Origin of the sequence: Microcoleus sp. LAD1_D3 (genome assembly GCF_036702135.1) — a bacterium.
Classification (GTDB): Bacteria; Cyanobacteriota; Cyanobacteriia; order Cyanobacteriales; family Microcoleaceae; genus Microcoleus.
On the sequence record NZ_JAUBSB010000010.1, the window covers coordinates 29,091 to 86,761 of the forward strand.

The window sequence follows — 57,671 nt, forward strand, 5'->3', positions numbered from 1 at the left end:
GTACCAGTTGTCGGTGTCGGCGTCGGAGTACCAGTTGTCGGTGTCGGCGTCGGAGTACCAGTTGTCGGTGTCGGCGTCGGAGTACCAGTTGTCGGTGTCGGCGTACCAGTTGTCGGTGTCGGCGTCGGAGTCGGCGGCGGTGGCGCTACATCGTTATCCGTAATCGCCACTGTCACCCCTGGAACCACAACCACATTATACTTAGCATCACCACCGCTCACACTGTGAGTGATAGTACCGCTGTGCGCGCCTTCGACAACCGTATCATCAACAGCTTTCACGGTAACGGTTTGAACACTATCCCAATTAAGGGGAGTGAAATTCACAGGGGCGATCGCCTGAATCTGCTCACCTGTTGTGAGAGTGATAGTTACTGAGGCATTCGGCTGGCTGTTGAGTTTGACTGTATAACTGCCATCCGCCCCGCCTTCTGTAGCAGTTGTGTTCGTCGCAGAAATGCTGACACCTACTGTGTCGTTGTCGGTAATAGCTACATTTACATCCTGAATTGCCGTGCCGCTATACTTAGTGTCGGTACTGGTAACAGTGTGAGCGATCGTCCCGCTGTGCGTACCTTCGGCTTTGCTATCGTCGGTAGCGGTGACTGTGACTGTTTGGGCAACATTCCAATTCGTGCTGTCAAAGATCACAGGGGCGATCGCATTTATTTCACTTCCGGCATTAAAGTTAATGGTAACAGGAGCGATCGGCTGTGACGTTAACTTGATCTCATAGCTGCCCGCCGCGCCGCCTTCTGTAGCAGTTGTTGTGGGAGTAATAGAAATACCAGCGGTATCATTATCCTGATTGCTAAGGCTAACATCCGCTACGTCTCGGTTGCTGTAATTCGCATCTGTACTAACAGCAGCAGCCGTGACAATTTTGTAGTCAATATTGCCGTCAGCAATGCTATCATTAACCCCTGTTACTGTCACGGGCTGCGGTGTATTCCAGTTAGCCGGAGTGAAAGTTAAGCTATTAGCCGAAACTGTTCCCTCTGCAACATTGTCATTGCTCAAACCGATAGTCACATCAGCAGTCGGCTGAGTATTCAGAACCACAGTAAAGTTAGCAGTGCTGCCATCTTCACCAGTAGTTAATCCTGCCGTCGGATTTACCGTAATTCCCGGAGTTTCATTGTCACTGTTGGTGACGGTGACATCATCAGGATCGAGGTTATTGTAATTAACATCGGTAGTCAGAGCAGCAGCCGTGACAATTTTGTAAACTTGAGCGCCATCAGCTACCACATCGTCAACGCCAGTTACCGTTATTGTTTGTTCACTGTAGTTAGTGGGAGTGAAAGTTAAGCTATTAGTCGAAACTGTTCCCTCTGCTAGATTGAAACCACTCAAATCGATGGTAACGTTAGCTGTTGGTGCAGCGTTTAATTTGACTGTAAATTCTGCCTTACCGCCAACTTCTGTTGTTGATATTGCCTTTGGAGTGACAGTGATGCCGGCAGTGTCATCATTTTTGATAGTAGCCGTAGCGGTAGCCGTCGCAATAGTCGGTGCGCCACCCGGTGAAACTGAATTTGATAAAGTAATGGCAACAGTTTCATCCGGTTCTATATTGCCATCTCCCACCACATCCAAAGTAACAGTCTTGGATGTTTCCCCCGCAGCAAAACTAATTTTTCCAGTGGCAGCCGTTGCCCCAGAACTCCCGCCGATATTGTTGTAATCAGTGCCGTTGGTCGCAGTGCCGGTAATGGCATAATCTACGGTACTCCAAAGTTCCGTGCTACCGCTGCGAGTAATAGTAAATGTCGCAGGAGTTTGGCCGGAATTGCCTTCGGTAATAGTGGGATTGTCGGCAACAATTGAGTAAGAACTATTCCTATCCAATATAGCCACTTTCGCTTGACTCGTACCGCCAACAACACCGCCTGTAATCGCACCCAAATTGAGAACTATTTGTTCGTTACTGTCAACGATATTGTCAGCTTTAATAGTTACTGCAATATTCTGGGTGAGAGTAGTAGTGCCGGCAGAGAAAGTAAGGGATGTAGTTGAAAGAGTGTAGTCTGCATCTTGAGTAGCTGTGCTACTGGAGTCGATGACAATTGGTACAGTTACATCACTTAAGGGAGTGCCACCGCTGATAGTAACCGGGACATCAATTAGTGTGTCAGTCGTGCCTTCAGTGACGTTGTAAGTGTTACCTATTTGGGGAGGAACGAAGGATACCGTAGTGGGTGTATTCAGCAGCACCGAAATGTTACCTGAACCGTTGTTCGTTACTGCCAAATCCGGGAGAGTATCAGCATTAAAGTTGCCGGCAATAATGGACGTTGGACTTGTCCCCGCAGCAAAGTTAATGGGTGCACTAAAACCGCCATTGCCGTTGCCTACTAAAATTGCAGCGCCGCTGGTTCCTGTTACTGCTAAGTCAAGTCTGCCATCTCCGCTAAAGTCTTTCACAACAATGCCTTGCAGCTCTGCCCCCGCGTTAACAGTAGTGGCCGGGCCAAAGCCACCAGTGCCATTTCCCAATAGAATTGAGACACTGTTAGAGCTGCCATTAGCTGTGGCCAAGTCGAGGTAAGTGTCTCCGTTAAAGTCCCCAGTGGCGATCGAATTTGGACCTTGCTCAACCCCAAAGTTAGTAGCTGCACCAAATCCCCCCGTGCCATTTCCTAACAGAATTGAGACATTATTAGAGAGGCCGTTGGCAACGGCTAAGTCTGGGAAACTGTCAGCGTTAAAGTTGCCTACAACAACGGAACCAGGAATCGCACCAACATTGAAATTAGTGGCAGCCCCAAAGCTGCCAGCACCATTTCCCAACAAAATTGAGACGCTACCAGAAGCACCTTGAGGATTAGCGTTTACCACTGCTAAATCGAGGAAAGTGTCGGTGTTAAAGTTCCCGACAGCTATTGAAAGGGGAGTATTACCCACATTGAAATCATTACCTAAATAGAAGCCACCAGTACCATTTGCTAACAGAATTGAGATATTACTACTATTTACTACTGCTAAGTCGGGGAAGTTGTCATCGTTAAATAGTCCCGATGTGACGTAAAGCGGACTTGAACCTACGACAAAGTTGGTAGCCGTGCCAAAACCCCCTGTGCCATTCCCTAACAAAATGGAAATGTTGTCGTCATTCTGGTTTGTCACTACCAAGTCGGGGAAGGTATCAGCGTTGAAATCCCCTACATTAATACCTTTGGGACTTGACCCCGCGCCAAAATTAGTCGCAGCACCAAAACTATTCAAAACATACTCGTAACCCGCTAACACTTCGAGTTCAAATACCAGCGGCGTTTCAAATTTCCCGGTTCTGACTTCCAGTTCCCAGTCGCCGCCCTTTGCTACACTTCCCGTGAGGTTTTGGGAAGCGGCAACACTAGCCCCAGTTAACTCACTCAAGCGTTTGACAAATGCTTTTCCTGTCTCGCCTGCTGCTACTGAGCACCCGTACAGCAGGATATTAGGTCGATTTTTGCTCCTTGAGTCGGTTTGTGGCGAAAACCATTGCTGTAGAGAATCCCGATCGCACTCTATATCATCTAAACTCAAGCTACTGTCGCCCAGTTGCAAGCTGCCGGGAGCACCGTGAGAAACAATGTGAATGCTGTCAATATTGGTACGAAGAGCTAAAATATCAGTAATTTGGTCGATCGCATCCCGGTTCCCATCCAAAACGACTACTTCCGTACCCGGTTTTACCCCGGCAATCAAACTTTGATAATTTTCAACTTGAGTGTCGATAAAGGCGATCACACTTGGTGAAACTTGATTATTTAAATTTGGCATACTGCACCTACTAATAGCTAAAAAAAGACAATGATTCCCCTGTTTCGCGACTTGCGTCCGAAACACTTTCTGAAGGTTGTAGTAACCATAACTGTTTTTTCTAAAAATCTATATAAAGTTTTCTTTATAAACACTTTTGTAATTAAAGTTTTGATAAAGTTGGGGAATTTTATTAAGTAATATTACGAATGAGCCAGCGCGAGGTGGATGACATAACACAAAAATACTTCAATAGCAAGTGTGATTATACGGAAATATTAAAAGCGGGATTTTTGATACATATCTGCGATCGGGGCGGGTTTACTATATTATGGGTTTTAGGCAATTATTGTTGGTAAAACCCGCCCCTACGAGTTATCCGTGACAATCTTTAGGGGCGATCATACTTACTTCAAACCCCCATCTATCCCTGCTAAAATCCCCTCAGCCTCCCCGCACAAAGCAGCATGACAGCAACCGTTACTCGCCAACAATCCCCCCCACTGACTCACATCTCCCCGGTTATATTGCAAAGTAGAACCGTCAAAACGAGTAAATTGACCGCCCGCTTCAGTCAAAATTAATTCCGGTGCCGCTAAATCCCAATCTTTAGGCGCAGACTTTCCCGAAAGTGCAATATAAACATCAGCTTTTTGCTCCACAATTGTCGCAATTTTACAGCCGATACTGCCGACAGCTAGTTGATTTTGACAAGGCAGTTTTTGTAACAATTGATTAAAGCGATCGCCCCGGTGACTGCGGCTAGTTACTATAGATAAATCTGCCACTCTATTTCGCGCAGAAACCTGCAACTTTACCGCAGAACCGTCCCGACTTTCCCCAAAAGCGCCCCCATCGCGGATTGCGTAATAAATTTTTTGCTGTTGGGGCCAAGCCACAACTGCCAATACTGGTCTCCCCTCGAATGCTAAAGCAATGTGAACGGCAAATTCACCTGTCCTGTCAATAAAATCTCGCGTTCCATCCAAAGGGTCAATAATCCAAACCCAACTTTGAGGTAAGGGAATTTGACCGTTTTTTTCTAAATAAGATTTGTAAGTTTCTTCGGTGAGATAGCCAAATTCTGCATTCCCTAAAGCCGACTGCAATTCGTCGAGAATGTAAGAATTGACAGCGACATCGGCGGCGGTGACGGGGCCATCTTTTTTTTCTTGGATGTCGAGGTTAGGACTGTGGGAATCCTGCCGATAATAGGATTGTAGGATATCTGATGCACTCCAGGCGATCGATCGCGAAATTTCGCTGATTTCTTCGAGATTTTTCATTAATTTCTTTTTTTTTAACCGCAGATGAACCCAGATGAACGGGGATTTCAGTAGGGGCGGTGCCCCCGTGCCCGCCCCTGGGAACCATACATTAGCAATTACCAATTAATATGAGGATATTTCCATTCATAATAATTAGGAAACACAAAATTAGTAAACGAAACCGAAATACTAACTTCCAATGATTTTACATGATGCCACCAACCGACAGGAATAAAGATAGCCTCTCCCGGTTCCAAAATCACTTCAATAATTTTCGCATCTCTGTAAAGCGGGTATTTGTCATAATCGGGATTTTCGCCGTCAACCTTGCTGAAAACTCCGACGTGATTGTAAAGCAGAGGTGTTTGCTGCGGAGAAATCAATTTAATTAGTTTGCGACCAGACACTTGAGCTAAAATTAAATTAACTGGGTCGTGGTGTAGTGGCGTAATCGTGCCTTTCGGCCCGAACCAAAAGAAAACTCTGCCTTTTGTATCCGTTGGATTGAGGTATTCTGGGAAAATTTCAATATCGTTGAATAGGGGTTTAAATTCCTCTCTTTCCAGAGTTTGGTTGTTAGCAACCATGTAGTAGTCGTTGCTAGGCCCGCCCTTGACAACCATCTCTACATATTTGCGGAACAAAACAATTTTTTTGTGATTTTCTATCTTGATTTCGTAATTAGGGTCGGAATTGCGGTTGGCTTGAATTTGTACCTCTGCATTGCCATATTTTTCTTGCAAATACTCCGGCGTCCACAACTGCAACGCTTTCCAGTTGTGCATAATATTGGTAATAATTACAGGAGTATTTTTTGCGTAGTAATTTTCGATAAAATACTCTCTGGAAAGGCTGCTTTTGCGTTCGATTGTGCCAAACTTGGAAGACAATGCAGCTAATTGAGTGTTAATCCTGAGATGCGATTCTAATTTTTGCAATAACTGCACGTACTGACTGCCTGCTTGGAAGTAGGGATGAGAGGAGATTTCCCTAACTTCTGCGGTGGCTGTTTCCGCATCTATGCCCGTACTTATTAGGGCTTGAATGATTTCTGCGTCTGGTTGATTTAATAATTTGTTAGCCGCCACCCACTGTTTCATATTGTCGGGAATTTCTTGTTTGCTTGGGGTGAGTAGATTGGGCAAGTTTTGTGTCAGCCATTCTAGGTTAACTTGCTGTTGTTCTGTTAGGGTAATCCGCAAAGGGGGAAGGGTGATAGTTAGGGGTTGGGTGTCAGGCATGATTCGGGTATGTTGTTTTGGGAGTGTTTTGTGTGACTTTAACTTGTCTTACTAATATAGCAATTTTGTTAACGAACCGCGAAGGCGCTAAGGGCGCGAAGGAAGGAAGAGAAGAGAGAAGTTCACAAATTTTGTCGAGGTTGCTGTCAGGATTTTAACTTAACAGGTGTTGCTAGTTCAACTTTTCTATCTTTGAGTGGTTTTAACCGGATAGTTTGGTTAATTTTAATTAAAAATTAACTCTTATTCATCCAGGCGCGGGTTCCGAAGTTTTTGCAGGAATGGGAAGCGATTTTAGCCGCTGCGGTGAGAGTATCGGTAAAGTTATTTTGCAAAATGTAGTGACAGAAAGCGCCGTGAAAGATGTCGCCAGCGCCTAAAGTGTCTGTGGCTTGAATTTGAGGTACTTCTATACTGCTGTAAGTGCCATTGCTGAGGTATAAAATTGATTGTTCGCCACGAGTGATGGCAATATTGGGAATTCCGGCTGCTGACAGGTAAGCAAAGACTTGTTCTGAATTGTCGCAGTCGGGTGGATGAAAATTATCGGAACATACCGCCCATTCAACCAAAGGCAATATTTCCTCTAATCCGGGTTTCCAACTGCCACCGTCGAGGACAATAGGAATATTTTTTGACTTGGCAAGTTGAGCAATTTCTTTGCTGGCTGCGATTTGATGTCCGTCAAGCAGTACAATACTAACTGATGTTAAAATATCCTGGTTAATTGTTTGACTGTCAACTTGCGATTTCGTAGCATTAATGGAAATTACCGATCGATCGCCCGTTGCTTCAGTTACAATAATCGAGGAAACTGGCGGCGAGTGCGATCGCCCGGGTTCCAAATCAATTATCCTGACATTATACTCCGCTAAGTCTGCACGAATTAATTGGGCGATCGCGTGAGTGCCCAAAACACCAGCCCATACCGCCACATTCCCCAAATAGCTAAAAGTGACCGCAGCATTTGCCGCCGGCCCGCCCGCAGCAATGGTACAATCAGAAGCAACAACTTTCTGATTTTCACCCGGAGGCTTCCCGGCCAAATAAACTAAATCTAAAGTCGCCAATCCCAAAAACAATCCAGTTTTCATATCTTCTTAAATATGTGGCATGGGCGTCCCACCTGTGTCCCATCTGCGGTTAAAAAATCCCAATCTTAAAATGCAAGCAAATCCCAATACAGGAACACTTTACATCGTAGGAACCCCGATCGGCAACCTCGAAGACATGACCTTTCGCGCCATCCGAATCTTGCAAACAGTAGACTTCATCGCCGCCGAAGATACCCGCCATACAGGCAAACTCTTGCACCATTTTCAAATCAAAACTCCTCAAATCAGCTATCACGAACACAACCAACACCAGCGACTTCCCGAACTCATCGACAAACTGCTTTTAGGCAAAGATATTGCCCTTGTCACCGATGCCGGAATGCCTGGAATTTCTGACCCCGGATACGAGTTAGTCAAAGCCTGCGCCGATGCTAATATTAACATTATTCCGATTCCCGGCCCTACCGCCTGCATTGTTAGCCTAACTGCATCAGGATTACCCACAGAGAGATTTGTATTTGAAGGTTTCTTACCCGTGAAAGGTCAAGAACGCCAACAGAGTTTAGAAGCTTTGCAAATACAATCCCGCACTATAATATTATACGAATCTCCGCACCGATTGCGACAAACTTTACAAGATTTAGCAAATAGTTTGGGAAGTGACAGACAGATTGTGCTGGCGAGGGAGTTAACTAAAATGCACGAAGAGTTTTGGCGTGGTAGTATGGAAAGTGCGATCGAGCTTTACACCAATCGCGAACCCCAGGGAGAATTTACCCTCGTAATTGCTGGCATCCAAACAGCCGCACCAATATTTTCCGAAGACGCCATTAAAGCAGAATTGCAAACATTAATTGCAGAAGGCATAAGTCGTTCCCAAGCCAGCCGCCAGCTAGCGCAACAAACATCCCTCCCCCGCCGCCAAATCTACCAACTCGCCCTCACAATAGGCGACAATGAATCACTAGACCAACCCGTAGATGACTTGTGAATATCTCTCTTCTCCTCTGTGCCCTCTGCGGTTAAATAAAAAAAGCTAGATACTCACACTCAGAATTATATGGTACGCGGAAACTACGATCGACAAAAACCATATTTACGCAACCCCCACATCAACAAACCAATCGCCGAAATTTATGCAGACTTAGACGCCTTTACCTGGGAGATATTTGAAGACCAACCCCACCGCTTCGATACCGTCAGTTTCTACGTCTTGCTTCCCCCACTGTTTTACGAAGGGCGTTTCATCAAAGGAATTTACTTCAGCGAAGCAGTCGAACTCATCAACAAACTATTTCCCCAACTTTCCTCAGTATTTTTCTCCTTCACCTATTCCCCCGGAATCTCCTACTCCTGGGCCCCCATAGCTGACGCCTACTCCAGTTTATACAAAAACCCGCAGCGAGAAAAATGGTTTCGCGAAACTTATCCCGATCGCGCCCACAAACCAATCATACCACTGCAAGACACCGACTTCATCAACGAATACTTAATTTCCCCGCGCAACGTCCCCGCCAAAGACATCGACTTGCTAGCCGTCGCCCGAATTTCCGAAGAAAAAAATTTGCCAATTATTGCCAAAGCCTTAAAAGTTTACCGCCAAAAATATCCGCAGAAACCAATAAAATTAACAGTAGTCACCGGCCACGAATTTGATGCTAACAACCTGAAAACTCTCGACGAGTACGCATTAAAAGAATGGCAACAAGTGGAGGCAATTTTAACCAATCCCTCCGACTACATTAACTTAGTGCCAAGAGTTGACTACTACAGCGAAATCCCCACATATTATTCGCGAGCCCAAGCATTCGTCCTCGGTTCCCTCCTAGAAGGAAAAAACCGGGGAATTACCGAAGCCATGAGTTGCAACGTACCAGTAATTTGTTTTGAAGAATTCAACCAATACGCCAGAGGAAACTCGCCAGTTTTCCCCGAAGGTGCGGGTCTTTACGCCAAATTTGACCCAGAATCTCTCGCAGATACTATATATACAGTATTGGAAAATCAAACAGAATTCAAACCGCGATATCAGTATTTAAAGCATTGCGGGCGCAAGAACTTTTTCAATATTTGTATAGACAGTTTTCCTTACTATCAGCACAACATTCCCGACTACAAACCGGGAGATGCTATTAACAATTTATGGCTAGATTTAGCAGTTCAACAAAATTATCAAGTTAGCTTAAACAGCTTTTTGTACGGAGGTTCTCCCTTGTCTCATATTCGCGGGACAAATGCGATTCAGCAAAATCTTGGCGAGTTAACTAAGTTTCAATGACAGATAATTCGGAATGATGAAACCACAGAGGACACAGAGGAAGAGAAGAGAGAGAGATGAATAATTCTGATGTCAACGGGATTTGAGATTAGCCTTCATAGCGAGGACTTTCGCTAAAAGCCCCGTGGAATTCATTCCCTAGCGACTGGTAGATGGTCGGCTTCAGTTGACACCCATGCCCTCTGCCCTATGCCCTATGACAATATCCTCAAAAATCTTACTGGCTAAAACTCTAGCAAAATTCACAGGAACAGCATTGCCGACCATTTTGTATCCATCAGCAATATACTTGTACTTAAAAATAAACTCATCCGGGAAAGTCTGAACTCTCGCGCACTCTCGCACAGAAAGCCGACGGTAAGGCTGAGGCGAATTGGGGTCAAAAATGCGTTTGTCTTTGCCCACCAAAAGCATTTTACTAGCTTGAGGATGGAGAGGTGCGTGTCTGCCACTTGCCTGAATTGTAAACGAAGGTTCTGACCAACTTCTAACTCGATTCCGCGACATATAAATGCTCGAAAACCCCAAATCCGCACATTCGTGATTTGGGACAGAATCGTGATAATTATCTAATTTAGCCTTAACTGACAGTGGCGCAGCCTGCAAATCAAAAATCGCATCTTTCAGCGTCAAAACCTCAGTTCCCGGTTCGGGAAACTCAAAACCAAAACCCAGAGTTTCCCGATAGCCCACAACAATCACCCTTTGCCTATCTTGCGGAACACCAAAATTTCTAGCATTCAACAACTTGTACGAAACCCGATATCCGATGTCCTCAAACTGCGATAATATATAAGTGAAAGCATCCTTGTTTCTGGGAGCCAAGATACCACTAACATTCTCAGCTAAAAAAAACAAAGGCTGCTTGTCCCGCACAATTCTGATATACTCCCAGAAAAGTTGACCCCGACAGTCATCAATCCCCCGTTTCGCCCCGGCCGCACTCCAACTTTGACAAGGAGGGCCGCCGATTATCCCAATACAGTTGGGAATTTCATCAGATTTGATTTTTCTGATATCTCTGCGATCTAAAATAGTTTCAGGATTATTGAAATTATACGTATCCCAAATAGACTTATCATATTCATTCGCCCAAACCGGATTAAACCCAGCCAAGCGAAAACCCAAATCCAACCCCCCACAACCAGAAAACAGAGAAATAATATCCAAAGCCACCTTCTTTCACCCGCAATAACTACAATAAATCAATTATAAACCTCTCTTTTCTTAGATATCTATCTCTTTCTTCTCTCTCTGCGCCCTCTGCGCCCTCTGTGGTTAATAAAAGAAATATAATTCACACACAAATAGAATTTATCATCCTCAATGAATGCAGAATCCATCCTCCAATCTTACCAACACTTCGGCGTCCATCTCGGCTTAGAAAGAATTCACCAACTTCTCCAAAAACTAGACAACCCCCACCAACAAGTACCCATTATCCACGTTGCAGGCACAAACGGCAAAGGTTCCGTTTGCGCTTATCTCTCTTCCGTACTAACAGAAGCAGGCTATCGAGTTGGACGCTACACATCCCCGCACTTAATCGATTGGACAGAAAGAATTTGCATCAACCAAAAACCGATTTCCCCAACAGAATTGCAACAGTGTCTAGAACGAGTTGTCGCCGCCACCCAAAACAACACCGAAACTCCCACTCAATTTGAAATAATCACCGCAGCAGCTTGGCTGTATTTCGCCGAACAAAAAACAGACATCGCAGTCATAGAAACTGGATTGGGCGGTAGATTAGACGCGACTAACGTTTGCGAAACACCTCTGGCTAGCGTCATCACTTCTATCAGTTTGGAACACTGGCAAATACTCGGCCCCACCGTGGCAGATATTGCTGGGGAAAAAGCGGGAATTCTTAAAGCAAAATGTCCGGCAGTTATCGGACAATTGCCAGAATCAGCTAGAATAGTAGTAGAAAAACGCATTCAAGAATTAGACTGTCCGGCAACTTGGGTAAAACCAGCAATAGATTTAGGACAAGGATTCGCAGAATATCAGTTAAATCAAAAGGCGGTTAAAATAAAATATCAATTGTCGCTGCTGGGAAAAATTCAACTAATGAATTCAGCAATTGCGATCGCAACTTTGCAAACTCTCCAAAACCAAGGATGGCAAATTTCCCCCACCGCCATCGAAAACGGTATCGCCAAAACCCAATGGCCCGGAAGACTCCAGCAGACAACTTGGAAAAACCGCAACATATTAATTGATGGCGCCCACAACCCCGCCGCAGCTATCGCCCTGCGTGAATATGTCGATAATCTTAACAGTTCCCAACCACCGATTAACTGGGTAATCGGCATTCTGGCGACTAAAGACTGCGATGATATTTTGAAAGCATTACTCAAAAAGGGCGATCGACTTTACCTAGTACGGGTACCCGATCACAACTCATCATCCCCCGCAGAATTAGCAGCCCTCGCTCAAATTATCTGCCCCGAATTAACTCTCTGTCAAGCCTTCCCCGACTTAACAACAGCTTTAGATGCTGCTGTTACAGGCGACAACCTAACAATCCTTTGCGGTTCGCTTTATCTCGTCGGCTATTTTCTGCAACAACAATCCCAAGCTTAAACGCATCAGAATTGTGTTTCTTCCTCAGTAAAGATAGGAGGCCACAATTCCGAAACGGGCAATTCCCAACCGGGAAAAAGTTCTGCTACTGTTAAGATATCGCCATTTCCTAAAACAGTCGGTTCACCTGTAGAGCGATAAATAGTCACTGTTTCTTCATCAGGATCGATCAGGATTCCGATGATCGCACCCAGTTCTATAAACTTCAAAACTTTGGTTTCTATAGGCTTAATGCGATCGCTCTGAGATTTAACCTCAACCACCAAATCGGGGACAAGTTCTCCAAAATAACGCGGGCTTTGGCGCAAGCGGGCGGCGCGCACAAAAGAAACATCCGGTGCTTTGACATTCGTATCCGGCATAATGAAACCGCCTGCGGAGTCAAAGACTCTCCCCAAGCGACGGGGATTTATCCAAGCGAAAAGAAAGGCGATGAGACGGCTACTGATTTCACTGGATACGATGTCTGATGGCCCCATAACTGAAATTATCCCGTCTTCTAGTTCAATTTGGTAATCTAAACCCGCTTCGGAAAAAAGGGTTTGAACTTGGTTTAAATCTTTGAGTGTCATCGCTGGCATAAGAATTTTATCCTATTCCGATCTGAGCTTTGATTTTAACACAAGTCAAATTTCTGAATATTTGAGGAATTCAGGCTCTAGCAATCCTTGCATAAGTCGTAAATTTTTTACCCCACCCCAGCCCTCCCCTTAGTAAGGGGAGGGAGTAAGAAATTCACAAATGATTTGGGATCACTATATATTCCTACAAATCATCAATCAAGCTGAATTGAGAAAGGCGATCGCACGGGATACAGAACCCCGGTTTCTGGGATGAGCGATCGTTCTTATCAAAAAACATTTATTTCTAAAAGAGTCGAGATTGAGCTATCCAGAGTTCTCCTCCGACTCCGCCTTGTGAAGCGACGGTAATTTAATTATTTAATAACTTAAAAGCTTATATATGCTCTTATATATGGCGACACAGATTCCCATTATTTAATAATACGTCAAGTAGAAGAAAAAAGCAAGAGGCGAGATCAAAAAAAATCCCGCCCCCAGCTTCAATTAAAAACTACCTTTGATCCCAAGCCTTAGCCGCATCAGCCACAGCTTGATCTACCGACTTCTCATCCAACATTGCCGCCTGCAAATTGTCATAAATCGCCTTTTGCAGCTTCTTAACATCCTTGAGAGGCGGAATCAATAGCTCGGCGGAACTCAACCCAGAAGCACTAACAACCCGAGCTCGATCGGCAGCGGGAGCATCAGTCGGAACGTTCTTAAAATAATCGTCCTGCAAAGCCTCAACCGTAGAAGGCAAAACATTAGCAGCCTTAGCAAAAGCCAACTGATTTTGAGAATTAGTCACGTACAAAGCAAACTTGACAGCATCATCAGGGCGCTTGCTATCGCGCGGCACAACCAAATTCATTACCGCCACAGTCTTCTTGCCGGTTTCCCCCGTAATTTGAGGCGCAGTAGCCGAAACAGCACCAATACTCGGAGCATTCTCAGCAATCGCTTTCAAAAACTGAGGCCCCGAAGCTAACAAAGTAGTTTCCCCAGCTTGATAAAGCTCGATCGCCCTGCGATGTCCCTGCACCAAAACATCCTGCGGCAAAAGTCCGCCCTTGTACAAATCCACCCAATACTGAAAAACAGCTTTCCCCTTAGCAGTATTAAAAGCAGCCTTGCCTTTAGCATCAACCAAAGGCACACCCATCTGCACGAAAGATTGCAAAACCTCCGCCGAATCTTCCGGCACAAAAGTCACAAAAAAAGCAAACTTACCAGTCTTTTCCTTCACCTGCTTGGCAACAGTTGCCAACTCGGCATAAGTAGCAGGAGGCTTAGCAATTCCAGCCTTCTTCAACAACTCCGTATTGTAAATTGTCACCCCAGTCGTGAGATACCAAGGAATGCCAAAACTCTTGCCGTCGAGTACGCCAGCTTTCCAGATATTAGGCAGATAGGTCGATCGAACTTGCTGCGGAATCCGAGAATCCAAATCCAGCCAAGCATTGCGTCCCGCCAACAGCGAAGCAAAATCGGGATTTAGGTTCACCACATCCGGCGCAGTTTTCGCCGAAACAGCCCCCAAAATCTTGCTTTCCATCGCCGACCAAGGAACGTCCACCCAGCGTACCTTCACCCCCGGATTTTGGGCTTCAAAACCGGCGATCGTCTTATTGAAATACTCAGTAAACTGAGGTTGAAGCTGCATAGTCCAGAACTCGATTTCCTGCGTATTATTTGCCTGGGAATTCACAGCCGGCTTGCCACAACTCACCACAGCAGCCAGCAGCAGCCCCACCAGCCCAAAAACAGCAAACAGTTGCCAAGATTTACGTTTCATAGAATAAAATTTGAGAGTTATGGGAACCGTTAGACAAAAAAGCGTGAAGCGAAGCTATCCCGTTCCCCGCAGGGGTTCCCGAAGGGTAGGGAATCGCCCGAATCAAGCGCGATGAGTGTGAGAGAGAGTTTTGTAGCTGGGCACCGCGAGCTAGATAGTCGGTTTTTGTGCAGAATCGGCAGGTTTTAGGTCGCTCGACCTGGAATTTATTGACATTCGCAGCAGAATAGCTATTGTCAAGTAAATTGGATAGCATAAAATCGGAACTAGCGATCGCGCAACACAGACGGAGCTGCGTAGCTACGGCGGGATACCGAGATTACAGCACTCTTTCGGCAGTTGGAAACCAACCCTCCAACACGCCTGCGCGCTGAATCAGGCTGGCCAACTACAAAAGAAAAAAATAGCAATTACCGGCGACCCAATCACATGGTTAACTTTTTCAAAGGTCTACTTTCCCAACGCCAGCCAGGAATCGGGATCGAAATAGCCCCAGACCGCATCAACATCATTCAGCTCGAAAAGAAAGCTCAGACATTAAAATTAGCCACCCTAGCCTCAATAGAAGTTCCCGAAGACATAGTACAAGAAGGACAAATAGTCGATCCACCGGGAATGGCAGAACTCATACGCGCCGTCCTCGCCGAAAACAAAATCAAAGCCAAGCGAGTAGCCACAGCCATTCCCGGCCGCGAAGCCGTCATCCGCCTCATCCCAGTTCCCGCAGAGCTCAACGAAGAAGAACTGCGGGATTACATGAATGCAGAAGCAGGACTGTACTTGCCGTTTCCCAGAGAAGACGCCGACGTAGACTATCAAAAAATAGGCCTATTTGTAGATGACGACGGAGTAGAAAAAGTGCAAGTCGTGTTAGTAGCCACCCGCAGAGAAGTTACCGACACATACATCGAAACCTTCAAAGAAGCCGGACTGATTATAGACGTACTAGAAGTAACCAGCTTTGCCCTAATCCGCACCCTCAAAGAACAACTGCAACAATTTTCCTCCCAAGAAGCAGCAGTTCTCACTGCCATTGAATTTGACAGCACCGAGTTAGCTATAGTAGTGGACGGCATACCTCAGTTCAACCGTACCATCCCGATCGGCACCTACCAAATCCAGACCGCCCTCAACCAAGCCATGAACCTGCCGCCAACCAGAGACACCAGCGAACTGCAAGGCATGACCCTGCCCGTCACAGATACAATGGGCGCATCGGGAGACGCCAATCCGGGAACAAATGCGATGATTAAAGTATTGGGAGAACTAGCAGACGAACTGCGCCGCTCAGTAGACTTTTACCTCAACCAGAGCGAAGAACTCGAAGTAGCGCAACTGCTGCTAGCAGGCCCGGGAGCTGCGATCGGCAAACTAGACGAATTTTTTATGCAAAGATTAAGCTTGCCGGCATCTCAAGTCGATCCCATCGAAACCCTAGGGCTAGAAATCAGCCAAGAAATTACCCCAGAACAGCGAGCAGGTTTAGGAGTCGCCCTAGGTTTAGGACTAAGGGAGGTTATGTGACCTAACAGTTTTAGATGAGAGAAAAACCGATTTGAGAATTTTAGGTAAAAGCCCCTTCCAAAAGAAGAAGGCAGAAAGCAGAAGGTAGAATATTGGAGGGAGAAGGTAGAAGGTAAAAGGTAGAATATATCTGAGGTAGAAGCAGCCCCTTCCTTCAGTAGAAGCCAGAAAGTTGTTTCTTTCTTCCCTAAATAAATCCTTCACTTGTACCAGCAATCTTGGGTTCTGTCTAAAATCTAACATTTCCAATTTAAATCTATAGCAACAGCCAAGACTGTGAGGACATTCTTAATTGCTGAAACATAAGCGGTAGATCACTTTTTCCTTCTACCTTCTACCTTCTACCTCGTGCCTTCTACCTTTTACCTTGTGCCTTCTACCTTCTTCCTTCTGCTATAAAATCGAGTGAAGCCATGTACAGCCTAGATATTAATTTTCTCAACGACCGTCCAGACTACAAACCCGTTGCAGTAGCCAAAAGCTCCGCTAAAAAAAGTTCCGGTGGAGCCAAAGACCAACTGCCCCTAATTGGGGCGCTGCTGTTTGCCTTCGGCCTCAACGCCGCAGTCATGGGCGCCTGGTGGTGGGCGACTAACGAAAATACCAAGTTGGCTACAGAACAAGCAGCCATCGACCAAGAACTGGCCCTGTTAAACACTCAAGCCAACACCATCAAAGCCATCAACGCCGAAACCGACCAAGTTACCGCCGAATACAAAGCATTAGCTGGAGTATTCGACCAAATTAAACCTTGGTCGGCGATGCTGCAAGACCTCAGTGCCCGCACTCCGGCGGGAGTGCAAATTGGCAAAATCGAGCAAATCGACCCCAGTCCCTCCCCCGTTGCAGCAGCACCCCCTCCCCCCGCAGCAACTCCCGCAGCCAGCCCGTCCCCAGGGGCGAGCCCGTCTCCAGCCAGCCCCCCCCCGGCAGCAGCTCCCGTCCCCGTCGTCCCGCAGCAGGCAGCAAAAGTACAAATTTCAGGGATAGCCAGTACCTTTGCTCAAGTTAACGACTTTATGCTGCTAGTCCAACGCTCTCCTTTCTTCCTTAACACCGATACCAAACTGATAGCGGCCACATTAAAAAACAACCCCGCACAATTACAAGTGCGTAACCAAAACGCAGCACCACCAGAACTTCCCAAACTGCGACCGGTGGTGGAATATAAAATAGAAACGACGCTCAGCCCGACGGGAGCCTCCGAGTTGCTCCCCGAACTCCGCAGCAAGCAGGCAGACGGGCTAGCAATACGGATAGAAACACTTCAAGAAAAAGGAGTGCTAGAACCACAAAAACCAGAGGTGAAAAAACAATGACAGCAGCAAATGAGTTTATTCCCAGTGGCGGAAAAGCAGAAGAAACAGGGGGTCAGGAAATATTCGGCATTAAGCTGACACCCCAAGTGCAAGCAATCAGCATCGCCCTTCTCGGTCTCGGAATTGCGGGCTACCTCGGCTACCAGTTCGTACTGCCAGAATTCCAAAAAGGCGACGCATTCAAGCAAAAAATTAGCGAAAGCAAGCAAACGCAACTGCAATTGCAAACTCAAATTCAAAAAAAGGCAGAAGCAGAAGCCAAGCAAGAAGAAGCCAAACAGCGCCGGGCCAACGTGACGGCAATGTTTGCCAGCGACGCCAGCGCCAACACGCTTTTGCTTGATATGACCCAACTGGTTAATAGAATCAACGCCGGCGTGCAAGGAGATGACCTCAAGGCTAAAATTACCAAATTTGAGCCCGATATGCCCCCAGCCGCAGCAACCGCCGCGCCGGGAGCTCCAGACCCTGATATTCTGGCTGATACCTCCTTTGGGCCGTCCCTGGCTGGCAAGCTCAGACGCAAAAAATTTAAGGTAGAGTTTGAAGGCACTTTCGCTCAAACCCGCAATTTTATGCGTAACTTGGAGTTGATGCAGTCGCTGTTGGTAGTGAGGAATTTGAAATCTGAATTGCTAGCATCAAATCAGCCAATTGAAGTTGATTTTTTGAAAGGGAAAATAGTTCCTGTGGAGCAGCCCCCAACTAAAATTAAAACTGCTTTTGATTTGCACGCACTGCTGCCGTTAAAGCAAGAAGAAAAACCGCCAACTCCAGTTCCGAGTCCTGGTGCTAAGTAGTGCTTGTTTGGCGGATATTACCTATTGTTCTCAACTCGCTCTTTCACAAGAAGGTAGAAGGCAGAAGGTTGAAATTGGAAGATGGAAAGTAGAAGTCAAAAAAGTATGAATGCCAGAAAAATATTTTTCTGGCATTCATAAATTGGCTCTGAAATCTAAGTTCTTCTAATACCTGTTTCAAAAAGTAATTGAACTGTATAGCAATCCTTGCAGGAGTCGTAATTTTTTTACCTACCCCAACCCTCCCCTTACAAAGGGGAGGGAGTAAGAAATCCACAAATGATGCAAGGATTGCTGTAGGATAGCTTCTAACCCTGATGTCATCTGTTATTCCCAATCGAAAATTAAAAATCGAAAAGGGCATAACTTCTTCCTTTAAAAAGGCTCGAAGCGAGAATATTTTAGTCAGTTTAGCAGCTAGCGACAAAAGACTGCGAACAACAAATAACAAAGTTTAGTGGAGGAGAGAACGTGAAACAGCATCTACGGTTAAGTGGAGGACTCTTATGCAGCGTTGCAGGAGTTCTGGTAGCCCAAGCCCCCGTCTTGGCAGCGCCGACTCAGGTCACAGGAGTGCAAGTAAGTCAAGGTAATAATGGCGTAAATATTGTTCTGGCGACAGAAAAGGGCGATCGCCCGCAAGTTTTCGCCATCAATAACGGCAATACTTACCAAGCCACAATTATCAACACCCAGCTCCGCTTGCCACAAGGCAACAGCTTCCGTCAAGATAACCCCGCTCCGGGAATTTCTTCAGTAGAAATCAGCCAGGTAGAGGCTAACAGCATCCGCGTTGTGGTAGCCGGCACCAACGGAGTTCCTAACGGACAAATTGTTCCGGGACAAGGCCAAAGCATCGTCCTCAGCGTTGCCGGACAGGGTGGTACAGTACAGTCTGCCCAAACAGCACCTCCGCTGCCTCCCGGCCTGCCACTGAGCCAAACAGCTCCCCCGCCGGCTCCCCAAGTCCGCACCTCGCAAAACCCAGGCGTGCTGCTGCCAAATCCCGAAGTTACTGTTACCAGGAACGATCGCCCGCCCCTCCCCAGCGAAATTCAATCCCAGAGCAATCAGGCTGCGCCTTTCCAACCGCGGGCCGTGGCGCCGCCCTTGGGAGATATCGCGGTGTCTAACATCGCCCCCGGCGCGGGAAATATTGAACTGAGTTCGGGAGAACGCATCCCCCGCTTGGTGCTGCGGGATGCCCCAGTCCGGGACGTTTTGGCTCTGCTGGCCCGCGCTGCGGGCTTGAACATTGCTTTTACAGGTGGCGGGGCCCCTGCTCAACCGGGCCAGCCCGCAGTGCCTGGTCAGCCAGGAGCCACCGGCTCAGATGAAGGGCCGAAGATTTCTTTGGATATCGAAAATGAGTCGGTGCAAGATGTCTTTAATTACGTGCTGCGGCTCAGCGGGCTGCAAGCTAACCGCCAGGGGCGGACGATTTTTGTAGGGACTAGCTTGCCGATCGACTCACGCAATATTATCATTCGGACTTTGCGGCTCAATCAAGTTCGGTCTACGGATGCAGCTAACTTTTTGAGCGCTCAAGGCGCGGAAAGTCAACTGCCGATTACTCGGGTGACTATTCAAAGCGTGGGCCAGGGAAATGCGGCGCGGGATGTGGAAATTAGGGAACCGGATATTAAGGCGATCGGCGCTACCCAAGGCACCGGGCCGCTCTTGCTGAGGGGACTGTCGGTGCTGGCGGATGCGAGGCTCAATTCCATCACTTTGGTGGGAGATCCGCGCAAAGTTGACATGGCTGTGGCTTTCTTGACGCAGCTAGATTTGCGCCGCCGTCAAGTCGCTGTCAACGTCAAGGTGATCGATATCAACTTGTTGGGAGACAACAGAACCAACAGCAGTTTCTCTTTCGGAATTAATAACAATTTCTTCGTCAATGACGGCGGGGTGGCAAGTCTCAATTTTGGTGGCATCAATCCGCCCGCTGGCCTGGGAGATCCCATCGCTAGACCGATCATCGGCAACCCCCTAGGAACCCCGGATGTTTTCTACGATGCGAACGGCCGGCGTATCGTGCCCTTTACAGGTCAAGGTCTCGAAGGCCCCGGCAAAGGTGTGTTCCTCCAGCCGACAGCCCCAGTTACTAATGACCCCACGCGAGTTGGAATTACGGATTACACTCCAGGCTCGACGACCGGCTCAGGAAGTGCAGATTTCGGTCTGTTCCCGCTGTTCCAGTATCCGAGGAGGTTCCTGTCGGCGTTGCAGGCAACTATTCAGAGCCAGAATGCCAAAATCTTGACCGATCCGACTCTGGTGGTTCAAGAAGGAGAAACGGCAAATGTGAATATTACTGATGAGGTGATCACTAACATCACGTCCCAAACCCAGAGTACCGGCAATACAAGTACCACAACGGTGACGGCCGTCAAAGACAGGGCTGGTTTGCAGTTGGGGGTGGCGATCGACCGGATTGACGATAACGGTTTTGTCTCTCTGCGGGTGAACCCGATTATCAGGACACCTGGCGGCGAGCAAAACCTGGCCACAGGCGCGAACACCAATACCATCAGGCTGCTGGGCGAGCGATCGTTGCAATCGGGCCTAATTCGCCTGCGGGACGGTCAGACTTTGATTGTTTCGGGGATTATCCGCGACGAAGAACGGGTTACAGCGAACAAGATTCCGATTTTGGGAGATTTGCCGATTATCGGTTCGCTGTTCAGGAGTACCAATAAGGCTAACCAGCGGGCGGAGTTGATTGTATTGCTGACACCGCAGATTTTGGATGATAGCGATCGATCGAACTTTGGCTACCAAAACAACATCAGTCCCGACGCGCGCCAACTGTTGCAGCGCAGTCAGCCCGTCCAGCCGAGACAGTAGGAAGGAAAAAGGCCTTGGTGTCAACTTTCCACGCTCTTTCCCGACAGTCCGACAGGGTTGAAACCCCTGCCTCAAAGCTAAAGTCCTCGCTCAAGAGGACTAAAGAACTCATTAGTCCTCTGTAAGAAAACTATAAATGACTCTTTCAGTCGTCTTCAAACGACTTTCGCTATTAGCCAGGGGTTGAAACCCCTGGCGGGTTTCGGGAAAATGAAACAGCCCTGCCCCACCGGAGGAAAGAAAGAGGGAAAAAGGAAGAAGGAAGAAGGAAAAAACTTTTCCTTTAGCCCTTGACAAATTACATTTTATTCTTTCTATTTCTCCTTCTTTTCCGATCTCAAATCCACCGAGGCGAGAAATCTTGTTTCCAAGGTGGTATTTTTTTACCTAAATTTTGGGATTAATTACAAAAATTAGCAAGTTCCATATAAATTAAAGGTTCCACCGATCCATAACGGTCGGCAAGACTTTAGAATAATGCAGTGAAAATTAGATGCTGTGGGGTTTTCAGCAGTTAGAAACAAAAATTCCTTTTCTGACCAATTACCCTAGGGTAATTGGTATTCAGCAGGAGTTGTGATTCGGGGAAGCGGACGGGAGCAATCGGGAACCACCCCAACCTCCCAATCCACACCTCAATCCAGTTGATAACTCACAGCTAATAGTTGAACTAACTCTGTTTAACGTAATTTTGCAAATCGAGAAGGAGTTCGCAATGAACAAAGGTGAATTGGTTGATGCAGTGGCGGAAAAGGCTAGCGTGACGAAAAAACAGGCAGATGCTGTTTTGAGTGCGGCCCTGGAAGCAATCATGGAAGCTGTCTCCGATGGCGACAAGGTGACGCTGGTCGGTTTTGGCTCGTTTGAGTCGCGGGAACGCAAGGCCCGCGAGGGTCGCAATCCCAAAACTGGCGACAAGATGGAAATCCCGGCCACCAGAGTTCCTGCATTTTCCGCAGGGAAGTTGTTTAAGGACAGAGTTGCACCGCCGAAAAACGCGGAATAGCTGGCGAACTGAGTCTTGATTAGACCTGTACACGGTGGGAATTTAGCTTGGGCAGCCACACTGGCAGGCTGCCCTGCCTCTGCTATTCTCGATTTTTCTGCCAGTATCAGTCCTTTGGGCCCTCCTGAGTCGGCCTTGAATGCGATTCAAGCACACTTGAGCAGTCTGACGGCTTACCCAGACCCGGATTATGGGGATCTCAGGACTGCTTTGGGTGAGACTTTGAATGTTGACCGGGATTGGATTTTGCCCGGGAATGGTTCGGCGGAATTGTTGACTTGGGCGGCTTGGGATTTGTCGAAGCTGGAGGCGACTTATTTGGTGACTCCGGCTTTTGGCGATTACTGGCGGGCTCTTTCGGCTTTCGGGGCGCAGGTGCTGAAATGTCCTTTGGAACTCACAACTTGCACCATTGTCAAAAACGGGCAAGATGCCCATTCCACAAGAAATGAATTTTCTTGTGGAACAGGCAAGATGCCTGTTCCTAAACAAATTGAGCATGGTGCAACATCTCAGTTGGAACTGACATCGTTGGACGCTGGGGCAGGAAATGAGTTAGTAACCGATGATTTGTCGCTTTCTAACCGTTCCCTTGTCTCCCCTTCTCTCCGTCTCCCCGTTCCTCTTGCTCTCGATGCCCCCTCTAGACGAGGTTTGCTACTGAACAACCCGCACAATCCTACGGGTTTACTGTTTGCTAGGGAGGCGATTTTGCCTTATGTGAAGCAGTTAGGTATGGTGGTGGTGGATGAGGCATTTATGGACTTTCTACCGCCTTCTGAGCAGGAAACTTTGATCGATGCTGTTGAGGAGTTTCCGAATTTGGTGATTTTACGATCGCTCACTAAATTCTATTCTCTGCCGGGACTGCGCTTGGGCTGTGCGATCGCCCATCCCGATATCCTCCGCCGGTGGCAGTTGCTGCGCGATCCTTGGCCTGTGAATGCTTTGGCGGCGGCGGCTGCTGCTGCTGCGGTGCGAGATGCTGCTTTTGAGCGGCAAACTTGGGATTGGCTGCCTGTTGCTCGCCGAGAGCTATTTGAGGGTTTGGCTAATTTACCGGGTTTGCAGCCTTTTGCCGGGGCGGCTAATTTCTTGTTGGTTGAGTCGTCGATGTCGGTTTCTTCGATTCAAAAAAGTCTCTTGGAACGACACCGGATTTTGATTCGGGATTGTTTGAGTTTTCCTGAGTTGAGCGATCGGTTTTTTCGGGTGGCCGTGCGCTCAAGGGCGGACAATCTGCGGCTGATTGCTGGACTTGGCGAAGTTATTCATTAGGTGACTGTTGACGGTTGTCCGTTGACTGTTGACTGTTAACAACCAATAACAGTTGACAAACGGATTTTATTGGTCGTTTGAGTGGACATCCCCAAGAAACCCGGTTTCTATGATAAATCTTGGGTTTTGCAGCGAAGTATCTAGGAAGAAACCGGGTTTCTGACCCCGCGCGCGGATCGTCCTAAACTACTAACTAATGACTAATGACTAATGACTACTGACTTTTTTATTTATGCTTGACTATGATTTAGTGATTATTGGTGGAACTCCGGCCGGACGTTATGCTGCTTTGACTGCAACTAATTTCCCGGCTCGCGTTGCTTTGGTGGAACCGCTAAGTAATTCCCAAGATTTGCCGACTGGGGGGAAAGAGTCGATCGACCTTGGTTTGAGATACAGCCAAACTTTGAGGGAGGCTGCTCGTTTTGCCCAGCAGATCAGCCGCCAGCAGTTGGGGGTGCGCTGGGAAGTGGCTAATTCCTCCATGCCGATCAAATTGGGGTTTGACGGGGTTCTCAAGTGGGCCGAGGGTGTTGTTTCTAATTTGTCAGAAATTGATGATCTCGGCGTTTTGGCTGCTCGCGGTGTCGATGTTATTTTTGGCAGCGGCGAGTTTGTTGCGAAACCGGATTTGGCTTTTGTTGTCGGCGGGCGAAAATTGCGATCGCTCTGTTATTTGCTGGCTTGTCCAACTCTGCCGACGATTCCGAATATTGAAGGACTTTCGTCTGCTGGCTTTTTTACTTCGGAAACTGTCGCGGAATTAGCCAAACTTCCACAGTTGCCTAAAAGTTTGGCTGTAATTGGCGCAGATCCCAGCGGTGTCGAAGTGGCTCAAACTTTTACTCGGCTGGGGGTTGCTGTCACTTTGGTAGTGAAAAGTTCGCACATTTTGGCTAAAGAAGATCGGGAGGCTGCTGGGTTGGTTCAAGCTGCAATGGAAGCTGAAGGAGTGCGGATTCTGACTGCTACTGAGGTGACTCAAGCTAGGGTGATTGAGGGTAAAAAGTGGATTCAAGCAGGGCCAAGGGCGATCGAAGCTGAGGAGATTTTTCTGGCCGCCGGTAGAGGACACAATTTTTCATCGTTAAATCTCGAAGCGGCTGGGGTTAAATTCAGCTATCGGGGGGTGATTTTAAATGAAAAGCTGCAAACAACTAATCACCGCATTTACGCGATAGGCGATGTTGCTGGGGGTTATCCGTTCCCTCACATCGCTAATTGCGAAGCTGCAGTTGCTGTGAAAAATGCTTTGTTTTTGCCGATGTTTCAAATAGATTATCGCGGGATTCCTTGGGCGATTTTTTCTGACCCGCAATTGGCGAGGGTTGGCTTGACTGAAGCGCAAGCAAGGCGCCGTTTTGGAGACGATCTCATTATTGGTCGGGAATATTTCAAGAATCTTGAAAGAGCTCAAATGTCCGGAGATACAACTGGTTTTTGTAAGATTGTCGGGCGTCGCAACGGGGAGATTTTGGGAGCGAGTATTGTGGGGCCGCAAGCTGCTGAGTTGATTCACGCGATCGCCTTGGCTGTGCGTCACGGGATGAAGGTTGAGGCGATCGCCGAACTTCCTTATATTTGGTCTAGTTTTTCGGCAATTAACGGTCAAACTGCCACTGTTTGGGAGTCGCAGCGCTTGGGCAGCAATACTTTTATCCAGAATTTGTGGGAGAATTTGTTTCACTGGCGCAGGTATTGGAAGTGAAACAATCAAAGGGGTAATTGGTAATTTGTAATTGCTAACTATATGAGTGGGAAAATATAATTGACTTGGGCTAATTCCACAGTCTGCTTCTGAACTTTGGCATTTAATTCCTGATTTACTTATTAGAGTGGGGCAGCTTGTTGTTGCATCTGGAAAAATAATTGGGCTTGGAGCCTATGACTCCCTACCGATCGGCAATCTGGCGCACAAACTCGATTTCCTCTGCTTGCGGCTTTAAATGCAGACTCGCCCGAATTGTAGTGATGACATTAAATTATGAGCTAAACTAGAGATTAGATTTAATAGGCGATCGCATACAAGCATCGGTTTCACAAATACTTTTAAGTACCTGATTAGCATCTTCAATTCCTCTTCTCTCAACTGCGGTTCTTCAATCAGCCTTAGCTTTATTCATTTTCTACTTAGTCTTAACTCCAGTATAAACAGCTCTTACAGAAACAATTCAAGTATTGTTTTAAACTCCGGCTTTCATAAGTTGAGCGACAAAGTATATTAAGAAAAATGTAATTCACTGAATACTAAAGCAGAGCGAGCGAAAATAGTAGATAGTAACTCTAAAAAGCTTCAGGCTTGACAAAAGCAGTAGGAATACTTAGATATGGCTGACATCACCAATCTTTTTCTAGGCTATCACATTAACGAGCAAATATACACAGGCAATCGCACTCTAGTTTATCGCGGCTTTCGCACTTCAAATGGGCAGCCCGTCGTGATTAAAGTGCTGCGAAATAACTTTCCCCGCTTCAACGAACTGGTTCACTTCCGCAACCAGTACATCATTGCTAAAAACTTAGAGATCCCCGGCAGTGTCAAGGCATACAGCCTGGAAACTTACCATAACCACTATGCTCTGGTGATGGAAGACTTTGGCGGAATTTCCTTAAGTACCTACCTCGCTAGTCTAACATCCGCTAGCAACAAACCCCTAGAAGGATTGCCCGTTAACGAGTTTCTTCCCATTGCAATTCAAATTGCCAACTCACTCAACGGACTTTATCGCCACCACGTCATCCATAAAGACCTCAAACCCGCCAACATTCTGATTAACCCCAGCAGCAAAGAAGTCAAGCTGATTGACTTCAGCATCGCTTCCCTGCTACCCCGCGAAACCCAAGAAATTCAAAATCCCAACGTCCTTGAAGGCACCTTACCTTACATATCTCCCGAACAAACTGGGCGAATGAACCGAGGCATTGATTACCGCACAGATTTCTACTCGCTGGGAGTCACATTCTACGAATTACTAACAGGAAAGTTACCCTTCCAAACGGATGACCCAATGGATTTGGTACACTGCCACCTTGCCAAACAACCTATCCCAGTCTCAATTCTCAACCAGAGCGTTCCATTGGTGCTGTCGGAGATTGTCAGCAAACTGATGGCTAAGAATGCTGAAGCTCGCTATCAAAGCGCCCTAGGACTCAAGTACGATTTGGAAACTTGTTTATCCGAGTGGCAAAAGACAGGGGCGCTGAGTAACTTTACCATAGGGGAGCGAGATTTGTGCGATCGCTTTACTACCCCCGAAAAATTATACGGTAGAGAAAGCGAAGTATTCTCCCTGCTATCTGCCTTCGAGCGGGTGAGTGCCGGAAGCACCGAAATGATGCTCGTTGCCGGTTTCTCCGGCATTGGCAAAACCGCTGTTGTCAACGAAGTTCACAAACCCATTGTCCGGCAGCGAGGCTACTTTATTAAAGGCAAATTTGACCAATTTCAACGCACCCTTCCCTTTTCAGCATTTGTCCAAGCTTTTCGCGATTTAATGGGACAATTGCTGTCGGAAACAGATGCTAAAATTGAACAATGGAAATCAGAAATTTTGACAGCTTTAGGCGATAGCGCTCAAGTGATAGTTGAAGTCATTCCCGAACTACAAAAAATTATTGGAGAACAACCGCCAGTCCCAGAACTTTCGGGCAGTGCCGGTCAAAATCGCTTCAATTTGTTGTTTGAAAATTTTATTCAAGTCTTTACAACAAAAGAACACCCTTTAGTAATTTTCTTGGATGATTTGCAATGGGCAGACTCAGCCTCTTTAAAATTAATTCAACTGCTGATGACTGCTACTGATAACCGCTATCTCCTCTTAATTGGAGCTTATCGGGATAACGAAGTATTTCCAGCGCATCCATTCATGCTGACGTTAGCAGAGATTCAAAAAACTGAAGCAAAGGTGAATACTCTTACCTTAACTCCGCTCGCTCAAGCAGACGTAAATAGTTTAGTTGCCGATACTCTAGCTTGTTCTACAGCGTTGGCTCGGCCTTTGACAGAACTCGTTTATCAGAAAACCCAAGGCAATCCATTTTTCAGCACACAATTCCTCAAATCTTTGCATGAAGAGAGACTGATTGTATTTAATTGTGAAGCTCGGTATTGGCAGTGCGATATTGCCCGAGTGCGAACCTTGGCACTAACGGATGATGTAGTAGAATTCATGGCACTTCAGTTGCAAAAGTTGCCGCTTCCAACACAAAAAGTCTTAAAGTTAGCTGCTTGTATTGGCAATCAGTTCGATTTGGCGACCTTAGCAATTGTTGATGAGAATTCGCTAGTAGAAACCGCATCTGCTTTATGGAAGGCGCTGCAAGAAGGACTAATTTTACCTGTTAGCGAGGTTTACAAGTTTTATCAAGCAGAGGGGAATAGCAAATCTGTAATCGGGAATGGTCAGGAATTTGACCAATTATCAATTACCCACGACCAAGTACCCAAATATAAGTTTTTACACGATCGCGTCCAACAAGCAGCCTATTCTCTGATTCCTGAAGACCAGAAACAGGCGACTCATTACAAAATCGGACAACTGCTGCTGCAACAGATTTCCGCACAAGCAAGAGAAGACCGGATTTTTGAAATCGTCAATCAATTAAATTACGGAACTGTTTTAATTACCCAACCAACAGAACGAGAAGAATTAGCCCAACTCAATTTAAGTGCCTGTCGCAAAGCCAAAACTTCAACCGCCTATCAAGCAGCGCGTGAATATGTGACAGTAGGATTGTCTTTGTTGGAAAAAAATACTTGGCAGCAGCAGTATGAAATGACTCTCGCTTTATATGAATTAGGTGCGGAAGTGGCAATGCTAAACGGTAACTTTGAGGCGATGGAACAGTTCATTGATATTGTCATTCAACAGGCACGCTCCTTACCTGAAAAAGTCAATGTTTACTGTATTAGAATTCAATCTCATATTTCCCAAAGTAAACTGACATCAGCGATCGCGATCGCCCAATCAGTTTTACAACAGCTTGGCCTCACCTTTCCAGAAACACCAACACCATCAGATCTTCAACGGGAAATCCAAGAGATTGAGGAACTTATTGGAAATAGGGAAATTGCCGATTTGGTTAACTTGCCTGAGATGAGGGATGTGGAAAAACTCGGTACTATTAAGATTGCCAATATCATCAGCCCAGCAGCTTACCTCACTGGCTCTGCGCTGTTCCCATTGCTGAATACTTTCTCAGTTAAACTTTCCATTCAGTACGGTAACACATCGATTTCTGCTTACAGCTATGCGAACTATGGCAATATTCTCTGCAATTTCTTCCAAGTCGTGGATACAGGAACACAGTTTGGTTCCCTGGCCCTCCAGATTATTTCAAAACTCGATGCCAAAGCAAGTAAAACAGATATTTTGATGCTCTTGGGGTTATTTGTTGTACACCGCAACTCTCACATTCAAGAAACACTACCCCTGTTGCAAGAAGGTTACACCACTGCCATAGAATTTGGGAACTTGGTACTTGCTGGGTACAATGGGCACGGTTTTTGTCTCAATTCTTTTTGGTGTGGTCAATCCCTGGCTACCTTAGAGCAGGATATTTGCGCCTACTGCCATAGTTTGATGCAATTAAATCAATTGACAACCGCAAATTATTGCCGGATTTATTGGCAACCTGTTTTAAATTTGCTAGGTCTTGCAGAACATACCACCCTTTTGTCTGGGAAAGCCCTTGAAGAAACAGAATTCATCCAGCAGCTACAGTCTGCCAATGATGGATATGGATTGTATATTTTATATTTGTATAAACTGGTGCTTTGTTTCTTGTTTGGAGAAATGGAGCCAGCCAAAAATCATGTTATTGAGGTCAGGCGCTATTTTATGGCTGGTGCGGGATTAGTCAGCGAACCAGTATTTTATCTTTATGATTCTCTGCTAACTTTGGCACAATTAAATCCACAGTTAGATGAAGCATCAGAAGCATTGCAGGGTGTAATAGAAAACCAAACCAAGTTACAGCAATGGGCGTATTATGCACCCATGAATTATCAACATAAGGTTGATTTGATAGAGGCAGAAAAAAGTAGAGTGTTCGGACAAAAAGCCCAAGCAATTGAGTTTTACGATCAGGCAATTTCTGGAGCCAAAGCCAACGAATATATCCAAGAAGAAGCACTTGCTAACGAACTGGCAGCAAAGTTCTACCTAGATTGGGGCAAAGAGCGCATAGCTGGGGAATACATGATCCAAGCCTACTATGCCTACGCTCGTTGGGGTGCAAAAGCCAAAGTCGCTGACTTAGAAGCTCGCTATCCTCAACTACTAACACCTATATTAGAGCAAACCCGTTCTCCTCTCTCGGCTCACGAAACTCTCTTGACATTGGGTAGTGTCACCTCCACCAGTTCCCCCACATCCAGTAGTAGTGTTTCTGTGGCTTTAGATTTAGCTACTATTTTCAAAGCTTCCCAAGCTATATCTCGTGAAATCGACCTCAAAAAACTACTGACATCGTTGCTTTCGATCGCCATCGAAAATGCAGGAGCCGATAAGTGCGTGTTAATGCTCTTGCAAGACGATCGACTGTTAATTAAAGGATCGATTACTCTGGGGACAGAGCCAGTCGTGTTGCAACACCTTCCCATTGAAAACAGTCAGGATATTCCCTTAAAACTAATCTACAAAGTCAAGCATAACCAGCAGACTACTGTGCTAATTGATTTGAGTGCCGAGCCGACTTTAGCTAACGATCCATATATCATTAATCAGCAACCCAAGAGTATTTTGTGTAACCCAATTTTGCATCAAGGTAAATTAATAGGCATTTTATATCTAGAAAATAATCTCACAACGGGGGCGTTTACACGCGATCGCGTGGCCATCCTCAACATCCTGTGCTCGCAAGCTGCCATTTCCTTACAGAACGCCCGACTGTATCAACAATCTCAGGAATATGCCCAAAAACTAGAGCTTTATCTTCACGATCTCAAACAGATGCAACTGCAATTGGTGCAGGGTGAGAAGATGTCTGCTCTCGGAAACTTAGTCGCAGGGGTAGCCCACGAAATTAACAATCCCGTAGGCTTTATCGCCAGCAATTTGCAACCAGCTCAAGAATATCTACAAAATTTGTTCGAGCTAATCGATCTATATCAAGATAGTTTTCCCAAGCCAGGATCTAAAATTGAAGAAAAAATTGAGGATATAGACTTGGAGTATTTGCGAGAAGATTTGCCGAAATTGATTAGCTCAATGAACGAGGGAGTCGATCGCATTCGCAATATCAGTACGAGTTTGAGAACGTTTTCGAGGGCAGATAGCGATCGACCAGTTTCTTTCAATATTCACGACGGGCTCGAAAGCACCCTGCTAATTCTCAAGCACCGTTTAAAAGCCAGCGAGTTCCGCCCTGCCATTGAAGTTGTGAAAGACTATGGTAAATTGCCCCTAGTGAAATGCTTTCCCGGACAGTTAAACCAGGTGTTTATGAATGTGCTGGCTAATGCGATCGACGCTCTGGAGGAGTCAAATAAGGGGCGCAGTTTTCAGGAAATTAAAGCCCGACCTAATCAAATCACGGTTCAAACTGCTCTGAGCGAAGACAACAATCAGGTTTTGATTCGCATTAAGGATAATGGAGTGGGGATGTCTAACGAAGTCAAGGAAAACATCTTTAACCACTTATTCACCACCAAGTCTGTGGGTCAAGGAACTGGATTAGGATTGTCTATAGCCCACCAAATTGTTGTGGAAAAACATGGAGGTACATTAGTGGTGAATTCTTCCCTCGGTCAGGGTTCGGAGTTTGTGATTTCTATTGCGGTATGAGCAGTTGGTAGTAGGTCTTTAGGGCAATTAGCGCCGCCTCGAAACTACGATATCAGTTATTATAAGAAACAGAGAACGAGCAACAGGGTATCTTTCTTCCTAGGAACTACGGAGTAGGAAAACACAGAATGTAGGCTAATTCCTCCATCCTCCGCCCGCATCTTATTCGTGATTGAGACAGCAGTTTGCAACCCCCTGCTTTACAAGCACTCTTCCCTGTTTTTGTTCCCGGTGTCGAGTTAAGAGTTCCCTTGAGATTCTCAGCATCTACCTTACCGACATGAAAACGGCTATCATGCTACTAAGATTGTGGAGTTGAATTTTATAGCTGAAAACTCTCTTTTAATTAACTAATGTTGGATAGGGCGATCGCTACAGCGGATTCCAGGTTAATGAACTACACTAGCAGCAGCTTCTAAACCAATTTTTAAAGTGCTTAATATTAACCAAATCAAGCGCAGTAGCTAGTAAAACGTCAACCATCTTGGTAGTAGTTGGCGAAAACTGACGTAAAAAAGCTTTCAGTTGTGACCACCATAATTCGATCGGATTAAAGTCAGGATTCGGGAGGTGATAAATTCAAGACACTGGCACCAGCCGCTTGAATCAAGGGTTCAATCACTTCCAACTTATGGGCTGGTAGATTATCCATAACAACCACTGCGCCCTCCCATAAGTTTGGCACCAAACACTGTTCAACAAAAACTGCAAATGCCTGACTATCCATCGACCCATTCAGCGTCATTAATCCTACTACTTTTTTCAAGCTGATTGCTCCAATAACTGTTACTTTTGCACCCCGATAAAACGGTTTTAAATCATAGACTCTACTACCATATCTCGAACGTGCGTGGCTTCGTGTCAACCCCAATAAAACGCCCATTTCATCCAAAAACACCAGAGTATTCTGGTCGATATTTTTCACTTTCTCCCAATACTCACACATATAAAGTTGCACTCTGTCAGTGGCAGATTGACTACTCCGTATTGTTTTTTTTTTCGTCAGATTTTGTTTAATTAGTTCGCGACACATCATACGCTTAACTGACACATTGTTTGTGACTATCTAGCCAATATTCACAATATTCTGACAAGGTGCTATCTGGATATTTTTCCACCATCTGGGTCAATTGAGTTGTGGACGAGTGTAACACACTTTTTAGGCTTCCACCCTGTTTTTTGGGTTGAACGTGACCAGTCGTTTGTTTTTGTTTTAAGATTTTTTGAACAAACGCTTTACTCACATCAAAACGCTGGGCTACTTTCCTGACTGATGTATCACCTTGTTCATAGGCTTTAACTATTTTTTTACGAAACTCTATTGAATAAGCTTTCATTTTTTCTGGTGAGGCTACTGAATCTAGTGTACCACATATACATGGAATCTGCTGTAAGACATCTACAACATCTTTCAACTTAGACAAGTTCTGACTGTACTTCTCGTCTGATAAAATAGCTACTGCATATTTTAATTGTGGCAACTTGTTTTTATACTTCTCATTAGAAACCCGACCCGATAAGTAAGTTTTTGTCACTCCCCACTATAGTTCAATGGCCCTGAAAAAGTCTCAATCACCTAGCCTGTTTACTTTTTAAGATAGAGCGAGGTTCCTGCATTCGAGAATAGGGCTTCGGTCTGTGTTCCAACACCCTTGGTTCGGAACGATCGGGTCGCATCGTGAGTAAATTAGTTGCCACCTGCTCCAACAGCAATTGATGCCATTGTCGCTGTTGGTGTTTTCCTGTAGTTGCCAACAACGTCAATAACTGATTAAACTGCTGTCGAGTTGATTGGAACGAGAGTTGAAAAGCTGTATGTTCTGACGAAGATACGGCCTGCCACATAATGGTACGTAATAAAGTGTAAGCCAATAAGTGTGTCCAGATATCCTTTCTGACCATTGCCGGAGTTTTAGCTGTTAACATCTCCATTTTCAAAGTAGTTTTAAGATGCCGGAGACTAACTTCAGCAGCAGACCAGCGCCGTCCATATAACTGAGTTAATTTTTGAACAGTGTAGCGCTGGGCATCCAGTAAGGTTGTGACTACAATAATACGCTCTTGTCGAAAGCCACGGCGTTGAATTCGCTCTTCAGACTTCCCGAACAATGAAATTAGATGGTAATTCCTCAAATTCCTCATTACTCATGTGTTTGGGACACTGTTGGGGCTTATTCCAGACTACTTGATGGTCGCCAATTCCCAACTTCTTACCCCGCCCTTAAGTCCGTTTTACGGAGATGATTTTTCCTAAAAACAGCGTCTGCTCCCTGCTGTTTTACCAAAACTAAATCGACATAATTGCCGTAAGCTCGATCGGCTAATATCACATCGGAGGGAACTAAATTCCCATACAACAGGCGACTCATCACAATCTCACTCGTCGCCAATGAAGCAATACCAGCCGATACCACTGCACCTGTGAGCAATGAAAAGAGCACTACCATTTTCGCGATGGGAAATCCACACCCAGTTTTTTGATTGCTGTGTTGCGGATACTCAGCTTGATTGGCCCTTTTATCACTCATCAACACGGTTGTGCCGTCTAGTACCCGCACCTGTCGTCCACACCATTGCTGTTGTGGAGGAACTTGCTTTTCTAGTGCCTCTGCCACTACGGGTACTAACTGTTGGACAAGTCTTTCAGGTAGTCGTTGACGAGCTTTACTGTATGCCCCCGTGTCTGAAGAAGGAGGCTTGACTCCAGCTACACTCAGCCAGGTACTCATCCGCTTCACCGCTTGACTCAAACTTTTGTCTGGATCTAGTACCTGAGATACCATCGCCCATAAGGTCACTATCGGTGTATAGACGCTGTTGTAGTACCTGAGATCCTCCAAGGCCAGAAGCTCTTTGACTTTAGACTCTGGTAGCAATTCTTTCCAGGGTAAGGCGACGCTCTGTAAAAATTGTTGCTTGAGAATAGACGCACGATTGGGCATACTAGAGAGAGATATTTTGGTTTGTAAGGCAATTATCTACGCAGATATTGCCTTACAGATTTTTTTTTGCTCACTTTTTCAGTGCCATTGAGCTTTGGATGAGATTGAAGTAGATACAGCATATTCCATTTATATGCGGTACACACAATTTTGTTGTAAGTAATGATCGACTTCCTCAAACCATTTTGCCCAAGCTTTAGCAATATCGTCGGGGAGTTTGGGTTCAGCTATTCTATTTTGGTGCTTGTGCATCACAAAGTCGAGGAAGTCGTTGACTTCGGGCAAGAATGATTCGGGAAGTTGCAATTTGGCGATCGCAATATCAGGAATAGTCATAATAATTGCCCATTCCAGTCGTTTTTATTTTAATACAATCATAACCAGCGATCGCCCTTAATTTTAGCCGTCAATAGTGGGCGCTCGCCTGCCGCCTTCCTCATAGCCCGAATCGGGGGCAAAAGTTACTGCCTAAACTGTGCTATATTTTTGACCAATTTGTCGAAGCAGTTTAGTGAAATTCTCCTTGTCAGATTCGTTTTGAAACCTATCTACTACCTCTTTTAACCTAGACAAGTCATTGGTATAGTTTTTGTCAGATAGCTGTGACACTAATTGCGACGAGAAAAATTTTACTAAATCAGGTTCATTAGATAAGACATCTACAACATCTTTCAACTTAGACAAGTTCTGACTGTACTTCTCGTCTGATAGAATAGCTACTGCATATTTTAATTGTGGCAACTTGTTTTTATACTTCTCATTAGAAACCAGATCCGATAAGTGTTTGTCACTTCCCACTAGAGTTACTAACTCTTGCAACTTAGATAAATTGGTAGAGTATTTCTCGTCTGACAAAATATCTACTACCTTTTTCAACTTAGACAACTCCTGTTTCTGCTTCGCCTCAGATAGCAGTGAAGTTAATTTGCTTTCCGTCTTGACAAATTTTGCTAAATTTTCATAGTTAATGGCATCAGCTTCGGAAAGAATTATTTTCCAAGCCATTTTTTCGTTTGTAAATACAACCCCCTCTTTTGCATCCTTAAAAACACTGTTGTCTATCAAAGCGATTACTTTTTCTCCAGAGTCAAGAGATAGCCATGAAGACAGCGCTTTGGATAGTTTATCTAATGGAATATTATGAGCAGAAAATCCATCTTTAATACCCTTTGTTGGACTTACATTGTTTTGTAAAAATTTTCCTAAATCATCCGCAATGATATTTTCAGTATAGGTGTAGGTTCGAGTTTCTAACTGGTGCAGCACGGATGAATCGCGATTCTTTCCACCTTTGAGCAATGACCAAATTAAAAATGCTGTACCTGATGCAACAAGAGCAGCGCCGCCAGTCATTACACTGAGTCCACCAATAGTCGAGATGGTAGCAGTGATAGCAGCAGCACCCGACAATGTACCTGCAGCTCCCAAAGCACTCGCAGCAGTCCAAGCAGCTAAAATAGTTGCAGTACCGGCGACTGTTCCTGTACCAATTGCAATTCCCAGATTTTTTTGGTCTTCCCTGTCCATTTCTGAGACTAACGCAATAGACAGTAGCCCTGCGGCTCCAATTAGCGCGGCTCCTCCTGTTGCTACTGCTAAACCACCCAGCATTCCTAAACCACCAGCCGCGACAGAACCACCACCTAAAACAGCTAAAGTCGCGTTGGTTGCAGCCGCCCCAGATAAACTGCTAATACTAACACCCGTTGCTGTTTCTGCTCCAAGTGTACTCAACACTCTCGTAGCTTGTGGAACAATTGCTGCTCCTTTGTCTTTAGCATCCGTCAGTTGCTCTTTGAATGCTTGAGCAGTTTGGACAAAAGCATCGGCTTTTTCACCAGAAGCAATTTGATTCTGTAAATTTTGTTTCCTTGCTATTGAGTAAACAGCTTTAGCATTTTCTGGGATTTTGGCTTTGTTAATGAAGGAGTCTACCGAGTTCAAAGTTGCTGCATCTTCTACTGTCTTGCCGTCGCGCACCTGCTGATATATTGACTGGTAATTTTGCTTTTGTTCAGCACTCAATTGGCTGTTATTAATTTGTGTGACCAGAATAAAATCAACTGTTAAGCCTCTTGAATTGGCACTGGACAAAGAGTAACTCTGTTTTATTTCTAAAGGTAGCGCCGAACTTGCCACGATTGAGTCAATATCTGTGAGTGCTTTAAAGTCAGGAACAGGTTCGCCGGCGCGGACGTATGCAAAAGTTCCTCTGATTAGTTTCTTCTCTGCCTCAGTCAGTTTAGATTGAGCCAATGTGGATTCAATGGCTTGCCAAATTCCGACCAGGCGTGAATTGGTACTGGCGATTTGGTAACGCTCTTGAATTTGGCTGCCCAGTTTGGAAGAATATATAACATAATCCAGAAAATCCAAGGCGATCAGATCATCAATGTACTCACCATCTTTAACTTGCTCATAAACAAATTTGCATTTCGCTTTGCTTGCTTCTTCGACAAATTGCGTCTTTTTGTCAATTTCTTGATAAATTTCCTCTTTTATTCCAAGTTGTCTATCGTATAAGGTATGCAAAACTACAGTAATATCTTTACCGTCTTGACCGCGCCCTTTGAGGGTAATCTCTTGGCTATCTTGAGCTTTAGAGGGAATTTCCACCTGGCAAGGTTCTCCCGATCGCAAAGTAAAAGTTTGCTTTCCTCCTACTCGGGCTGTGGTATAAGGAACAAAAATATGATAGTTCTCCAAGGTAGAGAAATTTTTGCCTAATCCCTCGCTATCAGCCATAGCGCTAGCTGGATCAAGAAAGTCTTTTGTCAATAAACCCAAAGTACCTAAAGCAACATAACTAAGAAAAGAGCGACGGTTGAGAGGAGAAATATTTAGGTGAGTCATAACTGAGTATTTGTAGCTTGAATGTAGTTTTTAGGCGAAATAATCAAATCCGAACTCTAATTTATCAAGTTCGTTACTTCCAAATTTACTAGCAAACTTACCCTTAGCCCTAGTGGCCCACCCCAAAGCCTCTGCTTGCTCATAAATCAGATGAGCTTGTTTCTTTGTCGCTAATTTTCCTTGCAACAAAGCAAACTCACTCTATTAAATCACCGACACCCAACTTTGTCAACAGGTGATTGACTACAAAACTGCGCCTGTTTAGCAAACTGTAATTAAGCCAACAAGGACATCCGCGTGGCCAGATTATTTGGCAACTTGCCTAAAATTACCCGATCGACTATTGTTCCTAGTAGATATCATCTTGATATAACAACCGACAAAAACATGACAGCAATATTACCGCCTTGGATAGTTTTAGACTCCCTATTGCACAACTGGCTACTAGAAGATATCGGTAGGGGCGATCGCACAACATCGACCTTATTTCCCGCAAACAGCATCCAGGGTACAGCTAAATGGATTGTCAAAGAAGCTGGAGTCATTGCGGGATTGCCAATTGCCGATCGCACATTTAAACTTTTAGACAGCAGCCTCAGTTTCATCCCCCAAGTACCCGAAGGGAAACTGTGCGAAAAAGGAGAAGTAATTGCCGAAATTTCCGGCAATTTCGATGCGCTGCTAACCGGAGAAAGAGTAGCATTAAACTTGGCAATGCGTTTGAGCGGCATCGCTACTTTGACTCAGAAATATGTTGACAAAATTGCCGATTTGCCCGTCCAATTGGTGGATACCCGCAAGACAACGCCGGGATTGAGATTGTTGGAAAAATACGCAACTCAAGTCGGCGGTGCTTGCAATCACCGGATGGGCTTAGATGACGCGGTGATGATTAAAGACAATCACATTGCGGCGGCTGGGGGAATTGCAGAGGCGATCGCCCTAATTCGCAATTCTATCCCCTATCCGCTGACGATCGAAGTCGAAACCGAAACTCTGGCTGAAGTAGAAACAGCTTTGCAGCACAAAGCCGATATTATCATGTTAGATAATATGTCCTTTGATTTGATGCGACAGGCTGTGGCAATAATTCGCCAAAAGAGCGATCGGGTAAAAATTGAAGCTTCCGGCAATGTTACTTTAGAAACAATTAGAAGTGTAGCCGAAACCGGAGTTGACTATATTTCTACCAGTGCTCCGATTACGCGATCGACTTGGCTGGATTTGAGCATGAAAATTAATAGTTAGTTGACTGTTGACTGTTGACTGTTGGCTGTTGTTATATCAAATCCGGGTTAAATACTCGCTTTATCTCTTAGTCTCTTAGAGAGGGACTTCGTTTGTGCGATCGCGTTGGTAGCGGTTTCAACCGCTTAGTGATAAAGAAGTTAATGAACCCGGATTTAGTATCATTAGTCAGTAGTAACAAGGTTACTTTCCAATTCCCAATTCCCAATTCCCAATTCCCAATTCCCAATTCCCAATTCCCAATTACTTCGAGATAAAATGAACCCAAAAATTCCCGTCAGGCATACATAGGCTGCGGATTAAGCGGTAAGTATAATGCAAGTAAGCACCGCTGACACTTGTATCGTAGCCACTTCGGAACCACTCACCATAGGGATCGTGAACGAAGAATCCCTCGCTGTCGTAGCCAGAGGCAACTATAATGTGACCGAAAGACGTGAAGTATCCGTGGATGACAGCGGGATTTCCGCTGGCTAGCCAATCTTGAACGTCATCAATAGTTGCATTCTCGGTAAAGAAATCTTGAGCGCCGTAATCTCTAACAATCTTTGCTAAATCGTAGGGGTCCCAGCGACTGTAACCTTTGGCCATCGCATATTCGTAAAGTTCGTCTTCATATTGCCCGGTTTGTTTGCGCCGTGGCACTCTCAAAAAGTCCAGACACATCGCTAATGAAGTTACATTGCAAGAACCTGTAGGATTGTTCAAGTTATCCAGTTGCGATAGATAAGGAATGCCAAGCCTGACAGTTGGGGGATTCGGTTTCGGAAAAAGTAGAATGCTGTCTTGAGTAATTTGAGCGTGCCCTCCGAAAACATACCAAACCCCTGAACCTTTGAAAGACTCGTTGCGGAGAGCAAATCTGATGTGACCACGAGCCGGAGCAAAAGCTAGGATCTCAAACTCTTTTCCTGCTGGTATTACTTGTTTTTCCGAGTCCTGAAGTTGAGAAGACGCCAGCGGTTTTGATTTAAAAAAGGTGTCTCTGAGCGTTTTCAGGATCAGGGGCTGTGTGGGAATGTCCTCTGGTTTGGTTTCGATCAGCTTTTTGGCTGTGACTGCTCCCAAAAAACCCGGTTCGCCGCACTTCATCAGAGTTTGAAATCGGTGGAGGGTGGCGGTAGAGAGAGGGCCAAAAATTCCGTCTACGGGAGGCTTCAGTAAACCTAGGTCAATGAGGCGGCTTTGAATTTGGCCACTGAGTTCGTCGTCTGCAGCAATTGCTTTGGCATCGTACCTAATGTTTGAGTTGAGAAAGTTTTGTAATTTCATGCTTGCGTCCGTGCCCCTGTCAATCGATTTTAGATTTTAGATTTTAGATTTTAGAATTACGATGCCGATCAATCCGGTTTCCCTAGACTAAATTGCTTGCTAGTCAATAATTCCCAGTTTATCGTCTCATAAAATTACGGTAATTTTGCCGATCAATCGATTTTAAATTTTAGATTTTAGATTTTAGATTTTAGAATTACGATCGCCAATAAACCCGGTTTTCCTAGACTAAATTGCTGGCTCATCAATAATTCCCAGTTTATCGTCTCATAAAATTACGGTAATTTTGCAGATCGTCCCTACCTTAAAGGCTTCATATTAATTATTTGATACAAAACCTTCAAGGCGCGGGCCGATCGAATTTCACGCACTATTGACTAAAAACCCCTCGTGCGCGTTGACATTGTTTCTGCCGAATGCCGAATGCCGTTGGATGCCTCAAAACCAGAGGGATGGAAGAATTCCCCTGTTGAGGCGAAGTCAGATTTATGCTTCGTCGGGGCGAATTACCACAACACCCATTGCGTCGGGAGACAGATATTTGACGGCGGCTTCTCGGAGATCCTCGGCAGTCTGAGCTTGGATGCAGGCTGCATAGTTGAGGGCGGGAGCGATATCTCCTACCATCGACTGATAGTAACCGTACAAACTTGCCCGATCGCTCGGAGTTTCGTTACCAAAGACAAACCGATTTGCTACTTGAGTGCGGATGCGGGAAATTTCGGCATCTGTCACCAGTTCGGTTTGGAGAGTGCGGATGTGTTGGACGATCGCAGCTTCCACTGCTGCCAAGTTTTCTGTTGCTAGTTGAGCGGAAATCGAGAATACACCGCCGAGTCGCTGAGTCATGTTGCTCACCGAAATTGAGGACACTAGCCCTTTTTCTTCGCGCAAATCCTGAACCAAGCGAGTTGTGCGGCCGTGACCCAATATTGTCGCCAAAACGTCTAGGGCATACGTTTCGGACATTTCCATGAAACCTGGCACTCGCCACATCACGATCAGTCGGGCTTGCTGAAGGGCAGAGTCTACAAATTCGCGGCGGACTGTTTCTGTAAACGGCGATTCTTGGCCGTAGTTCAGGATTTGGGCTTCGGGGTGAAAGTTGCCCACAGCAGGCACATTTATTTTGTTGTTGTGTGCTGTACTTTTTGCGGCAAAACTGTCTGCCACAATTTCAATTAGTTGATCTACCGGCAAATTGCCTACAGCTACGGCTGTCATGGCCCCTGGCTGATATCTGCTGCTGTGGAAATCCCGCATTTGTTGGGCTGTCAACTGTTCGATGACGGCAGTCGGGCCGAGTACGGGTCGCTTGTAGGGCAGGACTTCAAACGCTAATTCCATCGATCGCTGATAGGTGCGGCGGCGGGGATTGTCTTCTGATCGTCTAATTTCTTCTAAGACTACCAGCCGTTCTCGATCGAAGGCGTCGTCGGGAATGCTGGCGTTGAGCAACACATCGACTTGCAGGGGAGCTAATTCGGCAAAATCTTTAGGGGCTGTGGTGATGTAGTAATTAGTGTAATCTTGGCTGGTGGCAGCATTGGTGACAGCGCCGCGTTGCTCGATCGCGCGCTCAAATTCGCCACTGGGAATGCTGGGAGTTCCCTTAAAAATCATGTGTTCTAAAAAGTGAGCCATGCCGTTAATGTCGTCGGGTTCGACGGCTGAGCCTAAATTGAGCCACACGCTGAGGTTAACAGCATCGACCGGCAAGTGTTCGGCTATGACTGTCAGGCCGTTGGGGAAATGGCGGATTGTTGGGGCGTTGAGGGGCGATCGGGAGGAGGATTTGATTAGGGTTGATGTCATTGCGCTTTTAAATTGATCTTGTTCTCTATATCTTAAAGCGTCTTTAACGAAGGGCTCGGGCATTCGGCATTAGGCGCGAAAAATGCAATTGGATATGGACGGTAATGCACGCACCGAGTTTTTTGTCTCCCGGAAGAAGTCTTGTTAACGTATTTCTGCGATCACGATCGTTAATTTATCCTAATAGTCGCCCAAGTCCTCTGTTTTGTGGTGACAGCAAAAGATGGAAAATCGAAGATTGAATAAAAACTTAGTATTTCCACAAGCAGCTTTTCAACGATTTTGGCGATCGACTTCGGGGAAAATCGGCTTAATTTTGACTGTAGCGCTGATGATCTCGGCACTCTTGGCCCCCCTACTTTCTCCTTACGATTCGGCGGTCGATCGAGATTATTTGTCGCGCTTGGTGGCTCCTAGCGCTAAACATTGGTTTGGCACCGACGGTTTGGGGCGAGATTTGTTGGTGCGGGTGTGGCACGGATTGGGAATATCTTTACTTGTCAGCCTGGTTTCTGTGGGTGCGGGTTTAATTGTGGGAGCGCTTTTGGGGCTGGTGGCCGGGTATTTTCGGGGGTTTCTGGAAATTGCGATCGGCACTTTGGCGGATATTTTGCTAGCTTTTCCTTCGATTTTACTGGCGATCGGCGTTGTTACCGTCACCGGGCCGAGCCTGCAAAGCGTAATTATCGCCGTCAGCCTCGTGCAAATTCCGATTTACATCCGCTTAACTCGCAGTATGGTGCTGTCTCTGCGGGAACAAGAATTTGTTTTGGCTGTCAAGGCCTTGGGCGCCAGCGACTTGCGGATTATTTTTCGCCACATTTTGCCGGGAAGTCTGGCGCCTCTAGTTGTACAAGCAACTCTTTCGACTGGTACGGCGACACTAGAAGCTGCTGGTTTGGGTTTTTTGGGTTTGGGCGCACAGCCGCCGGTTCCTGAGTTGGGGACGATGCTTTCTGATGCTTTTAAGGGCGGATATGCTCTTTCGTCTCCTTGGACGATCGTGTTTCCAGGTTTGCTGATTACCTTGACTGTTCTTGGTTTCAACCTTTTGGGGGATGGCCTGCGAGACGTTTTAGACCCCAGAGGGAATTAGAGGGGGAGTGGGGGAATTTATACTTTTGCCTTTTGTCTTCTTTCTGGCTTTTACCTTCTGCCCTCTTCCCTCTGCGCCCTCTGCGGTTCATCCCCTCTTCCTTCTTCCTCACTCTAAAATCTAAAATCTAAAATCTACATATATAGTGACTTGACTGCTGTCACAATCTACGCGAAACTTTACATACAACTGATGTATTGCTTCTACCTATTAATAAGTTCTGTTAAGTTGTGACTCAAAACCTATCAATTAGTCAAAATTGATATAGCGCTTTGTCAGTCAGCCAACTCTCAAGAAGCTACTTCAGGAGGCATCGTCCCTGGCTTGCTGGTGTCGGTGTCTGTTCTCAATATTCCTATTCAGTCAGCCCGCATTATGGAAACACTAGAGTTTGTGATTTATCCAGATGGCCGCGTACAGGAAACAGTCACCGGCATTTTCGGTGCTTCCTGCGCTGAGGTAACGGCTGCAATTGAAGCTCAGCTCGGCGTGGTGCTTCACCAAGAGTCAACATCTGAATATTTCACGCAAGCGCTGCATCAGTCAGCCGAAGCGACGGCCCAAGTGGCTTTTAGCGATTGGTAATTTTTTTTGTTGAGTTCACTTAATTTTTTTGGGAATCACCATGTCACACTTTAGCCAAATTAAGACCCAGATCCGCAATTTGAATTCTTTGGAAGCTGCTTTAACTGACTTGGGTATCGACTGGAAGTCTGGCCCGACTGAGGTGCGCGGCTATCGCGGCCTAACCAGCACCGCTGAGGTGGTGATTGAGCAAGAAAACGGCTACGACCTAGGTTTTAGCTGGAACGGGACTGAGTATGAATTGGTGGCTGACTTGCAATTTTGGCAGCAAGCTTGGTCTGTAGACCGTTTTCTGAATAAGGTGACTCAGCGCTACGCTTACCATACTGTGGTGAATGAAAGCGCCAAGCAGGGTTTCCAAGTTTCTGAGCAAAAGCAAAATCAAGACGGTTCTATCCGTTTGGTGGTGCAGCGTTGGTGCGCTTAATAATTTTTCGAGATTTTTGCAATCTTGTTTCATCAAAGTCCGCCCAGGCGGACTTATTTACTATTGTGGGGGTCTAAATGTCTGAGCTTTCTGGACTCGGAATAGATACAGCAAGCGATCGCTCTGGTTTAGAGCCGGAGTTGGGAGGTTTTTTGCGGGATGCGCCCGATCGCTCTGGTTTGGAACCGGAATTGGGCGGCGTGTTGCGCCAAAAAGGTGTCTATGTTGATGAGATTACCTGCATTGGCTGCAAGCACTGCGCTCACGTTGCTCGCAATACTTTTTATATTGAACCGGATTACGGTCGATCGCGCGTAGTTCGACAAGACGGGGATTCTGAAGAGTTGATTGCTGAGGCGATGGACACTTGTCCGGTGAATTGCATTCACTGGGTTGATTACACCGAACTCAAGAATCTGGAAGAAGAACGCAAGGATCAGGTGATTCCTGTCGTTGGCTTTCCCCTGGAGTATGCGACGATTCGGGCCCGTGGTCGCCAGCGACAAAAGAATAAGTTGCGCGATCATAAGTTCAAAGGTAGCCATTGAAATCCCCAATTCCCATCCACAGCTTGAACCCTGTGGCTCAACAAACAAAAACAGCCCGCGCGGGCTGTTTTTTGTATACATTGTATAATTCAAGTTTATTTGAGAGGATGGTGCTCTGCGAGAATTTTCTCAACTCTAGCTTCGTCGATTCTGGCAGTTAATGTTGTTGCCTCGTTGTTATCGCGAATGGTTTTTGCTAAAGTAAAAGACGAGCCGACTGAAAAAGTTAAACCCATACCCATAAAAGCTTTTTGCCAGGGGTCTACCTGTAAATAAATGATACCTACAGTAGTTGCGGAAAGGGCAAGAATAAAAGAAACCCAGCACTGAAGTATCCAAGCATTAGTATCTTTTTGACGTATGATTTGTTTCTGCATAGTGCCTCTAGATCAAATATATCTTTTGGTGGATTAACTTAAAGCATAGAGAGTGCGAATGAAGCGGTCAGGAGAGCAGGGGACAGTTTCGATAAGTGAACAGTGCGATCGAACTTTTTACTAAAAACTATAACGCTGTAAATAGGGTTTGAGGCTCTCGAAAGACTCGCAGCGAGTGGACAGTTTGAAAACTCCACTAAGGAAAGCTAGTTTTTTCTCAAAATAGCGTAAGGTGCGCAATGCGCACCCTACTTCTCCCACTCCGCCTCCGCTAAGGAGAGTTTGACTTTTGAGCGGTTTCAACCGCCCACTCTTATCTACTTTGTTTGTGTAGCCCCGGTTTCAACCGCCGAGTCTTATCTACTTATTTTTTTGCTGAGTCTTCGCTTGTTCGATCGCAATTTCCCTGACTGCTTGCAAAGAACTCAAATTCGATGAGCCCTCAATCGCCTTCACCGCCAAATCTTGAACCTGTTTCAAAGCAGAATCCAGTTGTTTCGACAAGCTAGCAAGGCGCGCATCTTGATTTTGAATTGTCTGCAACATCCCTTGAATTTGCAGTTCATAATTTTGCTTTTGCCCTTCGATATCTTTAGCAGACAAATCAGCCTTAACTTTAGCTTGATAATTGCCAATATTGCGGCCGTTATCTTTCCCGTTCTTGATATTAGCTTCCAGTTCTTTCGGGAAAGCTTCTACCTTAGCTTTCACCTCAGCATAAAGTTTTTCGCGTTCCGAAATAGATTTTTCGCGTTCCGCCCACTGTTTCTCCTGTTCTTGTTGAAACTCTTCGATTTCTTGATACAGCCTTTTCTGGCGCTGTTCGTATTCTTCGATGTCCATATCTCGCTGAAGATTCAAATCGTAACTATACAATTCTTCATCCCGCTGGCGAGCTTTTTGGTGAGTCTCATTGCGTTCTTTAACTGCCAACTTTTGCAGTTCCTGCTCTTTTTCCCAAGCTTGCCGACATTCCAACAATTCCTGTTCAACAGTTTCGCGCTGTTCGCTGAGTTCGCCAGCAAAAGTTTTCGCGCTTTCTTCGTACTGTTGAATTAAATTGTCCAGCGTATCTTCTGCAACATCTTCTAAACTGTGCAACTCTTGCAGTTGTTGAATTTCATCGCCCACAGTGCGTCGCAATTCTTCGACTTTAGCAGCTTCCGAAGTTAACTTTTCAGACAACTCGCTGACAGCGCCACCAAAGCTAAATTGCAGTAAGATTAAATTGTCGATGGTAGACTGCATTTTTTGTGGATTTTGAGTTAAAGCCATTGGTTTCTTTGCCTCCACAATAGGTTTTTCGGGGACTGCTGTTTGCTTTTGGGAAGCGTTTAGCTGTTGGATTTGCGATTCTAACTGCGCTTTTTCTTGCGCTGCTTCCTTGTACGCTTCTAGAATTTCAGCCTTGGTGCTTTTGTCGCTAACTCTTTTGTTCATGACTTTTCATTCCTTAATAGTTGGGAAAATTTCTGTCATTTTTTCGCAAGGTGCGCCTTGCACACCTTACTGGGTTTTAAGCTTTGCTGGCAAAAGCTTTCATTGCCAAATCTTGCGCTTGTTTCATCGTGGCTTGCAGTTGCGCGGAAATTTCGGCGATTTGTTCGGTTTGTCGCCCAATTGTCTGCTGTAAAGATTGGACTTTCAATTCATATCCTTGCTTGCTTCCTTCCCACTCTTTCTCCACTAAATCTGCCTTGACTTTAGCTTCGCGGGAAACTTCTTGAATTGCTTCTTCTTTGGCTTTGACATAAGCCTGTTTGAGTTCTTCTTCAAATCCGGCGGCTTTTCTTTGATTCTCTTCAAACTTCGCTTGATTGTCGCTGAGGACTTTTTCCCGTTCCACCCAATTTTTTTCTTTTTCGCGGGTAGATTCTTGCAAATGCCGTTCTAGTTTACGCTTCGTTTCTTCGTATTCGTCGGTTTCGATTTGGCGACTGCGCTGTAATTCGTATTGATAATCGGCTGTTTCTTCCTGCCGCTTTTTAGTTATGAGTGCAGCCTCTTCTTGAACTGCTGCCTCAAATTCTTGCTGGTCTTTTTCCCAAATTTTGCGTTTTTGGGTCGTGTCTTTTTCGATAATTTCGCGTTGGTTAGCAGCGTTTTGTTCGAGCAGTGTCAATTTTTCTTGGTGCTCTTGAGTTAAAATGTGGAGGGCGTCTGCTACAACTCTGATTTGCTGCAACTCTTGCAATTGTTGGGCTTCTATTTCGATCGCGCGTTTTAATTCGTCTAATTTTGAAGATTCCGCCTTCAGTTTTTCGGAAAGTCCGCTGGTGATGCTGCCGAAATCTAATTGCAAGTCAGCCAAGCCTTTGACGATGCTGTCAATTGTGTAGGTGGAAGCGACTTCGAGGAGTTGTTTGTTTTTGGCTTTTTCGGCTGACTCTTCTTTGGTTTCTACTTTGGATTCGATCTTTTTTTTGTCTGCTAAAATCTGCTGAAAGTTTTGCAAAATTTTGGCTTTGCTATCCTTGGCAGTTGCTATTGTCATAATGTTTGCTTCTCCTGATTATAACTTTTCGACACTTGTGAATGAAAGGTTTTCTGTTATTCTAAGTTGCGGAGTTGGCTGAGAATGGCTCGGTATTTTTTGGCTGCGTCGGGTTTTTCTTCGGGATTATCGCTGGCTAGAGTTTTGAGAAGTTTCGAGCAGCGATCGCACCGATTTCCTTCCCAGCAGCCGCACTCATCAATTATACTCAAAAGTGCGCCTTTTAGCAATTGATTTTCCGCTAACAAAGCTCGGTAATTTCGCTGAACCGATTCGGCAACTAAAGTCATGTGCTGGAAGTCTTCGGTGAGACTTTCGATGTCGTTAACTGCGTCTGCCCGAATTTGGTCGAGCAGCTCAAGATTCTCTTTCAAACGACTTTCTTGCAGGTTTGGTTTGGTTTTCAGCTTGGTTAATTTCTTCATTTCACTCTGTTGTAACACTTATGGTAAAGGCGCGATTTAATCGCGCCTTTACAACAAAATTAGAACAAGTCAGCAGTTAATGGGTCTTCGGCTGGCGGTAGCGACATACTGCCGTTGGAATTCAAAGCCATAGCATCGCTTTCACCCCCAGCGTGAGCAGCCATCAAGCAGGCAACTTGCTGCGCCGGCAGGTTATCTAAACACACCATAGCTTTTGTTCCTTCTAAGTCAATCATCCGCGATTGATTGCTAGAATCTGACAAAACTGCTGCGGCTTGGTCGATAACCGCCCAATCTTTCCGCTCGTTCCAAGACCATTTCAAGCTGTAGTAGTTGATCGGTTTTACTACTCCGCTGTCGTCTGGTTTCTGACCGGAATGCTTGACAAATTCGGGAATAAAAATCCCGGTTGCAGGCTCTACGCCGCGAGATTGAACTGATGCTACCAAGCGGTTAAAATCGTTCAAGCTGCGGTTTTTGATGTAGGTCACCATGACAACTCCTTGCGGCAATTCGCCACTTTCTGCGACAAACCACAGTTGACCCCACAATGTGTGCGAAGTTTGACCGAGGGAACCGAAGAATTTGGAGAATTTGAGGATTGTCATGGAACACTTGGAACCGTAGTCTGTATCGCCGATCGCCCACTGGCCACTTTGGCAATTGTTACGTACTGCGATCGGGATTTCCGGTACTAGCAAAGCATTGCTCGGTTTGGCACCAAATACTGAAAATGTAGGTCTTTCTTGTGTTTTAGTAGTCATTGTTCGTTTTTCCTTAGTTATTTATTGCTGCTTGACCGGGAATTGGTAATTGAGAATTGGTAATTGGTAATCCGTTAAATCTCGTACATTGCTCGTGGCCGAACTTCGATTACCTAATGAGATGTGTTGTCGCTTTTGGTTCTGGATAGGTATACTCAAGCATCGCCTCTTGTTGAGCTTTGATAATCCGCAGCGCGGCGAGCAAATGCTCTAATGTTTCTAGGTGCGCTGGGGTGAAGTGGATGCTGAAGCCTTCGCCATCCCGCGCGTAGCCGGGACAAACCAGTGAGGCTGAGCTTTGTTCTTCGTGGGTGGCGATGTATAGCCAGTCATCGTCTTCGAGCTTGTAATGCGTGTCTGTCCAGGTTCTCAGCATTTGCGATCTGCTCCTCCTTATTTGCTGCGTACAAGCGTTTTGACGCCCAGCGCTTCTCACTCCTCTGAAGTTGACGACGCTATATGTAGCGTGTGAGCTAGGCTAATTTGCACCGTTAACTCTACCAGTCCGGGTTTGTTGGTTGATTAAACCGTCAACTAACCTCATGGTAGCGCGGGTTGATTTTCCCGTCAAGTCTTTTGTTGAACTTTTCATCAAAACAGGCTAGAATGCTTGTCAGGAGGCGAAAAACCGTGGAACAAACATTTGGAAGACTGATCCGTCAAGCTCGCAAGGACAAAGCTTACTCACAACGTGAGCTAGCAGCTATGCTAAGTGTGGACTTTACTTATTTGTCGAAGTTGGAGAATGATCGAGCGGATTATGCGCCCAAAGAGGACGTAATCCGATCGCTAGCACGGAATCTAGACATAAACGAAGAGGAATTGATTTTCTTGGCCGGGAGGCTGCCGCAGCAGTACGAAGCGCTGCTGAAGCAGAATCCGAAGGAAATGCAGGCTCTTTTCCGCCGGATGCAAGAAAATCCAGATTGGCTCAAACAATCTTTTGAAGCGTAAGAGAGGCCCCTCATAGTGAGTATTTTTAAACCGTATTGCTTCTATCCCAAAGAAACGATCGAGCGTTTGGCAAATGACATCTTGATGCAGATGCAGAAAACGCAAAATTTTGCTCCGAGATGGCCTTTTGATGCGACAACGGTTGCTGATTTTCTGGATTTAGGCGTAGTTTGGGAGTGCATTGAGCCGGATGAAGAAGGTGCGATCGCGGCGAGGATTTTGCCGCAGCAGCGGTTAATCGAAATCAACGAACAGATTCTCGAAAAACCGCCCGGTTTCATCGAATCGACGATCGCCCACGAAATCGGCCACTGGGTGCTACACGTCAATCAAGACGAAGCAGACGGCACTGTGGAACAGTTAGAATTAAACTTAGGCAATGAAGGAAAAACGGCGTCTGATGTCGAGGAACCGTTTGTTTGTCGGGGTGCGAGTGCTGATAATAAGGTTTTGTCGATCGAATGGCAAGCGCAATATTTTGCAAGCTGTTTGTTGATGCCTCGGTGTATTTTGGAGGAAAAAAGACAGGGACGCGATTTAACTAAGTGGTCGCATTTATACAAAATGAGAGATGAATTGGGAGTGAGCATTTCCAATTTAACAAACCGCTTGCAAGAATTCGATTGGATTTACATTCCCAAGGGAACGCGCGAGATTTATGCCGGGAAAGATGCCGCAAACGGACAGCAGCGGTTGTTTGGATAAAAGTGCGATCCTCTTCGAGGGCTGCGCTAACGAATTTGAGGTTTGAGATTTGGAAGCCATTCTCTAATCTCAAATCTTTAAAATTCATTTATCATTAAGTTCACTTTTATGCTAACCAATATTGAAATCCTGCTTGCAGCTTGTGAGGAATTAAATATTCCTTACGAAATCCTGCATCCTTCCCAAAACTTGATTAGACTCAAACAGGGCGGCGAAGAATATTATTTTGTCAATTACATGACGCCATTTAACAGCGCGTCAGTAGCAGAGATTTTTAAAGACAAAGAATATACTTATCAACTCTTAAACGGCAAAATAAATACTCCCAGAACTCTCGGTTTTGTCTCGCCTCACTGCGAGGAGAAGTATAAAAAGTATTTGAGTTTCCCAGATATTGAATCAATAATTATAGAAGTAAACAAAAAATTCGCTTTCCAGGTGATTCTCAAAAGAAATCGCGGTGCTGGTGGCAACAATGTTTTTTTATGTAAAACTAGAGAGCAAATTAAAGAAGCGCTAGAAATTATATTTAACGTCAACAGCAAAGATTATGACTATGTGGCGCTAGCTCAAGAATATATCGAAATAGCCCACGAATATCGGGCTGTATTCTGCAAAGAAAAGCTAGTTTTGCTGTACGAGAAAGACAAATCTCAGGCTAAGTTTGCGGGTAATTTAAGCCCGCTGCACTGGGAAGGTGCAAAGGCAAAACATATAATTAACCCCAATCTAATGTCGGAGATTGAAGATTTTGTTAAACCTGTTTTTGCTGAAATTGCGATTAATTATGCTGGGCTTGACATAGCGCTAGATAAAAACGGAGCATATTGGTTAATTGAAATTAACTCAAGTCCCAATTACGATATATTTGTCAGAGATAACGATCGCCAAATTGTCGTAATAATGTTTAAAGACATTCTGGATACCTTGGTTGTTAACAAAACGCCTTATTTGAAATGAAGAGTTGAGTAACAAGAACCTTAACCCAACTTACATATTTTGAATTTCACTCCATTCCTTGAAAATACCAGTAAAGATTAGCAACAGTTAAATCATTGACTTCTTGCCAACTTGAGGGGGCTAAAGCTTTATAGCCAGAGGTATTGGCTTTTTCACTGATATAAAATTCGTGATGTTGACGCAAGCTAGGTTTGATCAAAAATCGTAATTGATCCAGTAGCGATTTGAAGTGGGATTTTTGCTGCAAGTTTTCGTAGAGCGCAATTTCTTCTGGTTCTGCCACTATAGCAACTTCTTGATTAGTATTTGAAACTGGAGTCGTTTCCATATTTAAACTAGCCAATTGTTTACGCTCATCAGCCGATAAACTTAGCATCCAATCTACCTGATTTTGCCAAGAGTTCAAAACTACTAGATCCTGATTATAAATCCGTGTGATTTCTGGAAATATAAAATCAATTTCATCTTTTGTGCAGCGCTCAATAACGGTGAGAATGTCTTGGCGTATTCTTTCTTGGAGGTGGGAAAGGGAATTACTTACAGACGCAGGCTCGTTCAGCAATTGATAAGTTAATGAAATTGTCTGCTCAATTGCCCAAGCACATTCAACTCTACGAAGATAGCCAACTGCACAAGTGGCTTTGAATAACTCAGGATTATTATAGTCAGCTAAAGCATTAGCTAAAATGTGTTGTGCACTTGTTAAGGTAGAATTTCTGGTATGTTTATCTTCCATTAATAAAGCATCTTGAATTAGTCTCTGTGCCATCGCAAATTTGTGATAAGCTTGACTTAAGATTAAACGATGGTGCTCAAAAATAGTGCTTTCAGCTAACAGTTTAATTTCAGCAATAACGTCTGCTTTCTGGTCTTTTAGCAATGCCTCTATACTAATAAAACCATGTGTAACTGTTAGCTTCAATTCCTTAATATCTTCCCTCATTTTTAAGGTCTGATGAAGGTTAACGGCTGACATTGCAGCTATGGCCACCACGCCGACACCAATGACGGCAGTAGATGCTGACAGAATGCCCACATTAGCCGAAAGAGATTTTAAGCCATACTCAATCACATCTAGTCTTCTGTAAGTTTCTTTAGAAATCAGATCGGTTTGAACCATTTGCGCTACACCTAATACAAAATCTGGAATAGCGAACAAGGGCTCGGCAACCATACCAATTGCCGAACCTACAAAGTGACCTGTTGCTCTGTCTCTAGCAATTCCCAATAATACTCCTGCACTATTCTTCACGACTTCATAAGTGCCGGAGATGATACCAGCCTGTATGTGAGGAGGAAACACAAAAACCATATTTTTTTACCTGACTAGCGATTAATGTTACACATTATAATATATTATATGATTATGGTTAAATCTGTCAGTCTACAGTGGAATTACTTAGATGAACGAATTCATGCAAGCATTTCAGAACATCGCCCAATCTGCGGCTGTCGTCGCGGCGGATGATGATAAATCCTTAGAAATTAAGAAATCTGCTACAACCGTAATTAAGTCTGTCCAGCCTGGGTTTGATGAATTGAGGGAATCAGCCACCAGACTTGAGAAAGTTGTGCAAAAATGCCGGAAAGATATAGATCATGCTGAAGACGTTTGGACTTGCAAACTTGGGATTGTCCAAGCTTCAAAACAGGAAATATGGCAACAGCTTGGGGAACTGAGCGGCTGTCATGTCAGAATTAATGAACTAGGCGAGCAATGTCAAAATTCGGCGATTGATAAATCTCAAGATTATTGGGATAAAATATTTGATGTCCGCGTTAAACAGAAGTGGTTTATTGATGCAGCCAATAAACAAAAAAAAGGAATTGGCTGGAAAGAAAAGGATGATTTTATTAAAGATATTCCCATCGTTATGAATCTTGTTTGTATGGAAATCGATCAAATCATTAAGCGCAGCCTAGGTCTAGTTTATCAAGACCTTAGCACGATCAACTTAAAAGTGCTTACCCAGTATTTCCAAAATTTAGATAAGCAGACAAAAGATGTGTTGAAGCATCAGATGAATTTAACTTTTAGCGACATAGCAAATAAATTTGAGCAGCCGACAGTTTACTTGCCTGAGAACACCAAATCACTGAGGTCTGAACTTATTTCGGCTCTGGATAATTTATCCAAATACCGTTTAGGTGATCTTTTCTGGGAAGAGGTGGTAAATTTAAAAAAGCAGGTTTCAACCGCGATCGATAATTTCATCAATTCCATCTTTGATGACAGATTAAAAGTAGGAAGTCAAGCTTTGGTTCAAGCCATGATATTTTACAATGAATTTTTAGAAAAGCAAGATAGATATCAGAAAGAAACACCTGCACAACGTCAGGCTGAAAGAGCCTGGATTGATTCGCAATGGACAGAAATTCAGAGAGTGGAAAAAGGTATTAAAATAATTCTAAATTCTTCTCCATAATTCCTTAAGCTACTGTTATTGTACTAGAGCGCACTTCTTCACACGCTAAAATAAACTTAGTCACAATTCCATGAAAAAAATGACAACACAACTACTAGAACTAGAGGGAACGTGGGAAGAAATTCTCGCCCAATCAGCCAAATTTGCCGATCGCCGAGTTCGCGTTATTGTTCTTGCGGATGAGGAACCGCTGAAGTCAGCCGAAGACTGTTTTCGTCAAGGATGGCACGAAGCAATGACAGGAGACACTGTACCGCTTTCTGAACTGTGGGAAGGTATTGATGCAGTGATCGAGATGATGGAGTCTCTGCCAGAAACTTTACAGCAGCAAGTGGCAGAATACTTGAAAGAGTATATCGCAGACTTAAAAGATGAGCTTCAATGGGAACAATCTTTCGAGAAAACGCAACCGCAACTTGTGGCTGCTGCCCAACGCGCAAAACAAGAAATTGCTCTTGCTGACGAACCTTTGAAGTCAGCAGAAGAGTGTTTTCGCCAAGGATGGCACGAAGCAATGACAGGGCAGACTGTACCGCTTTCTGAACTTTGGGAGGGAATTGATGCAGAATAATCCTCTTTTAAGGCAGATTATACCTACACGAGAATTTCAACGCGACTTGCGGGCTCTATCTAAAAAGTACCGCCATATTCGATCGGATGTTCAGCCGATCATTGAAAAACTACAAGCTGGAGAGTTGCTGGGAGTTCCGATACCTGGGATTGGTTACGAGATATTTAAGGTGCGTGTTAAAAACAGCGACATTCAAAAAGGAAAAAGCGCTGGATATAGATTCATTTACTACCTTCAAACAATGACAATCGTTATCTTGATTGCCATTTATTCAAAATCAGAACAATCAGATATTGCCGCCGATCGAATTTTAGAAATTATCAGCGAATTTAATGAGTTGATTGAAAAGCCAGGAGAAACAACAGAAGAAATACAAGATAAGGACTAAAGTCCTCACTACCAACCTTAGATTACATCCTTTCTAACACCTTAATCCCCAACAACTCCAAACCCAATTTCAAAGTCCTCGCCGTCAAATCGCACAAAATTAATCGCGATGTCCGCAACGGTTCCTCAGCTTTCAAGACCGGACATTGCTCAAAAAATTGATTGAACTTTTGACTCAATTCAAACAAATACTGACAAATTCGATTGGGCAACAAATCCCCGCCTACAGCATTCACAACTTCACTCAACTGCAATAAATGTTTGGCTAAAACTAACTCTGCATCAGATTGCAAGATTACTTTCGCACCAGCATCTAAATTATCGAAATCAATCTCACCTTTGCGGCGAATTCCCTGGACGCGCACGTAAGCATACAGCATATAAGGAGCGGTATTTCCTTGCAATGCGAGCATTTTGTCGTAACTGAAAATATAGTTGCTGGCGCGATTTTGACTTAAATCGGCATACTTAACGGCACTCAAACCAACTGTTCGAGATACGTTAGCAATAAATTCCTCAGTTTCTTGTCTTTCTTCGACTTTTAATCTCTCTTCCAAATCTTGGCGCGTGCGGACGATCGCCTCATCTAACAAATCCTGCAACCGCACTGTATCCCCAGAACGGGTTTTGAGTTTTTTGCCGTCTTCTCCCAATACCAAACCGAAGGGAATGTGGACAATCTCGACATCATCAGGAATCCAACCAGCTTTTCTGGCTACTGCAAATACTTGGGCAAAATGGTTTGCTTGTCCCGAATCGGTGACATAAATTAACCGCTTTGCATTGTCTTTTTGGATGCGGTAGCGCACTGCTGCTAAATCTGTTGTGGCGTAATTGTAGCCGCCGTCGGTTTTTTGGACGATTAGCGGCAGTGGTTCGCCTTCTTTATTGGTAAAACCGTCTACAAAAACGCATTTCGCGCCGTCACTTTCTACTAGCAAACCTAGATTAGTTAAATCTTCGACTACTGCGGGCAATAATGGATTGTAAAACGATTCGCCGCGTTCGGTTAATTTGATATCGAGCAAGTCGTATATTACTTGGAATTCGCGGCGCGATTGATCGCACAGCAATTTCCAAGCGCGACGGGTGTCTTCGGCGCCTGCTTGCAGTTTTACTACTTCTTGGCGGGCGGTTTCTTTGAAGGTTTCGTCTGCGTCGAAGCGCTGTTTTGCTTGGCGGTAAAATGCGACTAAATCGCCTAAATCTAGGGCGTCAGCAGTTGTGAGGGCTTCGGGGTGAACTTCGCGCAAATATGCGATCAGCATTCCGAATTGGGTGCCCCAGTCGCCGATGTGGTTGATTCTGAGTACGTCGTGGCCTTGGAATTCGAGGGTGCGGGCGATCGCATCTCCGATGATTGTCGATCGCAAGTGCCCGACGTGCATTTCTTTGGCGATATTCGGGCTGGAAAAGTCGATCGCGATTGTCTGAGGCGTTTTCGCCGGTTCAATCCCCAAACGCGAGTCGCCAGCGATCGCACTAATTTGCGCTTCCAAATAAGCCGGTTTCAGCTTCAAATTGATAAAACCGGGCCCGGCGATTTCTGGGATTTCGCAGATGTCAGTAATATCTAGGTTTTCGATAATTGTCGAGGCGATCGCCCGTGGGGGCTTTCCTAACTTTTTCCCCAAACTCATCGCCGCGTTGCACTGAAAGTCGCCAAAGTTGGGATTGCTGGCGGCGGCTAGCATCGGATCTGCACCTGCATAACTTTCGCCGAATGCAGCGGTGAATGCTTTTTCAAATTTTGCTTTTAACTGTTGGGCGATCGAGTTCATCTTGAATATTTTGATTGGATGTTTATTTTAAACTCTAGATTAAGCACTTTTTGCCAATAATACTCTTACTACTTAGGTAATTTCCCTCTGTCTCTCTCCCTCTGGCCCTTTCCCCCTCTCCTCACCTACTAGGAAATTTTGTACTTAGCTTTGAGCTGGTGATGCGATCAAAATCGCTCACCGTAATAGCACAGAGTACATTTTATCACAGTTGCGATCGCTACACAAATTAAAAAATGTCACATCAAGTCCATGATCTCGATCGCTAGATCATTTTGTTAAATCCCTTACATTAAGGTATGTTAAAATTTTTTCAATGCACCCAAAAATCCTACGAAAGGAAGTAGTTATGTTATCTCAACCTATTTTTGGCGATCGCTCTCTGACCCAAGTCTTTTATCAAGCAGTAATCGCTCGCTTCTACGACGGTTTCAGTCTCTCCACCCAAGCACTATTACGAGAGTGTACCCTTGGCTTCGCTCCTTGTCCCGATGGAGTCAAAACCTTTTTCATCATCGCGCCGAGTCTGGATGCAGCAGAGCAACTAATGGAAAAAATGGACAGTATTTTGGAGCGAGTTGCCGAACTCATGGCTGGAGTCGGACAAGTTGCCCTGTGCATAGTTCCCCCCGGCAACGAAGCAGAGCAACCGGTCGATCTGCAAGACTTAGAAAAAGTTCCCCCAGATTGTCTGGCTTGCAAATTCTTTACAATTATATGGGCCGATGCTGCGGCGGATCGATAAAATTGACAGTTAGCAACCAGCAACTAAACACGGTTCGGCCCAAGCTGTGCCAGTGGTGGCGCGGGGTAGATTGTCTGTTAGTTACAGTCCCTGGAATTATCGGGCAAAGCGTGTAGGTAATTCGATCGTTGGCAAGGTTGCACTCGCAATCCTTGGCAAGTGTCAAACAAGCAGACAAAATATATATCAAAAGCCCGCTTGTCAGTCGCTCAAATTTTTACCTGCCGGCTCCAACAGCCGTGCATCTACTTTTTACATTCCCAATAAAGGCCACCAAAAAGCCGCATCAACTCTCCTGGGTGTCTCGCTTCAAAAGACAGCAGCAGGAATTAGGCGGAATCGCTGGAACATAAAGTTTTGCGAAATATCGGCTCATGTTCAGAATAAGCAGAAATATTCTCAAAAATAGATAAGAGTTCCGCAGGTTTACCTCAGAAACCCGGTTTCTAGCCCCGCGCTTCCTATTCGCGGTTCGCTGGGAAATTGACAAAAAATAAGCTGTTTGTGGAAGAGTCACTAGCTAGAAACAGAGCAAAGCTTTACTCAAAAAAAGAGCAGTTTTCCAGCGACACCCCTGGCAGTGCAGAGCGATCGTACCACAGGCTCATAGAATTTGTTAAAAATTTTAGTTGAAAATTTGAATTATTAAATTTTATGCCTAACATTGGGGATAAAATCTAAGATTGAAATTCTCAAATCTGAAATCAAGGCATTATGGTAAAACTGACACCAAACCCCAGCTTTAGTTTAACAATTCGGGTTGCTCTGCCGAATCGGCCGGGAATGCTGGCAAGCGTCACCAGTGCGATCGCATCTGTCGGCGGCAACTTCGGTCAAATCGACTTGATCGAGCAAACCCGCGCCACTACCGTTCGCGATATCACCGTCGATGCTTACAGCCTCGAACACAACGAAGAAATATTGCAAGTAGTGAAAGCGCTGCCGGATATCAAAGTGATCGACGTGTACGATCGCACTTTCAACTTGCACCGCGGCGGAAAAATCAGCGTAGTTAGCAAAATTTCCCTCAAACGCCAGTCAGATTTGGCAATGGCATACACCCCTGGAGTCGGCCGCATCTGCACTGCGATCGCCAATGACCCCCAACAAGTTTATAACCTCACAATCAAACAAAATACTGTTGCCATTGTTACCGACGGTAGCGCAGTTTTGGGACTGGGAAACCTCGGCCCTGCC

At 45.2% G+C, this 57,671-nt stretch carries 46 protein-coding genes and 1 pseudogene (1 of these 47 only partly in view); 24 read left to right on the forward strand and 23 right to left on the reverse strand.

The genetic code is table 11. The annotated features are described in order from the left end of the window. The 4 genes from QUA74_RS08230 to QUA74_RS08245 all read right to left on the reverse strand — a co-directional run. Window positions 1–3,767, reverse strand: a 3,767-nt coding sequence (locus QUA74_RS08230) for a DUF4347 domain-containing protein (RefSeq protein ID WP_333326885.1), incomplete at its 3' end; no start/stop codon positions are given. A 386-nt stretch (window positions 3,768–4,153) separates the two neighbouring features. Next, window positions 4,154–5,032, reverse strand: coding sequence for an inositol monophosphatase family protein (locus QUA74_RS08235; protein WP_333326887.1), 879 nt, complete (start codon window positions 5,030–5,032; stop codon window positions 4,154–4,156). A gap of 98 nt (window positions 5,033–5,130) precedes the next feature. After that, complete coding sequence (locus tag QUA74_RS08240; RefSeq protein WP_333326889.1) at window positions 5,131–6,255, reverse strand: cupin-like domain-containing protein; 1,125 nt, start codon at window positions 6,253–6,255, stop codon at window positions 5,131–5,133. A gap of 236 nt (window positions 6,256–6,491) precedes the next feature. Next, entirely contained in the window at window positions 6,492–7,349 is an 858-nt protein-coding gene (locus QUA74_RS08245; protein ID WP_333326891.1) for a PfkB family carbohydrate kinase, read from the reverse strand. Between the two features lie 70 nt (window positions 7,350–7,419). Between QUA74_RS08245 and rsmI the strand changes: the two genes are divergently transcribed. Both rsmI and QUA74_RS08255 read left to right on the forward strand, forming a co-directional pair. Continuing rightward, a complete protein-coding gene (gene rsmI / locus QUA74_RS08250) occupies window positions 7,420–8,301 on the forward strand; it encodes a 16S rRNA (cytidine(1402)-2'-O)-methyltransferase (protein ID WP_333326893.1) in 882 nt (293 codons plus the stop codon). Window positions 8,302–8,370: 69 nt separating this feature from the next. Then, window positions 8,371–9,588: a glycosyltransferase gene (locus QUA74_RS08255; protein ID WP_333326895.1), complete on the forward strand. Its 1,218-nt coding sequence runs from the start codon at window positions 8,371–8,373 to the stop codon at window positions 9,586–9,588. A 162-nt stretch (window positions 9,589–9,750) separates the two neighbouring features. Here QUA74_RS08255 and QUA74_RS08260 read toward each other — a convergent pair whose 3' ends face one another. Then, window positions 9,751–10,764, reverse strand: coding sequence for a DNA cytosine methyltransferase (locus tag QUA74_RS08260; RefSeq protein ID WP_445302132.1), 1,014 nt, complete (start codon window positions 10,762–10,764; stop codon window positions 9,751–9,753). A 150-nt stretch (window positions 10,765–10,914) separates the two neighbouring features. Here QUA74_RS08260 and QUA74_RS08265 point away from each other — a divergent pair, with 150 nt between their 5' ends. Continuing rightward, window positions 10,915–12,177, forward strand: a complete 1,263-nt coding sequence (locus QUA74_RS08265) for a folylpolyglutamate synthase/dihydrofolate synthase family protein (RefSeq protein ID WP_333326900.1) — start codon at window positions 10,915–10,917, stop codon at window positions 12,175–12,177. 5 nt (window positions 12,178–12,182) lie between these two features. Here QUA74_RS08265 and QUA74_RS08270 read toward each other — a convergent pair whose 3' ends face one another. Together QUA74_RS08270 and QUA74_RS08275 are read right to left on the reverse strand one after the other, a co-directional pair. Further along, window positions 12,183–12,758 carry a Uma2 family endonuclease gene (locus tag QUA74_RS08270; protein ID WP_333326902.1) on the reverse strand — a complete coding sequence of 192 codons (576 nt, stop codon included), beginning with the start codon at window positions 12,756–12,758 and terminating at the stop codon, window positions 12,183–12,185. 493 nt (window positions 12,759–13,251) lie between these two features. Next, window positions 13,252–14,535, reverse strand: a complete 1,284-nt coding sequence (locus QUA74_RS08275; RefSeq protein ID WP_333326904.1) for a sugar ABC transporter substrate-binding protein — start codon at window positions 14,533–14,535, stop codon at window positions 13,252–13,254. A 429-nt stretch (window positions 14,536–14,964) separates the two neighbouring features. Between QUA74_RS08275 and pilM the strand changes: the two genes are divergently transcribed. The 8 genes from pilM (at window position 14,965) to QUA74_RS08315 (ending at window position 31,099) form a co-directional block, all read left to right on the forward strand. Then, window positions 14,965–16,059 (forward strand): type IV pilus assembly protein PilM, encoded by a 1,095-nt coding sequence (pilM, locus tag QUA74_RS08280; RefSeq protein WP_333326906.1) that lies wholly within the window; start codon window positions 14,965–14,967, stop codon window positions 16,057–16,059. A gap of 413 nt (window positions 16,060–16,472) precedes the next feature. Then, window positions 16,473–17,378: a PilN domain-containing protein gene (locus QUA74_RS08285; RefSeq protein WP_333326908.1), complete on the forward strand. Its 906-nt coding sequence runs from the start codon at window positions 16,473–16,475 to the stop codon at window positions 17,376–17,378. Next, window positions 17,375–18,178, forward strand: coding sequence for a pilus assembly protein PilO (locus tag QUA74_RS08290; RefSeq protein ID WP_333326910.1), 804 nt, complete (start codon window positions 17,375–17,377; stop codon window positions 18,176–18,178). Before QUA74_RS08285 ends, QUA74_RS08290 begins: the two co-directional genes overlap by 4 nt. A gap of 471 nt (window positions 18,179–18,649) precedes the next feature. Then, the gene (locus QUA74_RS08295) at window positions 18,650–21,028 is read left to right on the forward strand and encodes an AMIN domain-containing protein (protein WP_333326912.1); all 2,379 of its coding nucleotides are present in this window, start codon (window positions 18,650–18,652) and stop codon (window positions 21,026–21,028) included. A gap of 697 nt (window positions 21,029–21,725) precedes the next feature. Further along, complete coding sequence (locus tag QUA74_RS08300) at window positions 21,726–22,034, forward strand: HU family DNA-binding protein (protein ID WP_333198661.1); 309 nt, start codon at window positions 21,726–21,728, stop codon at window positions 22,032–22,034. 15 nt (window positions 22,035–22,049) lie between these two features. After that, window positions 22,050–23,312 (forward strand): threonine-phosphate decarboxylase, encoded by a 1,263-nt coding sequence (locus tag QUA74_RS08305; RefSeq protein WP_333326914.1) that lies wholly within the window; start codon window positions 22,050–22,052, stop codon window positions 23,310–23,312. A 232-nt stretch (window positions 23,313–23,544) separates the two neighbouring features. Next, a complete protein-coding gene (locus QUA74_RS08310; RefSeq protein ID WP_333326916.1) occupies window positions 23,545–25,020 on the forward strand; it encodes an NAD(P)/FAD-dependent oxidoreductase in 1,476 nt (491 codons plus the stop codon). A gap of 619 nt (window positions 25,021–25,639) precedes the next feature. Continuing rightward, on the forward strand, window positions 25,640–31,099 hold the full coding sequence (locus QUA74_RS08315) for an AAA family ATPase (RefSeq protein WP_333326918.1): 5,460 nt from the start codon (window positions 25,640–25,642) through the stop codon (window positions 31,097–31,099). A 556-nt stretch (window positions 31,100–31,655) separates the two neighbouring features. Here the strand turns inward: QUA74_RS08315 and QUA74_RS08320 are convergent. The 6 genes and pseudogenes from QUA74_RS08320 to QUA74_RS08350 form a co-directional block, all read right to left on the reverse strand. Then, window positions 31,656–32,024 (reverse strand): transposase, encoded by a 369-nt coding sequence (locus tag QUA74_RS08320; protein ID WP_333326920.1) that lies wholly within the window; start codon window positions 32,022–32,024, stop codon window positions 31,656–31,658. 115 nt (window positions 32,025–32,139) lie between these two features. After that, on the reverse strand, window positions 32,140–32,634 hold the full coding sequence (locus tag QUA74_RS08325) for an IS630 transposase-related protein (protein ID WP_333326922.1): 495 nt from the start codon (window positions 32,632–32,634) through the stop codon (window positions 32,140–32,142). Window positions 32,635–32,671: 37 nt separating this feature from the next. After that, window positions 32,672–34,041, reverse strand: a pseudogene (locus QUA74_RS29835) (IS4 family transposase). 129 nt (window positions 34,042–34,170) lie between these two features. Beyond that, window positions 34,171–34,377 carry a hypothetical protein gene (locus QUA74_RS08340; protein ID WP_333326928.1) on the reverse strand — a complete coding sequence of 69 codons (207 nt, stop codon included), beginning with the start codon at window positions 34,375–34,377 and terminating at the stop codon, window positions 34,171–34,173. A gap of 132 nt (window positions 34,378–34,509) precedes the next feature. Next, window positions 34,510–36,894: a hypothetical protein gene (locus QUA74_RS08345; protein ID WP_333326930.1), complete on the reverse strand. Its 2,385-nt coding sequence runs from the start codon at window positions 36,892–36,894 to the stop codon at window positions 34,510–34,512. Window positions 36,895–36,924: 30 nt separating this feature from the next. Further along, window positions 36,925–37,083: a hypothetical protein gene (locus QUA74_RS08350; protein WP_333326932.1), complete on the reverse strand. Its 159-nt coding sequence runs from the start codon at window positions 37,081–37,083 to the stop codon at window positions 36,925–36,927. 198 nt (window positions 37,084–37,281) lie between these two features. On the opposite strand from QUA74_RS08350, the gene nadC reads away from it, so the two are divergent. Beyond that, window positions 37,282–38,142 (forward strand): carboxylating nicotinate-nucleotide diphosphorylase, encoded by an 861-nt coding sequence (gene nadC, locus QUA74_RS08355; protein WP_333326934.1) that lies wholly within the window; start codon window positions 37,282–37,284, stop codon window positions 38,140–38,142. Between the two features lie 243 nt (window positions 38,143–38,385). Here nadC and QUA74_RS08360 read toward each other — a convergent pair whose 3' ends face one another. Both QUA74_RS08360 and QUA74_RS08365 read right to left on the reverse strand, forming a co-directional pair. Next, the gene (locus QUA74_RS08360) at window positions 38,386–39,414 is read right to left on the reverse strand and encodes a C39 family peptidase (RefSeq protein ID WP_333326936.1); all 1,029 of its coding nucleotides are present in this window, start codon (window positions 39,412–39,414) and stop codon (window positions 38,386–38,388) included. Window positions 39,415–39,900: 486 nt separating this feature from the next. Next, complete coding sequence (locus QUA74_RS08365) at window positions 39,901–41,229, reverse strand: pitrilysin family protein (RefSeq protein WP_333326938.1); 1,329 nt, start codon at window positions 41,227–41,229, stop codon at window positions 39,901–39,903. Window positions 41,230–41,452: 223 nt separating this feature from the next. Between QUA74_RS08365 and QUA74_RS08370 the strand changes: the two genes are divergently transcribed. The 4 genes from QUA74_RS08370 (at window position 41,453) to QUA74_RS08385 (ending at window position 43,885) form a co-directional block, all read left to right on the forward strand. Further along, on the forward strand, window positions 41,453–42,325 hold the full coding sequence (locus QUA74_RS08370; RefSeq protein ID WP_333326940.1) for an ABC transporter permease: 873 nt from the start codon (window positions 41,453–41,455) through the stop codon (window positions 42,323–42,325). 375 nt (window positions 42,326–42,700) lie between these two features. Then, on the forward strand, window positions 42,701–42,910 hold the full coding sequence (locus QUA74_RS08375; protein WP_333326942.1) for a DUF2997 domain-containing protein: 210 nt from the start codon (window positions 42,701–42,703) through the stop codon (window positions 42,908–42,910). A gap of 40 nt (window positions 42,911–42,950) precedes the next feature. Next, a complete protein-coding gene (locus tag QUA74_RS08380; RefSeq protein WP_193974477.1) occupies window positions 42,951–43,337 on the forward strand; it encodes a DUF1257 domain-containing protein in 387 nt (128 codons plus the stop codon). A 77-nt stretch (window positions 43,338–43,414) separates the two neighbouring features. Next, window positions 43,415–43,885, forward strand: a complete 471-nt coding sequence (locus QUA74_RS08385; protein ID WP_333326944.1) for a ferredoxin — start codon at window positions 43,415–43,417, stop codon at window positions 43,883–43,885. 95 nt (window positions 43,886–43,980) lie between these two features. Here the strand turns inward: QUA74_RS08385 and QUA74_RS08390 are convergent, their stop codons facing one another. The 6 genes from QUA74_RS08390 to QUA74_RS08415 all read right to left on the reverse strand — a co-directional run bounded on the left by QUA74_RS08390 (window position 43,981) and on the right by QUA74_RS08415 (window position 48,321). Then, on the reverse strand, window positions 43,981–44,262 hold the full coding sequence (locus QUA74_RS08390; protein ID WP_333036187.1) for a YiaA/YiaB family inner membrane protein: 282 nt from the start codon (window positions 44,260–44,262) through the stop codon (window positions 43,981–43,983). Between the two features lie 360 nt (window positions 44,263–44,622). After that, window positions 44,623–45,702: a hypothetical protein gene (locus QUA74_RS08395; protein WP_333326946.1), complete on the reverse strand. Its 1,080-nt coding sequence runs from the start codon at window positions 45,700–45,702 to the stop codon at window positions 44,623–44,625. A 76-nt stretch (window positions 45,703–45,778) separates the two neighbouring features. Then, on the reverse strand, window positions 45,779–46,756 hold the full coding sequence (locus tag QUA74_RS08400) for a hypothetical protein (protein ID WP_333326948.1): 978 nt from the start codon (window positions 46,754–46,756) through the stop codon (window positions 45,779–45,781). Between the two features lie 56 nt (window positions 46,757–46,812). After that, complete coding sequence (locus tag QUA74_RS08405) at window positions 46,813–47,181, reverse strand: hypothetical protein (protein WP_333326950.1); 369 nt, start codon at window positions 47,179–47,181, stop codon at window positions 46,813–46,815. A 59-nt stretch (window positions 47,182–47,240) separates the two neighbouring features. Further along, complete coding sequence (locus QUA74_RS08410) at window positions 47,241–47,945, reverse strand: hypothetical protein (RefSeq protein ID WP_333326952.1); 705 nt, start codon at window positions 47,943–47,945, stop codon at window positions 47,241–47,243. A gap of 109 nt (window positions 47,946–48,054) precedes the next feature. Beyond that, window positions 48,055–48,321 carry a hypothetical protein gene (locus QUA74_RS08415; RefSeq protein ID WP_006634886.1) on the reverse strand — a complete coding sequence of 89 codons (267 nt, stop codon included), beginning with the start codon at window positions 48,319–48,321 and terminating at the stop codon, window positions 48,055–48,057. A 254-nt stretch (window positions 48,322–48,575) separates the two neighbouring features. On the opposite strand from QUA74_RS08415, the gene QUA74_RS08420 reads away from it, so the two are divergent. From QUA74_RS08420 to QUA74_RS08430, 3 genes are all read left to right on the forward strand, one after another. After that, window positions 48,576–48,899 (forward strand): helix-turn-helix domain-containing protein, encoded by a 324-nt coding sequence (locus tag QUA74_RS08420; RefSeq protein WP_265234660.1) that lies wholly within the window; start codon window positions 48,576–48,578, stop codon window positions 48,897–48,899. Window positions 48,900–48,914: 15 nt separating this feature from the next. Beyond that, window positions 48,915–49,604: an ImmA/IrrE family metallo-endopeptidase gene (locus QUA74_RS08425; protein WP_333139673.1), complete on the forward strand. Its 690-nt coding sequence runs from the start codon at window positions 48,915–48,917 to the stop codon at window positions 49,602–49,604. A 108-nt stretch (window positions 49,605–49,712) separates the two neighbouring features. After that, on the forward strand, window positions 49,713–50,564 hold the full coding sequence (locus tag QUA74_RS08430; protein WP_333326955.1) for a YheC/YheD family protein: 852 nt from the start codon (window positions 49,713–49,715) through the stop codon (window positions 50,562–50,564). A gap of 46 nt (window positions 50,565–50,610) precedes the next feature. Here the strand turns inward: QUA74_RS08430 and QUA74_RS08435 are convergent, their stop codons facing one another. Further along, window positions 50,611–51,876 carry a hypothetical protein gene (locus QUA74_RS08435; protein ID WP_333326957.1) on the reverse strand — a complete coding sequence of 422 codons (1,266 nt, stop codon included), beginning with the start codon at window positions 51,874–51,876 and terminating at the stop codon, window positions 50,611–50,613. Between the two features lie 91 nt (window positions 51,877–51,967). Between QUA74_RS08435 and QUA74_RS08440 the strand changes: the two genes are divergently transcribed. The 3 genes from QUA74_RS08440 (at window position 51,968) to QUA74_RS08450 (ending at window position 53,949) form a co-directional block, all read left to right on the forward strand. Beyond that, window positions 51,968–52,990, forward strand: coding sequence for a hypothetical protein (locus QUA74_RS08440; protein WP_333326958.1), 1,023 nt, complete (start codon window positions 51,968–51,970; stop codon window positions 52,988–52,990). Window positions 52,991–53,069: 79 nt separating this feature from the next. Beyond that, window positions 53,070–53,561 (forward strand): hypothetical protein, encoded by a 492-nt coding sequence (locus QUA74_RS08445; protein ID WP_333326960.1) that lies wholly within the window; start codon window positions 53,070–53,072, stop codon window positions 53,559–53,561. Next, window positions 53,551–53,949 carry a type II toxin-antitoxin system RelE/ParE family toxin gene (locus QUA74_RS08450; RefSeq protein ID WP_333326962.1) on the forward strand — a complete coding sequence of 133 codons (399 nt, stop codon included), beginning with the start codon at window positions 53,551–53,553 and terminating at the stop codon, window positions 53,947–53,949. The genes QUA74_RS08445 and QUA74_RS08450 overlap by 11 nt, the downstream gene beginning before the upstream one ends. Before the next feature lie 22 nt (window positions 53,950–53,971). On the opposite strand, the gene argS is transcribed toward QUA74_RS08450, so the two are convergent. Then, window positions 53,972–55,729 carry an arginine--tRNA ligase gene (gene argS, locus QUA74_RS08455; protein WP_333326964.1) on the reverse strand — a complete coding sequence of 586 codons (1,758 nt, stop codon included), beginning with the start codon at window positions 55,727–55,729 and terminating at the stop codon, window positions 53,972–53,974. A 349-nt stretch (window positions 55,730–56,078) separates the two neighbouring features. On the opposite strand from argS, the gene QUA74_RS08460 reads away from it, so the two are divergent. Further along, the gene (locus QUA74_RS08460) at window positions 56,079–56,474 is read left to right on the forward strand and encodes a hypothetical protein (RefSeq protein WP_333326966.1); all 396 of its coding nucleotides are present in this window, start codon (window positions 56,079–56,081) and stop codon (window positions 56,472–56,474) included. Window positions 56,475–57,188: 714 nt separating this feature from the next. Further along, window positions 57,189–57,671 carry the 5' portion of a malic enzyme-like NAD(P)-binding protein gene (locus tag QUA74_RS08465; protein ID WP_333326968.1) on the forward strand. The gene runs 909 nt beyond the window's last position, so only the first 483 of its 1,392 coding nucleotides appear in the window; its start codon is at window positions 57,189–57,191; its stop codon lies beyond the right edge, outside the window.

Excerpts from the sequence above, each read along its gene's own strand:
- rsmI (WP_333326893.1), top strand. The coding sequence starts at position 7,420 with ATGCAAGCAAATCCCAATACAGGAACACTTTACATCGTAGGAACCCCG.
- QUA74_RS08385 (WP_333326944.1), top strand. The coding sequence starts at position 43,415 with ATGTCTGAGCTTTCTGGACTCGGAATAGATACAGCAAGCGATCGCTCT.
- QUA74_RS08315 (WP_333326918.1), top strand. The coding sequence starts at position 25,640 with ATGGCTGACATCACCAATCTTTTTCTAGGCTATCACATTAACGAGCAA.
- QUA74_RS08290 (WP_333326910.1), top strand. The coding sequence starts at position 17,375 with ATGACAGCAGCAAATGAGTTTATTCCCAGTGGCGGAAAAGCAGAAGAA.
- QUA74_RS08235 (WP_333326887.1), bottom strand. The coding sequence starts at position 5,032 with ATGAAAAATCTCGAAGAAATCAGCGAAATTTCGCGATCGATCGCCTGG.
- QUA74_RS08375 (WP_333326942.1), top strand. The coding sequence starts at position 42,701 with ATGGAAACACTAGAGTTTGTGATTTATCCAGATGGCCGCGTACAGGAA.
- QUA74_RS08245 (WP_333326891.1), bottom strand. The coding sequence starts at position 7,349 with ATGAAAACTGGATTGTTTTTGGGATTGGCGACTTTAGATTTAGTTTAT.
- QUA74_RS08380 (WP_193974477.1), top strand. The coding sequence starts at position 42,951 with ATGTCACACTTTAGCCAAATTAAGACCCAGATCCGCAATTTGAATTCT.
- QUA74_RS08410 (WP_333326952.1), bottom strand. The coding sequence starts at position 47,945 with ATGACTACTAAAACACAAGAAAGACCTACATTTTCAGTATTTGGTGCC.
- QUA74_RS08275 (WP_333326904.1), bottom strand. The coding sequence starts at position 14,535 with ATGAAACGTAAATCTTGGCAACTGTTTGCTGTTTTTGGGCTGGTGGGG.
- QUA74_RS08360 (WP_333326936.1), bottom strand. The coding sequence starts at position 39,414 with ATGAAATTACAAAACTTTCTCAACTCAAACATTAGGTACGATGCCAAA.
- QUA74_RS08370 (WP_333326940.1), top strand. The coding sequence starts at position 41,453 with ATGGAAAATCGAAGATTGAATAAAAACTTAGTATTTCCACAAGCAGCT.
- QUA74_RS08395 (WP_333326946.1), bottom strand. The coding sequence starts at position 45,702 with ATGAACAAAAGAGTTAGCGACAAAAGCACCAAGGCTGAAATTCTAGAA.
- argS (WP_333326964.1), bottom strand. The coding sequence starts at position 55,729 with ATGAACTCGATCGCCCAACAGTTAAAAGCAAAATTTGAAAAAGCATTC.
- QUA74_RS08445 (WP_333326960.1), top strand. The coding sequence starts at position 53,070 with ATGACAACACAACTACTAGAACTAGAGGGAACGTGGGAAGAAATTCTC.
- QUA74_RS08285 (WP_333326908.1), top strand. The coding sequence starts at position 16,473 with ATGTACAGCCTAGATATTAATTTTCTCAACGACCGTCCAGACTACAAA.
- QUA74_RS08405 (WP_333326950.1), bottom strand. The coding sequence starts at position 47,181 with ATGAAGAAATTAACCAAGCTGAAAACCAAACCAAACCTGCAAGAAAGT.
- QUA74_RS08255 (WP_333326895.1), top strand. The coding sequence starts at position 8,371 with ATGGTACGCGGAAACTACGATCGACAAAAACCATATTTACGCAACCCC.
- QUA74_RS08270 (WP_333326902.1), bottom strand. The coding sequence starts at position 12,758 with ATGCCAGCGATGACACTCAAAGATTTAAACCAAGTTCAAACCCTTTTT.
- QUA74_RS08400 (WP_333326948.1), bottom strand. The coding sequence starts at position 46,756 with ATGACAATAGCAACTGCCAAGGATAGCAAAGCCAAAATTTTGCAAAAC.
- QUA74_RS08365 (WP_333326938.1), bottom strand. The coding sequence starts at position 41,229 with ATGACATCAACCCTAATCAAATCCTCCTCCCGATCGCCCCTCAACGCC.
- QUA74_RS08435 (WP_333326957.1), bottom strand. The coding sequence starts at position 51,876 with ATGGTTTTTGTGTTTCCTCCTCACATACAGGCTGGTATCATCTCCGGC.
- QUA74_RS08345 (WP_333326930.1), bottom strand. The coding sequence starts at position 36,894 with ATGACTCACCTAAATATTTCTCCTCTCAACCGTCGCTCTTTTCTTAGT.
- QUA74_RS08240 (WP_333326889.1), bottom strand. The coding sequence starts at position 6,255 with ATGCCTGACACCCAACCCCTAACTATCACCCTTCCCCCTTTGCGGATT.
- pilM (WP_333326906.1), top strand. The coding sequence starts at position 14,965 with ATGGTTAACTTTTTCAAAGGTCTACTTTCCCAACGCCAGCCAGGAATC.
- QUA74_RS08310 (WP_333326916.1), top strand. The coding sequence starts at position 23,545 with ATGCTTGACTATGATTTAGTGATTATTGGTGGAACTCCGGCCGGACGT.
- nadC (WP_333326934.1), top strand. The coding sequence starts at position 37,282 with ATGACAGCAATATTACCGCCTTGGATAGTTTTAGACTCCCTATTGCAC.
- QUA74_RS08340 (WP_333326928.1), bottom strand. The coding sequence starts at position 34,377 with ATGACTATTCCTGATATTGCGATCGCCAAATTGCAACTTCCCGAATCA.
- QUA74_RS08265 (WP_333326900.1), top strand. The coding sequence starts at position 10,915 with ATGAATGCAGAATCCATCCTCCAATCTTACCAACACTTCGGCGTCCAT.
- QUA74_RS08440 (WP_333326958.1), top strand. The coding sequence starts at position 51,968 with ATGAACGAATTCATGCAAGCATTTCAGAACATCGCCCAATCTGCGGCT.
- QUA74_RS08415 (WP_006634886.1), bottom strand. The coding sequence starts at position 48,321 with ATGCTGAGAACCTGGACAGACACGCATTACAAGCTCGAAGACGATGAC.
- QUA74_RS08450 (WP_333326962.1), top strand. The coding sequence starts at position 53,551 with ATGCAGAATAATCCTCTTTTAAGGCAGATTATACCTACACGAGAATTT.
- QUA74_RS08430 (WP_333326955.1), top strand. The coding sequence starts at position 49,713 with ATGCTAACCAATATTGAAATCCTGCTTGCAGCTTGTGAGGAATTAAAT.
- QUA74_RS08460 (WP_333326966.1), top strand. The coding sequence starts at position 56,079 with ATGTTATCTCAACCTATTTTTGGCGATCGCTCTCTGACCCAAGTCTTT.
- QUA74_RS08390 (WP_333036187.1), bottom strand. The coding sequence starts at position 44,262 with ATGCAGAAACAAATCATACGTCAAAAAGATACTAATGCTTGGATACTT.